This is a genomic window from Rhodanobacter terrae (assembly GCF_042657005.1).
Classification (GTDB): domain Bacteria; phylum Pseudomonadota; class Gammaproteobacteria; order Xanthomonadales; family Rhodanobacteraceae; genus Rhodanobacter; species Rhodanobacter terrae.
The window spans coordinates 1-57,671 of record NZ_JBHSNG010000015.1 but is presented as its reverse complement, the minus strand read 5'-3'; the positions used below and the strand labels follow the sequence as shown (position 1 = coordinate 57,671).

Here is a 57,671-nt window from a genome sequence, read left to right as displayed (position 1 = left end):
GCGCATGCCCAGCGGCGTCACCAGCAGCGCTTCGGCCATCGCCGGCACGGCGGTATTGACCACGGTGGAATCCAGCGCCTGCATGAAGAACGCCGCGGAGACCAGCCATAGCAGACCGCGGAAACGTTCGCGCGTGGAAACCTCAGGCAGACCGGCGGGCACCGACGCTGGTGGGGAGACAGCGGAGGCGGCAGTATGGAGGTCCGCGGTAGCTTGGTGAGGCATTGCGCGACATGATACCTGCTGTGACAGCTTGCTTTTCGCGAACGGCATCCGCAAAGTCAGCCCTGTTTCATCTGACGGTCATGTGCGCAGTAGCCATGACGGGCAATGACAACCACAGGCGCCGGGGCGGTTTCGTCCCGGCGCGTGCTTTTGTGCGGCAGGAGCCGCAAAAGCATCCGTGAGCATCAGGAAGAGCCATGAGCAGCAAGCCATCGATCATCGTTTCCCGCATCGACCTGGATCGCATTGAAGCGTTGCTGGACCGATTGCCCGCCACCGAAGCCGCCAATCTCGGCGCACTGCGTGCCGAGCTCGATCGCGCCGAGGTGGTCGAGCCGGCGGCGATGCCGGGAAACACGGTAACGATGAACTCCACCGTCGCGTTCGAGGACGAGAGCAGCGGCGAGAAACTCACCCTGACCCTGGTCTATCCGGCCGCGGCCGGCGCACCGGGCACGGTGTCGATCCTGGCGCCGGTAGGCAGTGCCTTGCTGGGGCTGGCCTGTGGACAGCAGATCGACTGGCCGACGCCGGATGGCCGCAAACGCCGTCTGAAAGTGCTGGAAATCGTCTATCAGCCGGAAGCGGCGGGACATCTCCACCGTTAGGGACGCCCCGGGTTGCTCGACACAGGCGGCCGGAATTCGTCGGTGTCGTTAAACTGCGGCAGATCTCGAGGAGACCCGCATGACCCAACGTCCTGCCCCAGCCGATGCCATTGCCCGCGCCGCCGAGCTGCGGGCGCGGATCGAGCAGGCCAATTACCGTTATCACGTGCTCGACGACGCGGATATCACCGACGCCGAATACGACCGCCTGATGCGCGAACTGGAAACGCTGGAAACCGACTATCCCGCACTGGCTTCGACCGACTCGCCCACGCGCAAGGTCGGCGCGCGGGCGACCGGCGGCTTTGCCGAGGTGAGGCACCAGCTGCCGATGCTGTCGCTGGGCAATGCGTTCGAGCAGGACGGTGAAAGCGAGCGTGAGCGTTTTCGCGAAGTGGCCGAATTCGAGCGCCGCATCGAGCAGACGCTGCATCGGCGCGAACCGGTGTTCTCGGTCGAACCCAAGCTGGACGGACTGGCGATCAGCCTGCGCTACGAAAAAGGCGTCTTCGCGCAGGGCGCCACACGTGGCGATGGCGAGACCGGCGAGGACGTGACCGCGAACCTGCGCACGGTGCGCGCGATCCCTTTGAAACTCCGCGGCAAAGGCTGGCCCGATGTGCTGGAAGTGCGCGGCGAAGTAATCATGCTGCGCAAGGATTTCGAGGCGTTCAACGCCTACGCCCGTGCGCACGGCGAGAAGCCGCTGGCGAATCCGCGCAACGGCGCAGCCGGCTCGCTGCGCCAGCTCGATCCCGCGATCACCGCGAAACGGCGGCTGAGCTTCTTTGCCTACGCGATCGGCGTGGTCGAAGGCGGCGAGCTGCCTGCGACGCATTCGGCCACGTTGCGGCAGTTGCGCGAGTGGGGATTTCCGGTGTCGCCGGAAGTCGATATCGCCCGCGGTTTCGACGGCCTGATCGCCTACTTCCGGCGCATCGGCGCGAAGCGCGATGCGCTGCCTTACGACATCGACGGCGTCGTCTACAAGCTGGACGACTACGCCGGCCAGCGCGAGATGGGTTTTGTCTCGCGCGCGCCGCGCTGGGCGATCGCGCACAAATTCCCGGCGCAGGAGCAGGCCACGCGGCTGCTCGATATCGAAGTCCAGATCGGCCGCACTGGCGCGGCCACGCCGCGTGCGCGGATGGAGCCGGTGCAGGTGGCGGGCGTGACGGTGACCTATGCCACGCTGCACAACGCGGACCAGGTCGCGCGGCTGGACGTGCGCTTGGGCGACACCGTGATCGTGCGCCGCGCCGGCGACGTGATTCCCGAAGTAGTGCGGGTGATCGAGGATCAGCGTCCGCCCGGCACCGTGCCGTGGACCATGCCGACGCACTGTCCGGTCTGCGGATCCGCGCTGATCCGCGAAGAAGGCGCAGCGGCCTGGCGCTGTTCCGGCGAGCTGATCTGCGCCGCACAGCGCAAGGAGGCGCTGATCCATTTTGCCTCGCGTCGGGCCATGGATATCGAAGGTCTCGGCGAGCGTTTCGCCGAGGCCCTGGTGGAGCTGGACATCGTGCACACGCCGGCCGACCTGTACGGGCTTACCGTTGAACGTTTCGTGGCGATGAAGCAGGCGCTCGACGAGCGCGATGGAACCACGCCGGAAACGGTGAAGGCCGGCAAGGTGGCCACCAGGTGGGCGGAGAATCTGGTCGATGGGATTGCAGCCAGCAAGCGCACCACGCTGGCGCGTTTCCTGTTCGCGCTCGGCATCATGCACATCGGCGAGAGCACGGCGAAGACGCTGGCGGCATGGCTGGGCAGGCTCGACTTCGTGCGCAGCACGCCGGCACCGGTGCTGCAGGTATTGCCGGACATCGGCGGCGAAGTGGCCACTTCGATCGCCAGCTTCTTTGCCCAGGAAGGCAACCAGCAGGTGGTCGACGCGCTGCTTGCGGCTGGCATCGCTTTCAGCGACGAGTCGACGCCATCGCCGCTGCTGCGCGAGCGCCTGAATCTGGGCGTGCTGCTGGACATGGCGAAGATCAACAAGCTCGGTCCGAAGAGCTGCAAGCTGCTGGCACAGCATTTCCCCACGCTGGACAAGCTGCTGGCGGGCGGTCCGGCGCACTGGATCACCGCAGGCGTGCCGCAGGCGGCGGCGTCCGGCCTGGAAATCTTTCTCGCCGACCCGGAGGCGTTGACCGGATTGCGCGAAGCCGAGGCGTCCATGCGGCGTCTGCTCGATGCGATTCCGGCCACGGCGGCGGTGACGCAGGCACCGTTGGACGGACAGACCATCGTGCTCACCGGCACGCTCACCTCGCTCAGCCGCGATGAGGCGAAGGAGCGGCTGGAGGCGCTTGGCGCCAAGGTCTCCGGTTCGGTATCGAAGAAGACCAGCTTCGTGGTCGCCGGCGAAGCCGCCGGTTCCAAACTCGACAAGGCGCAGGAGCTGGGCGTGGCGGTGTGGGACGAGGCGCAATTGCTGACGCTGCTGAAAGAACACGAGGCGGGTTGATGGAGACGGCCAGGATCGCCTCGCTGCAACTGCGCGCGCGGCTCTACGCACTGATCCGCACGTTCTTCGCCGACCGCCAGGTGCTTGAAGTGGAGACACCAATCCTGTCGGCGGCCGGCAACACCGATCCGAACATCGAGAGCTTCTGCACGACATTCAGCGGCCACGTCGATGCCGGCGCGCGCGAGCGCTGGTTGCGTACTTCGCCGGAGTTTCCGCTGAAGCGCCTGCTCGCGGCGGGGATCGGCGACTGCTACGAGCTGGGGCGGGTCTTCCGCGATGGCGAAGCCGGCGGCCGGCACAATCCCGAATTCAGCATGCTGGAGTGGTACCGGGTCGGTTGGGATCACCGCCGTCTGATGGGCGAGACCATCGAGCTGGTGGAGGCTGCGCTGGCGATGGTCGGGCGACGTGCCGAGGTGCTGATCGAGAGTTACCGGCAGCTGTTTCTCGACGAGCTGGGCATCGATCCCTTGCACGCACCGATCGACGAACTGCGCGCGCCGCTGGCCGAGTACCACATCGGCCCGGAGGGCCTGGGGCGTGACGACTGGCTCGACCTGCTGATCACGCACAAGCTGCAACCGTCGTTCCCGTGCGATCGCATCACGTTGATCCACGATTACCCGGCCACGCAGTGCGCTTTGGCCAGGATCCGTCCTGGCGAAACGCCGCTGGCCGAACGCTTCGAGCTGTATCTGGGGCGCCACGAACTGGCCAACGGCTATCACGAGCTGAATGACGCGGCGGAGCAGCGCGGACGTTTCGAGCGCGACAATGCCATGCGCCGCCGCCGCGGGCTGCGCGAGATTCCGCTCGACGAGCGCCTGCTCGGCGTACTCGGCGCGCTACCCGATTGCGCCGGCGTGGCGCTGGGCGTGGAACGCTTGCTGATGTGCCTGGCCGGCACCGACGCGATCGCCGATGTGCTCGCGTTTCCCTTCGACGAGGCATGAGCAGCCATGAGCAAGCCGTTGCTGGGTGCCATCCACCATGTCGCGCTGATCTGTTCGGACTATCCCCGTTCGCGCGCGTTCTACGGCGAAACGCTGGGATTGCCGATCGTGCACGAGGTCTATCGTGCGGCGCGCGATTCGTGGAAATGCGATCTGCTGGTCAGCCCCGGCGTGCAGCTGGAGCTGTTTTCGTTTCCCGATCCGCCGCCGCGGCCGTCACGACCGGAGGCACAGGGGCTGCGTCATCTGGCTTTTGCGGTGCCCGATGTCAGTGCGGCGGCGGCCGTGCTGGGCGAGCGCGGGGTGAGTTGCGAACCGGTGCGTGTAGACGAATACACCGGCAAGCGCTTCACCTTTTTCGCCGATCCGGATGGTCTGCCGATCGAACTTTACGAGGCGGACTGAGCTTTCCCGAAACCCCGCCCGTCACCGGGCGGGGCAGATGACGACAGGCGTCGCGACTTTCCAGCAGATAACGGTATATCAGGCCGCCGATGATGCCGCCGGTCGGGGCACCAGCAAGAACAGCCATAGCTGCTCGATCGCCCAGCCGCCGGGAACAACGCCACGCCGGTCGAGCGCGCCGGATTGACCGAGGTGTTGGTGAACGGAATGCCGACCAGATGGATCAGCGTCAGCGCCAGCCCGATCGCCACGCCGGCGAAGCCAGCCGGTGTGCGCCTGTCGGTGGCGCCATGGATCACGATCAGGAAGAACGCCGTGAGTACCAGCGTGGGCACGATAGCTGCCTGCATCGAGTAGTGGTCGGGCGAATGTTCGCCATAACCGTTGGAAGCGAAACTGCCGGCACTGACATCGAAGCCGGCCTTGCCGCTGGCGATCAGGTACAGCACGGCCGCCGCCGCCATGGGGCCGAGCACCTGAATCACCACGTACGGCAGCACATCCTTCGCCGGGAAGCGGCCGCCCGCGCACCGGCCCACCGTGACCGCCGGGTTGAAATGGCTGCCGGAGATATGCCTCACCGCGTACACCATGGTCAGCATGGTAAGGCCGAAGGCCAGCGCGACGCCGGCAAAACCGATACCCAGATCCGGAAAGCCGGTAGCCAGGATGGCATTGCCGCAACTACCGAGCACCAGCCGGAACGTGCCGAAGAATTCGGCGCCAAGACGCTTGCCCATGCTCACCAGGAAACTCCTTGCCGGTTGAATGCGGGCAGGCGTGGTGTCGACACGAGCGCTACTCGTCACAACATGCGAAGACATTTTCCCCAGAACCCCATGCCCGGACTCCATGTCCGGAACCCCTCGGACCGCAGCAACGCATGCCGATGGATGCGCTGTGCCTTCCGAGTTCAGCCGGCATCCCTGCCGGTCGCGCGCAGCATAATGCGATGCCCGCATCGGGTACGAGCGTCGTCCCGGATCCCCTGCGGCACGGCAATGCGCTATGTTGCGCCGATCATTGCCTGAGTCACCCATGGAATTGCCGATGACTGATGCCGCCATGTCGTTGCCGTCGAATGCCTCCATGTCCGAGCGTGCGCTCGACCGACGCGACCTGCGCACGTTGGGTCTTTCGGCGCTCGGCGGCGCGCTGGAGTTCTACGACTTCGTGGTGTTCGTGTTCTTCGCGATTCCGCTGAGCCATCTGTTCTTTCCGCCTGACACCGCAGCATGGCTGGCCCAACTGCAGGTGTTCGGCATCTTCGCGGCAGGCTATCTGGCACGGCCGCTGGGCGGCATCGTTATGGCGCATTACGGCGACATGCTGGGGCGCAAGAAGATGTTCACGCTCAGCGTGTTCCTGATGGCGGTGCCGACCCTGGGTATCGGCCTGCTGCCGGTGTATGCGCAGATCGGCATGCTTGCGCCGCTGCTGTTGCTGTCGCTGCGGGTAGTGCAGGGCATCGCGGTCGGCGGCGAAGTGCCCGGCGCGTGGGTGTTCGTGGCCGAGCATGTGCCGGCGCAGCGTATCGGTTTTGCCTGCGCCAGCCTCACCTCGGGACTCACCGTCGGCATCCTGATCGGCTCGCTGGCGGCAACGGCGATCCAGCGTGAACTGACCCCCGCCGCGGTGCTCGAATACGGCTGGCGGCTGCCGTTCCTGATCGGCGGCGTATTCGGCTTCTTCGCGGTGTGGCTCCGCCGCTGGCTGAGCGAGACACCGGTCTTCGAGGCGATGCACGCGCGCAGCGAGCTGGCCAGCGGGTTGCCGCTGCGGCAGGTGTTCGAACGGCACCTGCCAGGCGTGCTTTTGTCGATGCTGGTGACCTGGATGCTTACCGCCGCGATCGTGGTGATGATCCTGATGACACCGTCGCTGGCGCAATCGGTGTTCCACATCGCGCCGGCTCGAGCTTTCCTCGGCAACAACGTGGCCTCCTTCGCGCTGGCGCTGGGCTGCCTGTTTTACGGCTGGCTGGCCGATCGCATCGGCTACGCGCGTGCGCTGTTGTTCGGTGCGCTGGGATTGCTGGCATGCAGCTACGCGCTGTATCTCGACCTGCAGGCCGGCGCGGCACATTTCATCGGGCTGTATGGGCTGGCGGGTTTTGCGGTCGGCGTGGTCGGCGTGGTGCCGGCGCTGATGGTGGCAGCGTTTCCGCCGGCGGTGCGCTTCTCCGGTCTGTCGTTTTCGTACAACATCGCCTACGCCTTTTTCGGCGGACTCACACCGCCGCTGATCGGCATGCTGGTGAAACGCTATGGCGCGCTGGCCCCAGCCCACTACGTGGCATTCACGGCGGTGATCGGAATGGCCGTCGCCTTCGCGCTGCTCCGCCGTCAGCGCCGGTAGGAGCCCGCGAGCGGGCGATGCTCCTGCTCCGAGGGTTGGAAAAACCCAAAACATAATGTAGGAGCCCGCTCGCGGGCGATGCTCTTGCTCCGAGGGTTGGAGGATCTAAAGCCACGGCATCGCCCGCGAGCGGGCTCCTACAAGGGCATCGGTCTTCGACCAGCGGCACGACGCGCTTGAATGTCGCCATCGTCGACCGCAGCAGCTCGCCGGGGCAGCCAGAACAAATGTAGGAGCCCGCTGGCGGGCGATGCTCTTGCTCTGATGGTTGGAGGATTTGAAGCCACGGCATCGCCCGCGAGCGGGCTCCTACAAGGGGCATCGGTCTTCGGCCAGAACCCCAGCTCTTGCGCCGCGCGCGCAGGTAGTCGACCAGCGGCGCGACGCTTGAATGTCGCCCCCGTCCACCCCACCAGCTCGCCGGGGCAGCCAGAACAAATGTAGGAGCCCGCTGGCGGGCGATGCTCTTGCTCTGATGGTTGGAGGATTTGAAGCCACGGCATCGCCCGCGAGCGGGCTCCTACAAGGGCATCGGTCTTCGGCTAGAACTCCAGCTCCTGCGCCGCGCACAGGTAGTCGACCAGCGGCGCGACACGCTTGAAGGTCGCCACCGTCCACGGCAACAGTTCGGTGGAGCAGGCCAGCGCTTCGTCGAAGTTTTCGCCCACGGCGAAATCCTTGCGCTTGAGATCCTCGATCAGCTCGTGCGCGGGGTCGAAACCGCGCGGCGGCCGGCTCAGCGATTCACCCCAGAACGTCAGGTGCTCGCGGAAGGCCTTGCTTTGCGTGGCGCGTTTCCAGGCGGCCGGATTGTCGGCGAGGAAATTGCGGAGGCGCTTCAGCGCGTCCGGTTCGGGATGCCACATGCCGCCGCCGGCAAAGCAGTCGCCAGGCTGTATGTGCATGTAGAACGATGGCGCAGGGATCTCGTGGCGGCGTTCGTGGAAGAAGCGCGAGCCCTGCCACGGCTTGTACGGCAGCTTGTTGTTGGAAAAACGCGTGTCGCGAAAGATGCGGAACAGCGAGCCCCCATTCTTGCGTGGGTCGGCGCGGTAATGCGGGCTGATCTTAGCCAGCGGTGCCTGCAGGTCGGTGATCAGCTGCAGGAACGGCTCGCGCACATGGCGCTCGTAATCGTCCTTGTGCGCGTGGAACCAGTCGCGGCTGTTGTTGCGATCGAGCGCGCGGAGGAAGCGGAAGGTGGCGGGAGTGAAATAGCTTTGGGGCATGGCGGGTCGATGGATTTGAAGTGAGGGTGGTTCAGTCGATGCTGGCGGCGAGCTGTTCGCCCCAGGCCTGCAACTGATCGAGCAGGGCCAGTCTGTCCTGTGCTGCCGGATCGTTGCGCAGTTCGCGCAGACGGGTGAAGTAGTCGTCGAGGGTGAGGCCGGTCAAGGCTGTGTGCCGGCTCAGTCGCGCCCGGCGGAAGTTGTCCCAGCGCACGCGTTCGTCGGCGTCCAGCGTCTGCGGCCAGTTGCGGGCGCGATAGCGGAACAGCAGCTCGGGATAGCGCGGGTCGCGGAACGGAAACGCGCGTTCGCCCAGTTGCGCCGGCGGCGTGGCGCGCACCTGGGCGAGCAGCCGTTTGTCGGCGTCGGGCAGGAAACCGCCGCCGTAGAGTGCCAGTTCGGGATCTTCCGGCGGCGGCAGTTCGGCGGCACGCTGGAACACCCGCCGCAGTTTTTCGGCCAGCCCGTCGACGGCCCGCAGTACGTCGCGATGCACCACACAACGGTCGAGGTCGAGTCGCAGACGCTGCTGATCTACACCTTGCAGTACCGACAACGGCGCCAGTGCCGGCGCATGGTTCGCACGCACGGTGCGCAACGGGATGCGTTCGATGCCTTCGGGTAGATCGGCGCGGGCGGTGAAGATGCGGTCGGCGATCTCGTCCTCGTCCAGCGCCAGCCACTCGGTCGGATCGGTGGCCAGGTCGTACACGATCACTTCGCCGGCACGACTTGGGTGCTGCGCCAGCGGCGCGATGACGGCGAGGCAATGGCGGTTGGCCGGATAGCGCGAGGACACGTGTACCACCGGCGTCATGTTCACCACGTCGAGCAGCTCGAATACCTTCTGCTTGCGCCGCAGCCCGTAATACCAGTCCCACAGTCGCGGCTGGCGCGCGCGGATCAGCCGGGCCAGGCCGATCAGCGCGTAGACGTCGGACAAGGCGTCGTGGGCCTGCTCCTGTTCGAGCTGGTTGGCGCTGGCCAGGTGTTCCAGCTTGAAGCTGGGCGTGCCGTCCTCGCGGGTGGGCCAGACGATGCCCTCCGGCCGCAACGCCTGGCACAGGCGCACCAGGTCGATCAGGTCCCAGCGCGAATTGCCGTTCTCCCACTCGCGGCCATACGGTTCGTAGAAGTTGCGGTACAGCATCTGCCGGGTGAACTCGTCGTCGAAACGCAGCGAGTTGTAGCCGACCCCGCAGGTACCCGGCGCGGCCAGTTGTTCGTGCACGCGGGCGGCGAATTCGGCTTCGTTGACGCCCTCGCGTTCGGCCCGTTGCGGGGTGATCCCGGTGATCATGCAGGCATCGGGATGCGGCGGCATCTCCAGCGACGGCTTGCCGTAGAACATCACCGGTTCGCCGAGGATCTCCAGCTCCGGGGTGGTGCGGATGCCGGCGAACTGCAGCGGCCGGTCGCGCCGCGGGTCGGAGCCGGAGGTCTCGTAGTCGTGCCAGAAGAAGGTCTGCATGTGGAGCCTGTCCTCGTGGCTCGGGTGGCCCGCGCAGGGAGCTGTTTGCCCGCAAGGCAAGGAAGAGTGAGGAAGTGTATGTCGATACACGACCGAATGATGACGCCGCCTTGCGGGCAAACAGACCCTGCCCGTTGGGCAACGCGGGCCATCCGAGTCACGAGGACAGGCTCTTGAATCATCGCATGCCTAAAAGTGCGACCCGCAAGACTGATAAACTCCCGCCACAAGGAGAGCTCATGAGCCAAGCCCACGAAGACAATCTGATCTGGATCGATCTGGAGATGACCGGCCTCGACACCGACAACGACTCGATTCTGGAGATCGCCACGGTGGTCACCGACAAGGAGTTGAACGTGTTGGCCGACGGACCGGTATTCGCGATACGTCATGAGATCGACCGGCTGGAGTCGATGGACAGCTGGAATACCAACCAGCATCACAAGTCGGGCTTGTGGCGGCAGGTATTGATCTCGGAAACCGACCACGCGATGGCCGAGCAGGCCACGGTCGATTTCCTGCGCGAATGGGTGCCGCCCGGCAAATCGCCGATGTGCGGCAATTCGATCTGCCAGGACCGGCGCTTCATGCATAGACAGATGCCGCGGCTGGAACGCTACTTCCACTACCGCAACCTGGACGTGTCCACGATCAAGGAACTGGCCCGCCGCTGGTCACCGGAGATCGCCAGGAGCGTCGGCAAGGAGTCGTCGCATACGGCGCTGTCGGACATCCGCGATTCCATTGCCGAGCTGCGTCATTACCGTCGTTTCATGGGCGAGCTGGGCGGCCAGGCCCAGGCTTGAGTCCCGGGTCCGGGAAGGTAATCACCAGCGAGGAAATCAGCATGCCGAACGATCTGTTTGCCACGGTACTGGATTGTGCCGGGCGTCCGCTGCGGCTGGATCGTGCGCGGGTGGTCGGGATTCTCAATGTCACGCCAGATTCGTTCTCCGACGGCGGTGCGCATGCCGGCTTGGAAGCGGCCGTGGAGCATGGCGTACGCATGGCGGAGGAGGGTGCCGACATGCTCGACGTCGGCGGCGAATCGACCCGCCCGGGCGCGGCCGAGGTGCCGGTCGAGGAAGAGCTGCGCCGGGTGCTGCCCGTGATCGAACAGCTGATCGCGCGCACCACGCTGCCGATCGCGATCGATACCTCCAAGCCGGAAGTGATGCGTGCCGCGGTGGCAGCCGGCGCCGGCATGGTCAACGACGTTTATGCCTTGCGCCGCGAGGGCGCGATGGAGACGGTTGCCGAATGCGGTGTCCCGGTGTGCCTGATGCACATGCAGGGCGAGCCGCGCAGCATGCAGGCCGATCCGCATTACGACGACGTGGTCGGCGAAGTGCATCGCTTTCTCACCGATCGGCTGTTCGCCTGCGAACTGGCCGGCATCGACCGACGCAAGGTACTGGTCGACGTCGGTTTCGGTTTCGGCAAGACGCTGGAACACAACCTAGCCTTGCTGTGCGCACTGGAGCGCTTCGCCAATCTGGGCAGCGGCGTGTATGCCGGGTTGTCGCGCAAGTCGATGATAGGCGCGCTGACCGGCAAGACCGCGCCGCTCGAGCGCGCAGCCGGCTCCGTCGCGGCGGCGCTGATCGCCGTTCAGCGCGGCGCACGTATGGTGCGCGTGCACGACGTGGCCGCCACCGTGGATGCATTGGCGGTGTGGCGGGCGGTGCACGCGGCCGACCTGGTGCCACGGCGTGACGAGAAGCAGAAGCCGGCCGCTCCGCGCTGGCCGGACGACGATTGAGCGGTTTGCCGCGGACGGCGTAGCATCCGGCTTCGATGCCGGCATACCGTGATTTTCCAAGGCGACAAATACCATGAATCAGCGCAAATACTTCGGCACGGACGGCATCCGCGGACTGGTCGGACAGTGGCCCATCAGCGCGGACTTCATGTTGCGGCTGGGCCGCGCCACCGGCAGCGTGCTGGCGCGCGAGGGCGACGGTCGGCCCAAGGTGCTGATCGGCAAGGACACGCGCATTTCCGGCTACATGTTCGAGGCCGCACTGGAAGCCGGCCTGGTAGCGGCCGGTGCCGACGTGGGGCTGCTCGGTCCGATGCCGACGCCGGCGGTGGCGTTCCTGACCCATTCGATGCGTGCGCAGGCCGGCATCGTGATCAGCGCATCGCACAATCCGCATCACGACAATGGCATCAAGTTTTTCTCCGCCAACGGCGAGAAGCTGTCCGACGCGGTCGAGCTGGCGATCGAGCAGGAGCTCGAAGCCGACTTCGCCACGGTGGCGTCCGAACAGCTAGGCAAGGCGGTGCGCGTCGATGATGCGGTGTCGCGCTATGCCGAATTCTGCAAGGCCACGGTCGCAGAGGACTTCAGCCTGCGCGGGCTCAAGGTGGTACTGGACTGCGCGCACGGCGCGACCTATCAGGTCGCCCCCAAGGTATTCGCCGAACTGGGTGCCGAGGTGGTGACGATCGGCAGCAAGCCGGACGGTTTCAATATCAACCGCGGAGTCGGCTCGACCCATCCGCAGGCGCTGCAGCAGGCGGTGCTGGAGCAAGGCGCCGATATCGGTATTGCATTTGACGGCGACGGCGACCGGGTGATCCTGGTCGACCGCTACGGCGTCCTGGCCGACGGCGACGACATCCTCTACATGCTGGCGCGGCACCTGCACGCGCGAGGTGCGCTGAAGGGGCCGGTGGTGGGCACGCTGATGAGCAACTACGGACTGCAGCAGGCACTGGCGCGGTTCGACGTGCCGCTGATCCGCGCCAACGTGGGCGACCGTTACGTGATGCAGCAGCTGAAAGAGCACGGCGGCGTGCTCGGCGGCGAGACCTCGGGCCACATCCTGTGCCTGGACCGGGCAACCACCGGCGACGGCATCGTCGCCGCACTGGCGGTGCTGGAGGTATTGGCGCTGTCCGGTCAGGACCTGGCCACGGCCCGTCAGGGACTGCAGAAATTGCCGCAGGTGATGTTGAACGTACGCGCCATCGGTGCCCGCGAGGCACTGGCCAGCGATGAAGTGCTGAAGGCGCTGGCCGAGGTGGAGCAAACCCTGCACGGCCGCGGCCGGGTTGTGTTGCGTGCATCGGGTACCGAGCCGCTGGTGCGCGTGACCATCGAGGGCGCCGATGCGGCGGAAGTGCAGCAGTTGGCGGAGAAGCTCGCGGGGATTGTAAAATCAGCAGCCGAACGCTCGTGAACCTGTAGTGACATTGGGTCGCCATGGACAGGCCCGACGTGCCCCGCCCCTGCGGTGGCGGATGACCGACCGCACGACAACCCGTGGACTACAGCCATGAAGAACGTTCCCACCCTCGATATCCGTCGTTACGACACCGACCGCGACGCATTCGTCGCCGAGCTCGGCGCGGCCTACCGTGAGTTCGGTTTCTGCTGCATCAGCGGCCACGGCATTGCCCGCGAATTGATCGATGGCTCCTACGACGTGTTCCAGCGCTTCTTCGCGCTGTCGACCGAGACCAAGATGAAGTACCACATCGCCGGCAGCGGCGGTGCGCGTGGCTACACGCCGTTCAAGGTGGAGACCGCCAAGGACAGCCAGTACGCCGACCTGAAGGAGTTCTGGCACATCGGCCGGGAAATCCCGTGCGACTCGAAATTCGCCGACCTGATGCCGCCGAATCTGTGGCCGAGCGAAGTGCCTGGTTTCAAGCCACACGGCTACGGCCTGTACGAAGCGCTGGATCAGCTCGGCACCCGCGTGCTGCGTGCACTGGCCTTGCATATCGATCAACCGGAAAACTTCTTCGAGGACAAGACCGACGTCGGCAACTCGATCCTGCGTCCGATCCACTACCCGCCCATCATTGATGAGAGCGGCACCACGGATAACGTCCTGAACGTACGCGCCGGCGCGCACGAGGACATCAACTTCATCACCTTGCTGGTCGGCGCCAGCGCCGAAGGGCTGGAGGTGCTGAGCGATGGCGAATGGCTGCCGGTCACCACCGAGGGCGATGCGATCGTCGTGAACATCGGCGACATGCTGCAGCGGCTGAGCAACCATGTGTATCCGTCGACCACGCACCGGGTGGTCAATCCGCAGAACGAGAACGCGCGCAAGCCTCGCTACTCGGTGCCGTTCTTCCTGCATCCGAACCCGGATGTGATGCTCGATCCGCTCGACTCGTGCATCACGCCGGACAACCCGCGCCGCTACGACACCTCGATCAGCTCGCACGAATACCTGCTGCAGCGGTTGCGCGAGATCAAGCTGATCTGAACCCAGGCTCTATCGGATCGGGGACTTATTCATCCGCATTCCGATAGCGTTTGGATTCCCGCGCCGAAAGCCACATCGCCAACCGGTCCGGCATCAGCTGGACGATGGTCTTGATGGCCCGATTGACGCGGCCGGGAATATAAACGGCCTGGCCGCGTTCAACCGCATCGATGCCCTGGCGCACCACTTGTTCGGCACTGAGCCACATGAAGCCCGGCATCTGATTCATCTTGTCGCGAGTGCCGGTGACGTCGTGGAATTCCGACCAGGTGAAACCGGGACAGAGTGCGCACACGTTCACTCCGGCTTCGCGATTCTCCAGCGCCAGCGACTGCGAGAACTTGATCAGGTAGGCCTTGGACGCCGCGTACAAGGTGTGCCCCGCGGGGCCGGGAACATGTCCGGCCAGCGAGGCCACGTTGATGATGCGGCCGTAGCCGCGTTTGCGCATGCCGGGCAGCAGCCGCCAGGCCAGTTCGGTGGGTGCAGTCAGCAGCACCTGCAGGAAGTCCGCATGGGCTTTCCAGTCGTTCGCCAGGAACGAACCGGGCACGCCGTAACCGGCGTTGTTGATCAGCCAGTCCACCTGCAGGTCGTGTTGCCGCAGCGCATCGCAAAGGGCTTGCGGCGCGCCGGGGTTGGCGAGGTCGTTCGGCAGTACCATGACCGAGACGCCATGTTTTTCGCGCAATTCGGCGGCGAGGGCTTCCAGTCGGTCGACCCGTCGCGCCGTGAGTACCAGATCGTGGCCGAGCACGGCCAGTCGCCGAGCAAACGCGGTACCGATGCCGGCAGAGGCGCCCGTAATCAGGCTGAGGGGGCGGTTGGCCGGCATGGGCTAATCCTCTTGATGGAGGGCCATTCTTGACCGGGCGGACCGGCAGGCGCCAGTCGCTCGTCGGGTTTGCCGATACTGCGACCCCTCGGTAAGCTTGCGATTTGATTGCAGCGGAAGCAGACCATGCGCAAGAAATTTGTGGCGGGCAACTGGAAAATGCATGGGAGCCGCTCTATGGCCACGGCGCTGGTGAACGACATCGTCGTTGGCAAGCCGGATTCCATCGACGTGGCCGTGTTCCCGCCATTTCCGTATCTGGCGGAGCTTGCCTGGCAGCATGCCAGCTCCGGGCTTGGCGTCGGTGCGCAGGACGTCAGCGAACATGAAGGGCAGGGTGCGTACACCGGCGAAGTGTCCGCCGCCATGTTGTCGGATGTCGGTGCGCAATGGGTACTGGTAGGCCATTCCGAGCGCCGCCAGTATCACGCCGAGGGCGACGAACGGGTTGCCCGCAAATTCGCCGCGGCACGTGCCGGCGGCCTCACGCCGATCCTGTGCGTGGGAGAGACGCTGGAGCAGCGCGAAGCCGGCCAGACCGAGGCGGTCATCGCGCGCCAGTTGCAGGCGGTGCTGTCGCATAACGGTATCGCCAGCTTCGATACGGCCGTGATCGCGTACGAACCGGTCTGGGCCATCGGCACCGGCCGCACCGCCAGTTCCGAGCAGGCGCAGCAAGCCCACGCCTTCATTCGTAGCCAACTGGAAAAGGAAGATGTTATGATTGCCCGTCTGACCCGACTGCTTTACGGCGGCAGCGTCAAGGCGGCCAATGCCGAGGAATTATTCGCGCAGGCGGACGTGGATGGTGGACTGATCGGCGGTGCTTCCTTGACTGCATCCGATTTCCTTGGAATCTGCGCCGCGGCGCTACAGGCTCAATAGAAACCTTATGTTCGTCATTTTCAGCGTGTTTTACATTCTGATCGCTGCGGCGATGATCGTGCTGATCCTGTTGCAGAATGGCGCAGGCGCGGAAGCCGGCTCCGGTTTCGGTGGCGGCGCTTCGGCTACGGTCTTCGGTGCGCGTGGCTCGTCCACGTTCCTGACCCGTGCCACGGGTGTTCTCGCCGGGCTGTTCTTCCTGCTGAGTCTCGGCATGGGCATCTACCTGCACGGCAACGGCGCGCCGCACAGCAATGCCGCCGATCTGGGTGTCATGGGCGCGCTCGCCAACAAGCCGGCCGCGGTGAAGACAGCGCCTGCCGCACCGTTCGGTTCGGAAGTGCCATCGGCCGTCCCTGCTGCGACCAACAACGCCGTTCCGGCTGCTGCACCGCCGGCGGCAACCCCCGCCCCGACCAAGAGTCAGGGCGAGGTGCCGGCGGCCACGGAGCCGCCGGCCAAGCACTGAGCAACACACCTGCCCAGGTGGCGGAACTGGTAGACGCACTACCTTGAGGTGGTAGCGACGTAAGTCGTAGGGGTTCGAGTCCCCTCTTGGGCACCATTACACTGTTTTAGGACGTCCAATACAGTCCAAAGAACATAGGAAAACCCGCGATTTAGCGGGTTTTTTTATGCCCGATCGTCCCGTTTCATTTGAAGCGGTCCGATTGAATCCAACGAAAATTGGGGGCATATTTGGGGACACATGAACCAAAGGCATGAACCTCTACTTTGGAGATGCCCCCATGGCCCTGACCGATACCGCCATTCGCAAGGCTGCCCCACGCGACAAGCCATACAAGTTGTCGGACGGGGGTGGCATGTACCTGGAAGTGATGCCGACCGGTGCGAAATACTGGCGGCTCAAGTATCGGATGACCGGCAAAGAGAAGCGATTTGCACTGGGTGTATACCCGATGGTGTCCCTGGCCAGCGCCAGGCAGGGACGTGAGGAAGCCCGCAAGCTGCTAGTGCAAGGCGTCGATCCCAGCGCAGCACGTCAGGAAGCCAAACAAACGAAGGCCGAGGTAATCGCAATTGCGGCCGACACCTTCGAGACCGTAGGCCGCGAGTGGATGGGCAGGCAAGAGGTGGCCGAGGTGACGGCTAACAAAACCCGATGGATCCTGGAGACCTTCCTGTTTCCCGAGATCGGCAGCCGACCTATCTCCGAGATCATACCGCGCGAGCTGCTGGCCGCCCTGCGCAAGATCGAGGAAAGCGGCAAGCTGGAAACGGCCAAACGGGCCAAGATCAAGGCGGGACAGATATTTCGCTACGCGGTGTTGGAAGGCAAGGCCAAAACTGATCCGACCACCAGCTTGCGTGGTGCGTTGAAGCCGCCGAAGAATCGGCACCATGCCGCCATTACTGATCCCGTTCAGGTCGGTGAGTTGCTGCGCGCTATCGACGGTTTCACTGGGCAGCCTGTCACGTTAGCCGCTCTGAAGTTGGCGCCTCTGGTGTTTGTGCGTCCCGGCGAGCTGAGGCAAGCAGAGTGGACGGAAATCGACTTAGACGGAGCCATGTGGAGGATCCCACCCGAGCGCATGAAGATGAATGCCGCTCATTTGGTGCCGCTCTCCAAACAGGTTCTGTTGATTCTGCGGGAACTGCATCCGTTGACTGGTACTGGTCGCTACGTGTTCCCAGGTCTGCGCTCCGCCAGCCGGCCTATAAGCGAAAATACGGTGAACGCGGCGCTGCGACGACTTGGCTATTCCAACGACGAGATGACCGGTCACGGTTTCCGCAGCCTGGCTGCTACTCGTCTCAATGAAATGGGCTGGAATTCGGACGCCATCGAGCGCCAGCTGGCGCATGCCGAATCGAACAAGGTTCGCGAGGCTTATACCCATGCCGCTCAGTATCTGGACGAGCGTAAGCGCATGATGCAGGTATGGGCGGACTATTTGGGTGCACTGCGTGCGGGCGGCCAGAAGAGGAACCAAAAAAATATAGATAGTCCATTGAATGCCTAGAAAAAAATAGGTTTTAGCATTTAGTTGTACTCCTGTTTATACCGTGGTCGGGAACTGCCGAATAGCTCGTCAGAGTAGGGGCGTCAGCGCGTATACCAGCGGTTTGGGTGCCATGCCGGCGGAATCTCGACGGAATCCGAAGGTGGTGTGTGTACGGTTGATTCGGACTCGTCTTTCTCTTCCATTTCGTCCTCAGGTAGTGGCAGCAGAAAGGCGCCAGTCAGTACGGGATCGATCCGTTCCGCCTGTGCCAGCGCCCAGCGTGACCAGTCGTCCATCTGGGTTGGCGACACGGGGTTGGATGAGGCGGCGTTGCGTTCGTTGACTGCGGCGACGTAGCGGCGAATGTCGTCGGCGAGGCGTAGCGACATCGCTTCTCGGTGCAGTTTCTCGATACGCGCGTTCTCAAGTCGACGCTGGCGTTCGCGCTCCCTGCGAACGGCATCTTCCCGACGCTCCTGATCGGCCTCGATCAACGCTGCTTTGTGTTTCGCACGGTGTTCATACCAATGACGCTCAACGGCACGTATGCGCATTTCGCCAGCAGCGATCAGGTTGACGACGATTTCCTGCAACATGGATTCGAGTGATGTGTCTGGACGGTCTGTCCACTCGAACACCAGCCCTTCAGGTTTTTCCGTTCCCCAGTCGACCTTCAGGCGCATGGGTTCGGATGCGGAGCGATGGGTCTCCGAGGCGAAGGCCCAACTCGAGCGTTGTTCGCCTGGTTTCCCCAGCATGAAACGAACGGTCGAATCGCCGATTCGAACCGTGAACTCTTCAGGGTTCTTTTCACGTGGAATCATCGGCGCCATGCCGACGCGTGCCATCGCCTTGAAGACAGCATCGATGAGCTTCAGGCGTCGTTGTTCGTAAGGCGACACGTAGAGTGGTTGGTCAAAGGTGAGGGGGTATGGAGATTGCCTCCACCTTTCATGTCGCTCTGCATCTTCGGCCAACAATTTCGCTACGGCACGGTGAGGCAACTTCAGGTTCCGACTTTGCGGGACGCGGCCGACAAATGCCGTGATGCGTGCGATGAGGTCTGGGGATGGCTCGGCGAAGTCCGGTGGAGGTAGAACATCCTCCATCATCAGCGCCCGCTCGTCGTCCTCGCGCTCGCTCCAGTTGGAGGCGCCAATGTGGATCGTTTCTTTGGAACCCAGGCCACGGGGAGGTAACGGGAACTGTGGAGACGTCTTTCCAGCCTTGAGCTTTGCCCAATGGCCTCGTCCTGGAATGGGGATGCCATTGCGTTTGCAGATCTTGGCTAGCGCGACATCCGACATGCCGAACTGCGGCGCGAGCTGCGTCAGAGGCTCGGACCAAACAAGGTCATAGAGTTGTTGACGTCGGAAATGCTGTTCCATGAGGCATGCGCATGAGGGCAAGACCAGTAAGGCTAATGCGCGGATGTGGCACGTAGTTGAAGTTCCCCCAAGCGCGCGCCTCGGCCATTGATGCCCTGCGGCTTAAGCCTGACGCCAAGTGCCACCGTCTGGATCCCAGTGACCGCTGGCACCTTCTGGCGCTCCCAGGCTGGCGATGACGGGGCCGAAGAAATGCCGCAGTTCCTCTTGCAGGTCCACAAATGGCGGCGGCTCAAGGGTTGGCGGATTGCGGCGCAAGAAGCCACTCCAAAGGCCTCGATCCACGGCGATGGCCGCGAAAACTTCGGTCAGGCCCACGGGCATCTCGGTTGGAAAGGAGGTTTCCCGGCGCCGGAGCGTGCCACTAACCGCTTCGACCAGGCTCGGCAAGTCGAAGCGAAAAGTGCGTGTCGTGACCCAGATGTCGTGGAAGTCCTTGATCCGGCCGTTCGCCTCTCCAAAGCGGATCATCGCCTCAAATTTCTCGGCGACCACGGTTTCAGGTGGGTACATCAGGATGTTCGCCTGCGGTAGATCCGGCAGTAGGCCAGGAAAATTTCCCCGTTTTGGCAGAGGATAAACGTAGTCGCCGAAGCCGATGTCGACCTGGATGCGTATTCCGGTCAGACTGACCACCTGATCCGGCAATCGCTGAACTTTCTTCCGGTGCTGACCACCGGGCTGCAATTTGCTGACCGGCCGACTCGTTCCTGAGTCGGCCGGTCACAACATCCTGCGGTCGTGCAGAACTATGGCTGGGAGCCTTTGAGCTTGCGCATGGACTCGCCTTGCAACTGGATGCGATGGGCAGTGTGGACGATACGATCAAGAATGGCATCGGCAATCGTGGGCTCGCCCAGATACGCATGCCACTCGCTGATCGGAAGCTGGGCCGTGATGGCGATCGAGCTGGCGTTGACCCGGTCATCAATCACTTCCAGCAGATCCTGTCGCCCGCGCTTACCCAGCGGCATGACGCCCCAATCGTCCAGCACCAGCAGCTTCGCTTTCGTCAGTTGCGTTCGCAGGGTGTGCAGGCTCCCGGTTTCGCGGGCGATCTCCAGCTCTTCCAGCAACCGTGGCAGGCGACGGTACAACACGGGCAGTCCCCTGCGCGCAGCCTGCTGGGCGAGCGCACAGGCCAGCCAGGTTTTTCCTGCCCCGGTCGGCCCGGTGATGATCAGGTTCTGGTGCTTCGCAATCCAGTCGCAGCCCAACAGGCCGCTGATCTGCGCGCGGTCGATGCCGCGACTGGCGCGATAGTCGATGTCTTCGGCACTGGCGCTGACCTTGAGATGCGCCCGCTTCAGCAAACGATCCAGCCGCCGGTTGTCGCGGGCCAGGCGTTCGGCATCCACCAGCATGACAAAGCGCTCGTCGAATCCGCCGGCCTGCAACTGAGGGTTCTCGAACTGCCGCTCCAGTGTGTCGGCCATGCCGTGCAACTTCAGTTCGCGCAGGGCATTCAGGGTGTGGGACTGGCTCATGCTCAGCCCTCCTTCTTCTTGGGGGCGAAATAGTCGCCGCCGCGGATGTTGTCGTGGCTGGGCAGTGAGATGCCCGCATCGTCATTGGCTGCCCCCCGTGCCTGATGACGCCGGTTCGCCAGCAGCGCGCGCAAGGTCTTTTCCGACATCGAGTGGATTGCCGCCGCCCGCTGTGCGGTTGCTTCAAGGTCGGCAGCCCCGTATTGGCGGGCCAGCGACTGCAACCGATCGCAACACGGCAACCCCAACGCCGGGTGCTGCCGATCAAACTGCTGCTTGACGAAGGCCAGTGTCGCGGGACCGACTTGCTCCGCCCACGCCAGGAAATGTTCCGGCGTGCGCTCGGCATACGCACGATGCTCTTTCGGCAAGTGCGCCAGATCCGTTGTCGTACCGCCTGGGGCGCCGATCCGATGTGTGGCGATACGTACCCCGGCACAGTAGATCCCGACATGGGACACGCCGAGACGTCCCTCGACCTCGCGACCGATGTAGCTGAAGGGCACCGAGTACCAATGCTTCGCCAGGGCTACGTGATAATCCGTGGGCACCACCTGTGAGGCCGTCCATTCGCCCTGTTCAAAGGGAGCGGCCGGCAACGGCAGCAGGGCTGCCCGTTCGTCCGCCTCGAAGCGATCATGTCGACACCCGGCCAGCTTCTTGAACGGGCGCCGGTTGAGCACCTCGATCCGCTCGGCAATTGCATGGTTGAGTTCCTCCAGCGAAAAGAAGGTGCGATGGCGCAAGCACAACAACACCCAGCGCTGCACAATGAGCACGGAACCTTCCACCTTGGCCTTGTCGCGCGGGCGGTACGGCCGAGCCGGCAGAATCACCGTCCCATAGTGCGTCGCCATTTCCAGGTACGTACGCTGGATGACCGGATCCCGCCCGGACTTGGTCACCGCACTGCGCAGGTTGTCGGGCACCACGATACGCGGCACCCCACCGAACGCCTCGAACATGCACACGTGCGCGTGGATCCAGTGGGGCAACTGCTGGCTCGGACAAGCCAAGGCAAAGACGCGGTTGGAATACCCAAGCGTGCCCACGAACAGTTCGACGATGATGATCTCGCCGGTTGCCTGATCCACGTAGCTAGGCCGCTTTCCCGAAAAGTCGACGAAGACCTTTTCGCCGGGGGCATGATGCTGGCGCATCGTGGGATGCAGGGTGCGCAGGTACTTCCGGTAATAGTGGGAGAACTGCGAGTACGCCAAAGCCCGCTCAGGGCAAGTGCGCCGGTAGTCTTCCCAGAGCAGCGTGAGGGTCATGCCGGCGAGCTGCATCTGGGCGTGAACCCATGCCCAGTCCGGGTGCTGCTTTTCCACGTGCCGGCCCGCAGTGCGGTTGAATAGGCCATCGAGCTCGTCTTCCGAACGCGATTCCATGGCGTCCCAAGTGAGCGACTGGGATCGGGCCAGGTGACGATAGCGGTTGACGGTATTGTGAGACCGTCCCGTCGCCCGCTCGATGTCGCGGTCGGACAGGGTCGTGGTCAAGATCAGGCGAAGGAGTTCTTTCAGAGAGGACATGCTGATTCCTTACGGAAGGGCCCATTCGCACGCAGGGCGATGGGCGACAGGGATCAGCGGGCGCGACGCAGGCTTTCCCGCCTGCTACAAGGCGCAGGCGTGACTTGACTATCCAAAACTGGAAGAGGAAAGTAGATGCCGATGGGGTTCTCATCCATCGCACCTTGAAGGCCCGGGAGTCGCAAGCTCTCGGGCCTTCGCGTCTATGCGCACCGCAACGAACAACGAAGGTGGTGGTCGGATGACGTCAGCGCATCGGCACCTCCTTGCTGGGCACAAGACATTCGACCCCTTGCCGCAGCTTGGCCAGCCACGCGGCCACATCCTTGGTCAGCGCGAACTTGCCGCGCCGATGCGCCACAGCGAAAACCGGCACCGGCACGGTGCCGCGGGCAATCGCCTGCCGAAGCGCTTCGACGCTCGGGTAGCCCAGCGCGGAACGCAAATCGTCGCCACCCAGCAGTGGCGCGCCGTAGCGGGCCAGCAAGTCGCGTTCGAGCAAATCAGCCAAGGAGGGCGTCGTCATGTCGCGGTCACGGTGGGTCACGTCGCGACACATGCTAGGGCTGGAGCAGCCTCCCGGGTAGCCGGCAAATCAGGGGTTTCATTTTACTCTATATTTCGACATAACCCATTGAACCCATGGGCATACAAGGGTGACCCAAGTGCCGTCTGGGTCACCGGAGGATGTGCGTGAATCGAACCCGAAAACCCCTGAGGCGAACCATCGACCAGCAGCGCGTGCAGGTGTGGTACGGCTGGCTGCGCCAGCTCTCAAAGCGGTCCACGGCCTACGCGCTGGAGAAGCAACTGTTGCCGGAAGGATTCGCTCGCGCGACCGACGGCAGCCTGTCGCACCGCAATCGGATGGTCCGTTACCGTGAAGGCAAGCATGTCCCCCGATCCGAACTCGTGGCGCGCGCCGAAACGCGTTTTCCCGGCGGGCGCGCATTGCTGGAACACCCCTACTGGGAAATTCTTGACCCTGATCGGGATGTGTCCGTCTGCGCTGCAGCGTGGTTGGCGCGTCTGGGCGCCGACGTGCAGCGCCTCATGTACAGGCCCAGCCGTTTTGTCGTCGATCATGTGGCCAAGCGACGCCCGATCACGAACGTTTCGTTGCGGCAGCTGGAAAACCTCGGGACCTTCGAGGCCTTGGCTGCCACGACGCTCCTCCTGCGCGAAACATTGCAAGCAGGCAATTCACTGCGTGCGCACTGTTGCGCCGCCAGTTTCTGGCGATTGTTGCTCTTGATCGGCTCGTCGGTTCCGTTCTTCGACGTGTTGCCGGCGATGGCCGAATTGGCGGACAAGGCGCTCCTCCACCAGGTGGTTCACCGGGGTGAGCAGGTTGCCCTGACCTCGGTGCCCATTCGACGTTACGAAGGCCTACTGCGTGGCTACTGTCTGGCCCGAGAAGACAGGGGCACGATGGGGCCGGATCACGCCAGTTGGGTGCGCGAACGCTTGTTGCTGATCCGAGGCAAAAAGGGCTTTGATGTACAGCATGCATTTCGGGTACCCGTGATCGCTACCCCAGCCCTTCAGGCTGACCCAGAAATGTATGCCAACTTTTTGCAAGACCAAATGGTTCGACGAATGGCGCTCGACTACTGCACCAAAGCACGTTGGGCGCACCGTGTCTTTATAGACGACCTGATGGCTTTCTATAACGATCCAGAAGGGCATTGGCCTGCAGTCGATTCGGTCGTGAAGCCATTAATCCCACGGCCTGATCGCGCTGATTCTCAGCGCGCCATCGCGTGACTTACGGCGACGCCTACGGGGTGAATTCAGGTCTTTCGACGCGGTGTTGATGAGGTCAGTCGATTGTTGCATGCGCTGGAGCGGAATGATTGGAGTTCCGGCGCGTCGTGATCATCGCGCCGTTTGACACGCATCAGCGTTCGAGGATCGATGCCCCTGTACGATATTTTTTGCGCCAAACGTGCCCTGCGTTTCATCAAGGCACTGGCGCTGGACACGTCGTCTGGGTATGTTGCGCCGATGTCAGGGAGACAGGGGACACAGGGGATGCATTCATATCTACGCTGGGCGTCGGCCTGGGCGATGCTGTGTCTGAGCATCGGTATCGCGCCAGCCCGTGAGTCCACGTCTCAGCTTCCCGTTCCCAGCGCGCAGGCCGCCGCCTTTCGCTGCAAAGCCCGCGATTGCGTGATGCCTTCACAGGGTTCATACCCCGATCTGGTCATCGGCCGCTTCCAGGCGATGGCGACGCCGGCGCAGAGCCGCCGGCTCTTCGCCGACATGCGCGCACGGCACGCCTGGTCGGCATTGCCGAACGATGCCGCGGAGTTCTATGCCGCCCTGCAACCGGTGACCATCGCGCTTCCGAACGGTACGGCCTTGGCGGTGCTGATGGCCCAGGATGAGGCGCATATCGCGCAACCGAAGCCCGGCGATCTGGTGCGCTATTCGCCCCACCGCGGCAAGTACGAGATTCCGCCCACCGATCCCAAGGCCCGCGCCTACTGGGGCGTGGACGGCTGCGTGGCCATCCTGTGCCGCGCACAGGACAAGGCCTGTTACAGCCGATACGTCTCCGGCGTCTACCGCCCTGCCGATGGTCACGCGCTTTCGCCCCGCACTTTCCAGCCCTTACCGCATGGCACGGTGATCGATCCGCAAACGCTGCTGCCGCGGCGCACGATCGGGGCGACGCCGTAACGCTTCTTCGCTCAATCTGTTGTTGTTCTGTGCTACCAAAAGGATGGGTCATGTTCACAGGCAATACGCTGCTCCGCACAATGCTCGTTGGCGCCTTGGCCTTGGCCGGATCGATGGCGGTGGCCCACGAAGCACCGACCGGCTCTCTCGCACCGCAACGCTATGGCGTCTTCGAGGAACCGCTGATCGCGGCCACGCCTCCTTCCCGTGATGAATCCGTCGCCTTGATGCAGGCCATCGAGGCCTATCGGCATGCGGGCGATGCCGGCCGTACAGTGGCGCTGGAACGGTTCCTGGCGACCCATCCGGACAACCCCTGGCAGGCTTCACTGTGGCTGGACATCGGTTTGGCGGATCGCGCCACGGGCCGCTACAGCGATGCCATCCGCGCCTTCGCTGCCGCCCGGCGGACTGCAGCCTCTTCGGAGGCTCCGGCTCCGCGCCCTGTGGAGCTGCGTGCACTGAGCGAACAACTCGTACTGGAAACCCGTCTCGGTCATCTACAGCAGGTTGTCACGTTGCTTCAGGAAACACAGCGTCTTGGCGCCGTGGCCGAAGACACCGCGGCCGTGGCGATGGCCAAAGAAGGCCTGTGGGATATGCAGCACCATCCGCAGAGTGCCTTCCAGTGCGGCTGGATCGCCTTGACCGCGCTGTGGCGGGCCGAAGGCTTGCCGGCAGTCGGCGCGGCTCCCGTCCAGGCGATGGATTCGCAGCACCCTGGTTACAGCCTGCAACAACTGGTCGACATCGCCGCACAGCACCACCAACCGATGATGGCGATCCTCGCGACGAACAATGCGCCGATTCCGGTGCCGGCCGTGGTGCACTGGAAGAGCGGTCACTTCGCGACCATCCTCGCGCAGGTACACGGGCGCTACGAGGTCGCCGATCCGGTGATGGACGGCAAAGCGTGGCTGTCGGCGGCGGCCATCCGCGCCGAAAGTAGCGGCTATTACCTGGTGCCAAAAACGGCGAGTGCCGCGATCGCGGACTATCGCCCGGTCAGTTCGGCCGTGGCGCAGACCGTGCGTGGTGCGGGCTACACCTTCTCCAACGATCCGCACGGTTTTCCATCGTGTGGCACCGGTAAATGCAGCTGCGGATGCGGTCAGGGCGCCGGTGGATCATCCGGCGGCATGGGTGGTGCTGCGGGCGGCACCGGCGGCAGCACCCCTGGCAGTGGCTCGACGCCCTCGCCGGGCATGCCGACCTACAGCATCAGTCCAATGCTGGTTAGCCTGACCCTGACCGACACACCGTTGAGCTATACGCCGCCCAAAGGGCCGGCGATGGACTTCACGCTGCGTTACAACCAGCTCGACATCGACCAACCGGCCACCTTCACCTACGGCAACCTCGGTCCGAAGTGGACGGACAACTGGCTGAGCTATGTGCAGGATGATCCGTCAGCACCCGGCAGCCGGGTGCTGGTCTACCTGCCGGATGGCCCGGGTCGCCTGTATTCCGGCTTCAACGGTGGCAACGGCACCTTTGCTCCCGAGGTCGAGACGGGCGCTCAACTAGTGGGGGTGTCCAGTTCGCCGGTGGTCTACGAGCGCCGTTTCCCCGACGGTAGCAAGGACGTCTACGCCGCCAGCGACAACAGCGCCTACTATCCGCGCCACATTTTCCTGACCGAACGCATCGACGCGCACGGCAATGCCGTCAAGCTGGCCTATGACAGCCAGTCCCGCCTGACCACGGTGACCGACGCGCTCAACCGAGCCATGACCTTCCACTACGACAGCACCAGCCAGCCGCTGCTGTTGACCAGCGTCAGTGATGCCTTCGGGCGCACTACAGCCTTGACCTACGATGCGGTCGGCCGGCTGAGTAGCATCACTGACGCGATCGGCATGACCTCTAGCGTCGCCTACGATGGCGGCACCTCGATTACGGCACTGACCACGCCCTACGGAACCAGCCATTTCGTGACGGGGCAATCCGGTGTCCAGCGCTGGATCAATATCACAGATGCCGATGGCAACACCTCGCGCATGGAGTTCAACGAGTTGGTGCCAGGAGTACCGTTTAGCGAAAGCCAAGTGCCTAATGGCATCAACGCGTTCAATGCTTATATTAATTCGCGCAATAGCTTCTACTGGGACGCGCAAACCTACAAGCTGTATCCCGGTGATTACAGCAAGGCGGTGATCTACCACTGGAATCACTTGCGAGACGCAGTGACTTCGACAACTTCCGACACACTCGAAAGCATTAAGTATCCGCTGGAAAATCGCATCTGGTACAACCACCCAGGGGATCGGGCTGGTGTGTCGGGAAGTTTGTCGATGCCCTCCGTGCTCGGTCGGGTGCTGCCCGATAGCAGCACTCAGCTGACCCAGAACAGCTACAACGCGCAGGGCAAGCTGACCCGCAGTGTCGATCCCGCCGGCTTGGAAACCGACTACACCTACGCACCCAGCCAGGTCGATGTGGTGCAGATCGACCGTCGCGCCACTGGCGGCTACCACACGGTCGAGAGCTTCACCTACGACAATCAACACGATGTCCTGAGCCATACGGACGAAACGGGCGCCGTCACTCGCCACACCTACAATGCGAATGGCCAGGTACTCTCCACGGCTGATGCGCTGGGCCATGTCACGCAGTACGCCTACGACGCCAACGGCTATCTGGTGTCCAAGACCGACGCCAACGGTCACACCATCACCTACACCTACGATGCCGAAGGGCGCCTGGCCTCGGAGACCGATCCGCTTCATCGCACGACACGGTACAGCTACGACGCACTCGATCGGCTCGTGCACACCGTCTATCCGGATGGCAGCAGTGAGGTCACCACGTGGGACAAGCTCGACAAGGCGGCCTTCCGCGATCGTGACGGCCACACCACGTCCTATGCTTACGACGCCATGCGTCACCTCGTGCGCGAAACCGATCCGTTGGGGAACGCCACGGCCTCTACTTACTACCCGAACGGTTTGCGGGCGACGCGCACCGACGCCAACGGGCACACCACCACATGGCAGCGCGACCTCGAAGGCCGGGTGGTCGCGGTCGTCGAGCCGGGTGGCGCGACGATGCGAACGACTTACGATAGTTCGGATCGACGCAGCAGCGTAACCAATGCGCTGGGCCAGACCACGACGTTCGCCTACGACACGCAGGATCGACTGGTTCGCACCATCGACCCTAATGGCGTGATCATCGACAACACCTACACGCCGCGCGGCTGGCTGGCCGCGCGCACCGTGCACGCCAACGCCAATGGCAGCCCCTCACCGAACGATGCCACCACGACCGTGAGCTACGATGCCGCGGGCGACGTGGTGGCGGTCGCCGATCCCGATGGCGTCAAGACGAGCTTCGTGTTGGATGCGGATCATCGGCGTATCACCACCAACGACGCACTCGGCAACACGCAGCTGCATGATTACGATGCCGTGGGCAATCTCACGACGCAGGCTGACGCCGCCGCCGGCAGCAGCGACCCGAGCTGGCTGCAGTCGTACGAGTACGACGCGGCCAACCAACGGGTGGCAACGATTGATGCCTACAACCGGACCACACGGGTGCGCTACGACCTCAATGGCGCCGTACGCGACACGCGCGATCCGCGCCATATCCACACCCAGACCGACTATGACCCGATGGATCGGCTGCTGCGGACGGTGGAGGGTCGCCGTGGCGACGATGAGCACGATGGCGATCGGGGCGATCACGACGGTGACCGCGATGACCGTGATCACGATGGCGACCATGACCATGGTGGTGATGGTGACCATCACGACGGAAACGTAGCGGTCACGCGCTATCACTACGACGCCGATGGTCGGCTGATCCAAGTGACCGATCCGAACCGTCTGGATACCGTCTATGCCTACGATCCGGTAGGCCAGCTGGTTCGCCAGGACAGTCCGGACACCGGAACCACCACCTACGCCTACGATACCGACGGCAATCGCACCCGCACGGTTGACGCGCGCCAGGTGGAAACGGATCGCAGCTACGATGCGCTGCATCGGGTGGTGACGGTGACTTATCCGTCGAATGCCGCGCTCAATGCCAGCTATTACTACGACGAAGCGCCCAGCGTCACCGGCTGCACGGTGTCCTACCCGGTGGGCCACGTATCGCGGATGATCGACACTTCCGGCACTACCAGCTACTGCTACGACGTGCGCGGCAACCTGATCGCCCAGCACCGCGTCATCGCAGGTACGGCCTATGTCACGAGCTACGCCTATACGTTGGGCAACCGGCTCAGCCAGCTGACCTATCCCAGCGGGGTGATGCTGGCCTACAGCCACGACCTCGACGGTCGCGCCAGCGCGATCAGCGTCCAGGCACCGGGGCAGGCCTCGGCAACCCCGCTCGTGTCCAGCGTCAGCTACCTGCCGTTCGGGCCGGTCAACGCAGTGGTCTTTGGCGACGGCCACCAGTCACTCCAGCGCGGCTACGACCTGAACTACTGGGGCACCGACATCACTGGCCTCGGTCTGAGCCTGCACGTGCGGCGCGATGGCGACGGTAATATCGTGGCTCTGCATCAGGGACGCGAAGTGGGGCCATCGGCCGAACAGCGCTACCGCTATGACTCGCTGCAGCGCTTGACCCACACGACCGGGCCCTTCGGCTGGTTTGGGGACCACTACGCATATAACGCGACGGGTGATCGCTTGGCGAAGGACAGCATGGGGTCGTGGCCAACGCGTTACGACTACCAGCCCGGCACGCATCGGTTGAGTGGTATCGGGCATCCGGGGCAGTGGCACCTGCAGCCGGTGCTCAGCGACGCGGCTGGCAATATTGTGCAGATGCCGCAGGATGGGCAAATATTGACTCTGAACTACGGCGCGAACGACCGGCTGCTGCAGGTGGCGAAGGATGGCCGGGTGGCGGGCGCCTATGTCTACGATGCCAATGGCCGGCGTGCTCAGAAGGTTACCTTTGCTGGCACACAGCAGTTTGTGTACGACAACACTGCGAACTTGCTCGGAAGTTACGAGCCGGCCAGCCAAACTGGGCAGGAATATGTGTGGATGGATGGTGTGCTTGTGGCCACTATAGACATCGCACACTTGAATGGAATGTCCATCCATTACGTAGGAACGGACTTCATGGGGGTGCCACGAAGCGTGATGGACGCGAGAGGATCTCTGGTATGGAGCTGGGACTTCGCGGGTGAAGCATTCGGAGATAGTCGTCCACTGGGATCTTATTCGTTCAACCTGCGCTTTCCGGGGCAGTATCACGACATGGAAAGTGGGCTTAACTACAATGCGCAGCGAGATTACAACCCGTCGACCGGGAGGTATTTGGAAAGCGATCCAACGGGATTGAGAGGAGGAAAAAATACTTATACCTACGCCAATGGGAATCCTTTGTCTTTTGAAGATCCTACCGGGGAGAGTGCGTATGCCGGCGGCCAGAGAACAAGTGGCGCATCGACTATTCTTTGTGATGGCATGGGTGGAATCATGCTTTTTGTGCTCCCGCAAAGCCCATGCTTCGATGATTGCGTCGCAGTGCATGAAAACTCTCACAAACAGGATGTATTGCGCTCGAATCCCACGGTCTGCGTAAACCAGCCGCTTGGAACGGCAATACAAATCGAACCAATATCAGAGGAATATTTCTCAGAGGTTCGGGCCTATAAGTCCCAGCTGGACTGCTTGCGAAAGAAGCTTGCCAAGCTCAAGGACTGTGACAATTGCAAGAAGCCCATTGAGCATGACATTGAGATTCAACAGAAGAGGCTGGACGGATATGAATATTGGCTCAAGACGCACCTCTATCTATAACTTCATCACTCGTCTAGCAATCGTTGGACTGTGCATGTTTCCGCTGGCCGCAATAGGCGGCCAGCGGTTCCAAGTGAGCGCCCGTTCGATTCACGAGATCAATGGCTCCTTGTATCTGAAATTGACAGTTCGCAATTGCTCTGATGTGCGATCTGTGACGCAGCTTGCGGATATGCCTTGGGGTGAGCATGCCATAGGGCTTGTCGTATATGCAGCTGGGTCGCGTGAAGGAGAGGCGCTTCGCCAAGTGACGAAAATTGCCGATTTCCCAGACAAAAACATTGTCTTGCAGTCCGGATCATTAGTTTCGGGCGAAATTAATCTAACTAATATATTCCCTGATCTATTGCGCTATAAAAACTACAAAGACTTAGTATTGTTTTGGGTTTATGACATGAGCTTACTGGAGGGGGGGCGTTCGAATTACGTCGGCGGGATGCTTCCATTCACATCAACAGGTAATGACAAAGAGGTCATCTGTTCGCGATAGTGCCCATGGTCGGCGCCAGCGCCCTGGTCAGTAGTTGCCAGCACAATGGTCAGGCATTGCCGGATTGGGTGGCACCCATTGGCGGAATACGCATCACCATAGCGACCGCGGGTCGCAATATGTCTCCATTCGCTACAGCGAACGCCTAGCCGAGGCCGGCATCGAACCGTCGGTGGGCAGCAAAGGCGACAGCTACGACAACGCGCTCGCAGAGACCATCAACGGCCTCTACAAAGCCGAGCTGATCCACCGCCGAGCACCATGGAAAACCAAGGAAGCTGTGGAGCTTGCCACGCTGGAATGGGTGGCCTGGTTCAACCACCACCGACTCCTCGAACCCATCGGCTATATCCCGCCAGCCGAGGCCGAGGCAAACTACTACCGGCAACTCGCCAGTCAGGCCGCCACGGCGGAAGCCTGACTTAAACCAAACAGCCTCCACGGAACTCGGGGCGGTTCAGTCCAAAAACAATAAAAAAACCCGCCACTTGGCGGGTTTTTTTTATGGTCGTCCTGTGGTGGATGAAGCGGTCCGATTGAATCCAGCGAAAATTGGGGACATGTTTAGGGCACATGAACCAAAGGTACGAATATCTACTTTGGAGATGCCCCCCATGTCCCTGAGCAGCGTCTCAACGGCATCGGTAAAACCTCATCCCGGCAACTGGAACTCTTCGAGGCTCTCGGCATCAAGCAGCGAACCTGATGACCTCTGTTGTGTCATTTTTGTCTATCGCAGGCTAAGCGAATCAATGAGTTATGCGATTAATTGCGGAACTTGGATTGCCGAGGGCCTTTTGCCTGGCTTCACGCTGGTTGCACGGAGATCACAGCAGAGTGTTTGTCTGAATGGCCACGAAAATGAGACGGGGTGTCGTGGTCGGGGTGCTGATCGCAGGCAATGAACCGAAACGCCTAGCGAATAGCAGGTGGCTCGCTCAATCTTGCGGCCGCACTGGGGACCAAAGGGTGAGAAAGTCCGAAAGGCTGCCGGATCCGAAAAAATGTGAACTGGGTCACAATGCCGTGGTATACAGGCTGTCCAGTTTGTGAGTGAGCGGTGCTGATGCGGGATTCATCAGTACGGGAGGCGCAAACATGTTCCGGTTGTTTCGACACAGAGCACTAAGCTGGCAGTTGCTGCTGGTACTGGTGGAGTTTTTACTGCTGGTGGCAAGTGTTTACGCTGCGGTAGGGCTCCGTTTTTGGGGGCATGCCAGTACGCAAGCCGCGTTCGGCCGCGCGTTTCCCTGGCGTGCTTCGCTGGTCGCAATGGTGCTAATTTTCTCAATGGCGTCGCTCGGCTTATACCAAGTTCACCTTCGGGCGGGTTGGCTAGGGCGGTGCAGTCGGCAAGGCGTTGCCTTCTTGCTGGGCGGCATAATACTTACCGTGCTCTATTACGCGGTTCCTCCAACGTATTTGGGCCGCGGGGTTCTTGCCATGGCGTTGCTGCTCGGCTACCTCGTTGTGGCCTTGTGGAGAGTGTTATTCCTGAGTTTTGTCGACGCCGACCTGTTCAAGCGCCGCGTGATGATGTTTGGTGCCGGCGAGCGTGTCGCTGAGTTGATCCGCATGATGCGCCGCAAGAGTGATCAGCGCGGGTTCAAGATCATAGGATACGTGCCGGTCGGTGCCGATCCGGTGTTCATCTCCGCGCCTTTGCTGCTGCACCCTGATCTGCTGCTGCATCCCGACAAGGTCTTGTGCGAATGGGCGACTCGGCTCGGCGTGAATGAAATCGTGGTGGGGCCGGATGACCGTCGCGGGACGTTGCCGGTGGACGCGCTGCTGGAATGCAAGCAGCGTGGCATAGCAGTGACCGAGCTTGCGGAGTTTTTCGAGCGCGAGGCCGGCAAAATCAAGATGGACCCCACCAACCCGTCGTGGTTGGTATTTTCGGATGGCTTCAACATCTCTCCGATGAGACGCACAATCAAGCGCGTCTTCGATGTGCTCATCGCCTTGTTGATACTGCTGCTGACATGGCCGCTCATGCTGCTGACGGCCCTGGCAATTCGGCTGGAGTCAGGGCTTGGCGCGCCGATCCTGTACCAGCAGAAACGGGTCGGTGAACATGGAAAACTCTTCCAAGTAATCAAGTTCCGCAGTATGCGCACCGACGCCGAGCGCAACGGTGTGGCCCGCTGGGCCACCAAGAACGACGACCGGATAACCCGGGTCGGGCATTTCATTCGCAGGGCACGGCTGGACGAGTTGCCGCAGCTCTGGAACGTGCTTCGCGGCGACATGAGCATCATCGGCCCGCGACCGGAGCGGCCGCAGTTCGTGGACGAATTCAATATGCGTATCCGCTACTACGCGTTACGCCATTGCCTGAAGCCGGGTCTGACAGGCTGGGCCCAACTCCGCTACCCCTATGGCTCGTCTCTGGAGGATGCCGAGGAAAAGCTGAAATTTGACCTGTTTTATGTGAAAAACCACAACTTCGTGTTCGATCTGGCCATCCTTGTCCAGACTGTAGAGGTTGTATTGTTCGGTCGCGGCGCGCGCTGAAATTTCGGAGAGCACGGCATTGAAACTGTTATCTCGAAACTACGTCTTCCGTTTGATTGTGGCGGGTGGATTATTGTTGCTTGGTGGTTGCAGCAGCGCACCGATTGTAAATGGCTCGACTGCAGTGCTCCAGCCGGCGGAACGCTACATTATCGGTCCAGGTGATTCGCTGAATATCTTCGTGCGCGATAACCCCAATCTGACCACCACCGTACCTGTGCGTCCGGACGGGCGTATCTCCATCCCCTTGGTACAGTCCATCGAAGCAGCTGGAAAAACTCCAGACCAATTGGCGGGTGACTTGGAGAAGGCCTTGAGCCAATACATCCGTTCTCCGTTGGTGACCGTGATCGTCCAGAGTTTTGTGGGTGCATATAGCCAGCAGATACGTGTGGTCGGACAGGCGACGACGCCCAAGTCCCTGGCATACCGCGACGGTATGACACTGCTTGATGTGATGATCGACGTCGGCGGCCTCACCAAATTTGCCTCCGGCAATAGCGCCAAAATTATCCGTCATCTGCCCAACGGAGAGGAACAGACTATCCCGGCGCGGCTCGGTGATCTGATGAACGGCACGATCAATGACAACGTGGTCATGCGCCCCGGGGATATATTGATCATTCCCGAGTCATTCTTTTAACGCGATGATGACGGGCACACGGCAGCTTCTGGCGATATCGGGAAACAGCGCGATGCAGAACCAATCTTTCGATTTGCATGAAATGTTTCAGTATATGCTGCTGGAGCTACGCGCCGCTTGGCGCTACCGTTGGCATGCGTTGATCGTCGCTTGGTGCGTGATGATCGTGGGGGCGGTGCTGATCTTCAGCATCCCGAACAAGTATGAAGCCAACGCTCTGGTGTATGCCGACACCGACGGATTGACGAATCCGCTACTCAAAGGGGTTGCGGTGCAGCCTGACGTGCATCAGCGCCTGCAAATCATTACTCACACGCTTCTTTCGCGTCCCAATCTTGAGACCGTGGCGGACAAGACCGGTTTGTCCGCGCGCGCCACTACCCCGGCGGATAAGGACGAATTGCTGGTGAAACTCGGCACTGCGGTCCACATCAATGACGCCGGCACAAACAACATCTACACCTTGAGCTATGCCGACCCTGATCGGCAGATGGCACAGAAGGTGGTACAGGCGTTTTTGCAGATACTCATGAATGACACCTTGGGCGCGAATTCTGCTTCTGCCGATACGGCGCAGAATTTCCTGCAACAGCAGGTCCAGGATTACAGTGAAAAGCTGAATGAGGCGGAGAATAATCTCGCGAATTTCCAGAAAGCCAACGTGGGCTTCATTCCCAACCAGGGTGGTAGCAATTATTTCATGCGATTGCAGGCCGCCGAGACCCAGTTGCAGACCTTGCAAGACCAGTACCATACCGCTGTCACCGGCCGCGCGACCACCCAGCAGCAGATGCATGCGATGGCGAGTGGCCCGGCGTCCTCGGGGATCGACCCGCGCACCCAGGAGATTGACAAGCAAATTTCGTCTTACCAGCAGCAGCTCAGCACGCTCTTGCTGAGTTATACCGATCAATATCCGGACGTAATTTCCGCCAAGCGCATGATCGCGCAGCTCCAGAATAGGCGCGAAGCGCTGAAGAATAATGCAGCAGGCACATCGGCGATGGGTGTGATCTCCGACAATCCGGTGTACCAGGAGATGCAAAAATCCCTGTACACCACCCAGGTCCAGATCCAGACGCTGGCCACGCAGATCGACCTGCAGAAAAAGCAGATCGCCGATCTCAAGGGTCAGGCAGGCAGGATCACCAACGTGCAAGCCACCTTGCAGCGCCTGACGCGTAATTACGACACCACCAAGCAGCAGTACGACCAATTGTTGGAGCGTTTGAACACGGCTCAGCTCTCGCAGGACGCGACGCAAAGCGGCAACAATTTGAAATTCCGCGTGGTCAATCCACCGGATGCTCCGTTGCTTCCGGTGAGCCAGAATCGCGGGCTGCTGCTACTGATAGTGTTCGCGCTAGCTGTGGCTATCGGCGGTGGGTTTGCGTACTTTCTGCACAAAATAAAGCCGGTATTTATGAGCCTCAGCGGTCTGCGGCAGTCAAGTGATTATCCGGTACTTGGCGCCGTCAGTCTGATTGTCTCACGGGCCCGACACGCGTCCCTGCGTCGCGAAATGATCGGGTTTTTCGCCGCGGCCGGTCTGCTGCCCTTGTTGCTGTTGCTGGGGTTTGCCTTTAATGGATCCCTTACCCGTCTGGTGCAACATTTCTTTGTCATGGGACCGGTATGAGCATCGTTGAGAAGGCAGCAGAAAAGCTCAAGGCTTTGCGGCCAGAACCGCAAGTGTCGCCACCAACCGCTCCGCAGTTGGACACGAAATCGTCGCACTCGGCGCCGACGGTACAGCGTTTGATGGAACGGGGGCTGGCGGCAGATCAGCCGGCGGAAGCGGCGCCGCTATGGCACGTGGACAAAATGGCGCTCGAGCGGATGGGCTTTCTGCCCGCCCACGGCGACGGTGACGGTGAGCGCCGGCTTGCGGATGAGATGCGCCGTATCAAACGACCATTGCTGGTCAATGTGACCGGAAAAGGCGTCAAAGCGCTGGCTCACGCAGAGCGCATCGTAGTGACCAGCGCGGGGGCCGGCGAAGGCAAGAGCTTTACCGCGATGAATCTCGCCCTGAGCCTGGCACGCGAGCCGGATTTTGAGGTACTCCTGGTAGACGGCGATATAACGAAATCCACCATCACCCGGGCTTTCGGGCTCGACGGACGGCCTGGTCTGATGGATGTGCTGGCGGACGAACGGCGCCAGCCCGCCGAGGTCATCGTGCGTACCGACGTGCTGAATTTGCTGGTGGTGCCGGCGGGGGAGCGTCGCCCGCTCATCGGAGAATTGTTTGGCAGCCGCCGCATGGACGCGGTACTAGAAGGATTGGGTGGGCGGAATCGCCGACGTCTGGTGGTATTTGACTCTGCTCCGCTGCTGGCAACCTCGGAGTCCCAGGTGCTGGCCTCTTACATGGGTCAGGTTGTCGTAGTGGTAGCGGCAGGCCATACCCGTCAGCAGGCGCTCCATGCATCTCTGCAAAGTTTGAGTGACTCGCAATATGTCGGCCTGATTCTCAACATGAGTAACCTGCCAGCGAGCGAAAACCACTACGACTGTGGCTATGGCTACTAGAGACGCGCTGAACAAGTTTGTGCAGACAGGCCGATCCCACCGTGTCGATTTCATAGTCGGTGTCCTGTCCGCAAACCGCCATGCGCGCTGTCCGCGGCTTGCTCGGGCAACCAGCATGTGCCGCGCCATCCCCCTCGTGCACAGCGCTTTGCGGAAGCAAAGCCAGCCGTGCGGGCTTGTTCAGAGTATTCCTGACCTGCAGATCATTGATACGCGGCCTAGATACCGGCTTTCATTGCCGCTGGTACTGCTGTCTTCCGCCATTCTGAGCCATTGGTGGGCTCCTGCATCGGCGCAGGAGATCCCCCCTATGGGGCCGACGACCCCGATGGCGGCTCCCGACCAGCCGGCAGGAAATTCAAATGTGCCGATAGGCACCATCCGGCAACCGACCCTAGCCGATCCCGGATGGGTGGCGGGCATAACCTTGGGCGAGTTGTACACCGATAACCTGAAGCTCGCCGCCTCCAGCATGCCAAAACAATCGAGCTGGATCACCCAGATCCAACCGTTTTTAAAGGCAGCCTACAGTGGTCCCCATTTTTCCGGACTGGTCGACTACAGACTCACCGGATATCTGTACGCGGGCCAATCGCGCTATAACCAGTTGACCCAGAACCTCAGCGCTCAGGGCACACTTACCATTCTTCCGCAGCATTTTTTTGTCGACAGCACCGCACTGTATGGCAGAGAGGTCATCAACAATCAATTATCAGCTGCGCCCGGCAGCTTTTTCCTCAACAATAACAGTGCCAATGTCGCGATCTGGACGCTCAGTCCGTACTGGATTCAGGACCTTGGCAACGTAGGCACCGCGAGCTTGCGTTACAGCTATGGGCGCGTCTTGTACAACACCAGAGGCATACCCGCACAAAATGCAAGCTTGTTGTACGGCATACCGAACATAACAAGCAACGCGTTGCAGTTCAGTCTTGCCAGTCCCAAGGATGAAAGCTGGGGCTGGAACCTTGGGTATTCCGATCAACGTATCGAGCCGGACTTCGGGCGCAGCAGGGACTACGCGGTTGCCAAGCTGGGTGGCTACGTGGAGGTCAGCGACAACACCCGTTTGCTGGCCGATGCGCGCAAGGAAAGCGACTTTCTGCCGGATGGTACGGTGGACAAGCTAGGGGCAAGCTTCTGGGATGCCGGTTTCGCGTGGGCGAACGGTCTGTATAGGCTCAAGGCGATGGTCGGGCACCGGTTTTATGGACGCACTTACGAGTTTTCCTGGGTGCGCACCGCCGCGTTGCTGACGACGACCCTCAGTTATGTGGAACAACCGACCGATATCAACCAGCAATTGCTGGGACAAAATCCGGGCCAAGTCATTACCTCCTCCATCGGCTATTCCAGCCTTCCCTCACTTGGAGTGAGTCAGGTTTACCTCATGAAGCGCGCCACGGCGTCGGCGGATTACGAGATGCCGACCGGCGGGCTGCGCGTGACGCTATACGATGAGCGGCGGACCTATTTGACCCTGAACAATCGCCAGGAAAAAGTTGCAAATGCGAATCTTGACTGGCAGTTCAATATCGGGCCTTCCACCACGCTTACGCCGACCCTTGGCTGGCAGCGGTATCAATTCCAAGATGGCGAAATTCGGTACAACAACTACGAGCAACTAGCGCTCGTGCATCAGTTCAATCCCCGAAATTTCGCCAGTCTGCGGCTGCGCCATGATTCCAGCAACGTGCATTCAGCACTGGCGGGTGCACAGGGATACGGCGCGAACGTGATTTTCCTGCAGTGCACCCACCTTTTCTGAGACTCATATGTATCAGGCTTTCTACAAGCTGGAGGGCAAGCCTTTCCAGTTGACTCCGGATTCGGCGATGCTGTTTCCCAGCAAGGGCCACAAGCGCGCCATGGCCTACCTGCTGTACGGCCTTGAGCAGGGTGAAGGTTTCGTGATGATCACGGGCGCGGTCGGCACCGGCAAGACGCTGCTCATCCAAAGGCTGCTCGAGGAACTCGCGCATCGCAACGTCGCCATGGCAAGTATCGCCTCGGCCAATCTCGGTGGAGAGGACATATTACCGGCTGTGGCTTCGGCGTTTGACCTGCCTTATGAGGGGCGCAGCAAGGAAGCATTGCTGCAGGACTTGAAACAGCACCTCATAGCGTTGTGTGACCGTCATGCGCACGCGCTGCTGGTGGTGGATGAGGCGCAGACGCTTACTCCCGCGGCGTTGGAGATGCTGCGCATCCTGTCGAATCTCGAGCTCAAGGGCCGCGCCCTCCTGCAGATATTTCTCGTTGGCCAGACCGAACTGCGCAGCCTCATCATCAACAACCGTATGGAGCAGTTGCGCCAGCGCGTCATTGCTTCCCACCGGCTCGAGCCGATGGGTGAGGAGGAGAGCCTGGCGTACATCATGCATCGCTTGCACGCGGTTGGCTGGAACCACGATCCGGTACTGGCGCCCGAGATTTTTGACTCCGTTTACCATGCTAGTAGCGGTATCCCTCGTAGAATCAATCTCATCATGGACCGTTTGTTGCTGCACGGTTTTCTGGAAGAACTGCACGATCTCGACCAGAGGGCGCTCACCATCGTGCTGGATGAAATCCGCGACGAGATGCCCGATATGCCGCTAACGCTGGAGGCACCCGCGTTGCCTGATAACTCAGGTCCAACAGATTGCCTCACACCGTCTGCAGAGGAAAGCCAGGTTGCCGCACTGGCGTCAGATGTCAGCGACATCTTCTTGCAGTTGATGCGCGAAACCATCCGAATCCGGAAGGCGATACGCGTCCATCAATCTGTGGTGTCCGCTACGGAAGACACGGTTACCGACGACGCCCCGCGCTTTAGCTCCACCACATCGGGAGACGACGACAAATGAGCGCGGTGTCGGGGCAATCCGCGCCGATTACCAACGCCATGACGGTGGATGTGGAGGACTATTTCCAGGTTGCGGCTTTCGAAAAGTGCATCCGGCGCGAAGACTGGTCGATCTGGCCCGTCCGCGTCGAGGACAATACGCGGCGCGTGCTGGAGCTTTTTCAACGCCACGATGTGCATGCCACTTTCTTCGTGCTTGGCTGGGTGGCCGAACGCTTTCCCGCGCTGGTGCGCGATATCAGCGCTGCCGGCCATGAAGTCGCAAGCCACGGCTTTGGCCACGAACGCTTGATTAACATTAGTCGTACCGAGTTCCGCGATGGCATTGTTCGCACCAAACACCTGCTGGAGGATCTCTCCGGTGCTGTGGTAGCCGGCTACCGCGCTCCCAGTTATTCCATCGGCGCCGCCACGCTGTGGGCCTACGATGAATTGCGAGAGGCCGGTTACCGTTACAGTTCCAGTATTGTCCCCATTCGGCATGACCTGTATGGCATGCCGGCGGCGCCGCGATTTGCTTTCTTTGCCGAGCGTTCCGGATTGCTCGAAATCCCGGTGACCACAGCGCGGCTATGGGGTCGCAACTGGCCTTGTGGCGGCGGAGGTTATTTCCGTCTATTGCCCTATGCGCTGTTCAGGCGAGGCCTGCGTCGCGTCAACCAGCAAGAGCAGCGCCCCGGCGTGTTCTATTTCCATCCGTGGGAGGTGGATCCACAACAGCCGCGGGTGCCCGGCGCAACACTGAAAAACCGGGTGCGTCACTACCTTAACCTGACGCGCACAGCGCCCCGCATTGAACGGCTGGTGTGCGACTTCCGTTTCGACCGCATGGACCGCGTATTTCTTGCCCCCGGACATGCCTCCTATCCGGTGGTGGCGCTGGGGTCCGGGGAGCCATGTGCGCAACAAGGAGGCATTCAGCATGCTTGACGGTGCGGATAACGGACGTCCGGCCAGCCTCGTCAAGCGTCTGGAACGAGCGGACGAACGACGCTGGGATGACTTCGTCGCAGACGCTCCACAGGCCACGTTTTTCCATCTTGTCGCCTGGCGCGGCATCATCGAGCAGGTACTCGGCCACCGCTGCCACTATTTGTACGTGGAATGGGACGGCGCCATCACGGGCGTTTTGCCCATGGCCGAGATACGCAGCCGGCTGTTCGGCCACGCGCTGATTTCGACGCCGTTTTGCGTGTATGGCGGGGTGGTGGCGAGCGACCCGGAAAGCGAAGCGCAACTAACGCAGGCGGCTACAGCACTCGCTGACGAGTTGCGCGTTGATTATCTCGAACTGCGCGACCGCGAGTTGAGCCACCCCGAGTGGCCGGCCAAGGATCTGTACGTCAGCTTCCGCAAGGCGATCGATCCGGACCATGACAAAAACCTCAAGGCGATCCCGCGCAAGCAGCGCGCCATGGTGCGCAAGGGCATTGGCGCTGGCTTGCAGGCGCATCATGACGGCAGCGTCGCCGATTTTTACCGGGTGTACGCCGAGAGTGTGCGTAATCTGGGTACGCCCGTGCTGTCGCGTAACTATTACAAAAGCCTGCAGCAGGTGTTTGGTGAGGACTGCGAAATCACCGTGGTCACCCACGCAGGGAAGCCAGTCGCTGCGGTGATGAGCTTTTACTTCCGTGATGAAGTACATCCTTATTACGGCGGCAGCTTGGCGCATGGCCGCGACCTGGCGGCGAATGACTTCATGTATTGGGCGGTGATGCAGCGCGCGGTGGAGCGCGGTGCCCGGTTGTTCGACTTCGGCCGCAGCAAGCAGGACACCGGTTCATATCACTTCAAGAAGCACTGGGGCTTTGAGCCGCAGCCGCTCTCGTACGCCTACCACTTGGTGCGCGCCAATGCCGTTCCCAATATCAGTCCGACCAACCGCAAATACAGCATGTTCATCGAAGCCTGGAAGCGGTTGCCGCTGCCGGTAAGTTGCGCCTTGGGTCCTTGGTTAGCGCGGGATCTGGGTTAGCGCATGCGGTCGGTACTGTTCCTCTGTCATCGACTGCCCTGGCCACCCAGCAAGGGCGACAAGATTCGCTCGTATCACGTGCTGCGCAGACTTGCAGAACGCTACCACGTGTACCTCGGAACGTTCGTGGACGATCCTGCCGACTGGCAGTACCTCGCGCCGGTCGAGGCGTTGTGCGCCGAGGTTTGTGTGCGATCGTTGCCGGCTTGGCGTATGCGCTGGCGCGCGCTTGTCGCGCTGACCCGTGGTGAGCCGCTTACCGTCGGGGTCTATCGTGACCGTGTGATGCAGCGCTGGGTCGAGCGGCAGTTGGCTGATCCCAAGCTGGATATGGTCTTGTGCTATTCGTCGGGTGTGGCGCCGTTGGTCATGCGCCACACCGAACTGCGCCGGGTCATGGATTTCGTGGACATGGACTCCGACAAGTGGCACCAGTATGCGCAGCAGGTCTCGGTCGGCGTGAAGCGCATGCTATATCGCCGCGAGGCTCAACGACTGGCAAGGTTCGAGCGGAAGATCGCCGAGCAATTCGATGCCAGCGTATTTGTCTCGGAAGCCGAAGCAGCATTCTTTCGCAAGTTGGTGCCGGAATCGGCTGGCAAGGTGCACGGTATCAACAACGGAGTGGACGCCGGATATTGGGATCCAAACCGGGTGTACTCCACGCCATACCGATCCGGAGAACGGGTGCTGGTGTTTGTCGGCGCCATGGATTATCGCGCCAACGTAGATGCGGCGTGTTGGTTCGCGCACGAAGTATGGCCACGGATTGCCGCCCAGCGGACGGACGCGGGCTTTTACATCGTCGGCAGCAAGCCAACAGCCGCGGTCCGCGCGCTGGCGCAGCTCGCGGGCATCACGGTTACCGGGCGGGTGGAGGATGTGCGGCCCTATCTGGCCCATGCCCATGTCGTGGCGGCGCCGTTGCGGATTGCACGCGGCGTTCAAAACAAGGTGCTGGAGGCGCTGGCCATGGAGAAGGTGCTGCTGGCGACGCCCGAAGCCTACGAAGGTATTGCAGATTTCGCGGGGCGCCAGGGTTGTATCGATGGGTCTGCAGAAGTCATGGCGAATGAAGCCCTGCGCTGGCTGGATGTGCCACGGCCGGTGCGGGTGCCGGAGGCACGTGCCGAGGTACTGTCCCGCTATGATTGGGTATGCAGTTTGGATATGTATGAAAGCGTTTTATCCGGTACGCAGCCCGACACTCTTGCCGTCCATGCAGCGGCGGCCTGCGGGCCGGGGGTGTACTCATGAACGGGCTGCCTCGGGCCCTGGCGGCCTTTTCGCTGCGCACTCCTGGCTGGGTATCGGCCATAGTCGCGTTCGCCGTCGCAGTCGTCGTGCTGCTGGTTTGCTACTGGCAGACCGTGCAGTCGCTGGTATGGGTCTGGGATCACGACGGAACCTATCAGTATGCCGTTCTGATTTTTCCGTTGAGCCTGTGGATGGCATTCAACCTGCGTCCTCAACTACGGGTGAGGCCGCCCCTCCCGAGCGTGTGGGGCCTGGCAGCAGTGGCTGGGTTGGTGTTTGTCTGGTATGCGGGGCATCTGCTTGATGTCAATCTGCTGCAGCATTTTGCTTTGTTGGCTTTGTTTTCGGCGCTGGTACTCGCTTGCTGGGGGTGGCGCGCGCTATGGCTGCTGGTGTTTCCGCTCGGCTACCTAGTGGTGTTCGCGGTTCCCTGGGGTGATTCGCTAGTGGGTCCACTGCAAGACATCACGGCACATTTTGCGGTACACGCACTGGAGTTGACCGGCATACCGGTACTTCTCAACGGCCGCGAGATCATGACGCCCGCGGCGGTGTGGATGGTGGCGGACGCATGCAGCGGCGTGAAGTTTTTCAATGCCTGCACCGCCCTGGGCTGTCTTTTCGCCTACCTGATGTACCAGCGTTGGTGGAAGCGAATTGCTTTCGTGCTACTGGCGGCGGTCGCGCCGGTCATCGCGAATGGACTCCGAGTCTATTTCACGATATTGATCGGCGACACTTGGGGACTGAAGTACGCCACTGGCACGGATCACATGATTTTCGGTTGGCAGTTCTTTGGCACGGTGCTGTTACTGCTGCTGCTGGGCGGTTGGTTTTTCCGCGACCCCCTCGTCATGCGGGAGTGTCCTCCTGCATATGGCGGCAGGCCTGCGAGTGCACGCGCGGTGGTCTGGCTGGTGGCCGTCGCAGTGTTGATTGCCGGTCCAGCATTGACTGCCGAACTTGTATTGCCGGCAACGCCGGAAACTATTCGGCTTACCGCACCGACGATCGCTGGCTGGAGCGGTCCGCAAGTTGCCGCAGATGGCTGGCAGCCGGTTTTCGAGGGCGCCGTCGGGCAGGTGCGAGCGTCTTATCGATCGGCATCCGGCAATGATGTCGTCGACCTGTTTCATGCGGTCTACAGCGGCAGGCCGCGGCGCGGAAAAACCCTGATTACCTACGGAAACGACCTTTACGATCCGGCTTACTCGCGAGTCCTCAGTAGTGGCAGTCAACCGGTCGATTTCGCCAACGGGCGGGGCACAACTGCCGGAGAGCTGCGACTGGCCGGTGTAATGAGTCAGCGCCTTGTGTGGTACTGGTACTGTGTGGATCGTCGCTGTACACGTTCGCAGGTGTTGACCGAATTGCTGCAGGTTTGGGGTGCCCTACGCGGGCAGCTACCGCAGTCTTCGGTTTGGGCAGTGTCGTCGCTGGTTGCTGGCGACGGTGCCAATCAGGCGCGAACGAAATTGCGCGACTTTGTGCAGGCCCTGCCCGCGCCAGGCCTGGTGGATGCGCAGTTGCAGCGGCCACCCGCTGTAGCAGGGAGCCAGCCGTGAACGACAAGCCAATGATCGTGCATGTGCTCTACCGGCTGGATACCGGTGGCATGGAGCGCATGCTTGTGACTCTGATCAACCGGACCTGCCAGCGCTACCATCATGCGGTGATCTGTCTGGAAGGATATGGTGCGCTTCGGGACGAAATCGAGCCCGACGATGTGCCGTGCCTGGCTCTGGACAAAAAGCCCGGCAAGGATTGGCATTGCTATTTCAGGTTGTGGCGGACTTTGCGGGATCTGAAACCGGACTTGGTCCACACCTATAACGTCGGTGCCGTGGATGCGGCACTGATCGCCAGGCTTGCAGGGGTCCGGCGCGTCGTGCATGCAGAACGCGGCAGGGATGCTGCCGACCCGCGCGGCGAAAGCGGGAAGTATCGACTTTTGCGCCGCTGGCTGCTGCCGTTCATTGACCGCTATCTGGCGGTCTCGATGGACCTGCAAAACTGGCTCATGGAAAAGGTCGGTATACCCTCTTCGCGCGTTGTGTGCATTCCCAATGGCATTGACGCGACGGCGTTTTCCGCGACGGGAAATGAAAGGAGTACACGTCCGTTGCTGGGATCCTTCGCGCCTCCCGGAACCGTGCTGATCGGCACAGTCGGGCGGTTGGACGCCGTCAAGGACCAAGCTGGATTGATAACCGCCTTTCGCATTTTGTGCGAGGCATTGCCTCACGAGTGCTCGCGTTTGCGCCTGGTCCTGCTGGGCGAAGGCTCACAGCGCGCTGCGCTCGAGTCGCAAATCGCAAGTGCCGGACTTTCGGCGCGGGTCCGGCTTCTGGGTAACCGCAACGATGTGGCGCCGCTTCTCGCGGAGTTCGACGTTTTTGCGCTTTCATCCATCGCCGAGGGCATGCCAGGGGTCTTGCTGGAAGCGATGGCGTCCGGACTGCCCGTGGTAGCCACCGATGTCGGTGGGGTGGGCGAAGTGGTGGTGGCCGGCATGACCGGAACGCTGGTGTCGGCTAACGATCCAAAAGCTCTGGCCGGGGCGCTGATGGACTACGTGCTGGACGAGGGATTGCGGGCAGAGCATGGGGCGGCTGGGCGCGAGTGCGTAATGGCCCGGTTCAGTTTGCAGACCATGCTCTCGGCGTACACGGAATTCTACGACGGGTTGCTTGACAGGCCCCGTCATCAGCATGAGCAGGTTGTTGAGGCGACTCGCGCAACAGGACATAGGGAGAATTGAACCATGTGTGGTCTGGCCGGCATCGTACTGGCGCACAGTGGCGACAGCGCAAATGAAAAAATCCTGCTCGCCATGCGGGACGCACAGCGGCACCGCGGACCTGTCGAGGCCGGTCTGTATATCAGCCAAGGCGTGGGTCTGGGGCATCGTCGACTGTCCATCATGGACTTGAGCCATGGGCAGCAGCCCATGGTGGATGAAGCGGCCGGCCTGGCGCTGATCTACAACGGCGAGCTGTACAACTTCGAGTCCCTCAAGGCCGAACTGGAGGCGCAGGGTGTGATGTTTCACAGCCGCTGCGATACGGAAGTGCTGCTGCGTGCCTGGCAGCAATGGGGTGAAGCATGCCTGACGCGCCTGGTGGGCATGTTCGCGTTCGCCGTTTGGGACATGCGTGCGCAACGCATCTATCTGGCTCGCGATCAAATTGGCATCAAGCCGCTGTATTACGGCTTCACAAACTCCGGTGACCTGGTGTTCGCTTCCGAACTCAAGGGGCTGCTGGCGCATCCGGGTATGAAGCGTCAAATCGATCCGCAGGCGCTGGAAGACTATATGGCGCTCGGCTACGTGCCGGATCCGAAAAGTATCTATCGCGGAATTTTTAAGCTGGCCCCTGGTCACTGGCTGAGCTGGCGCACGGGTGAACCGCAGCCGCTCGTCAGCCAATACTGGGATGTGCCTTTCCATCGTGCGGCCGATATGACTGTCGACGCCGCCGTCGCCCAGCTTCGCAACGTGCTGGACTCCGCCGTCGCAAGCCAGATGACCGCTGACGTGCCGCTTGGGGCATTCCTTTCCGGTGGCGTGGATTCAAGCGCCCTGGTGGCCAGCATGAGCCGGGCGTCGCCTCAACCGGTGCGCACCTGCTCGATTGGTTTCGACCATGGCGCTTTCGACGAGACCGTCTATGCGCGATGCGTGGCTCAGCATCTGCATACGCAGCATTTCGAGCAACAGGTCAACGCCGACGACTACGCGCTGCTCGATACGCTATCGGCGGTTTACGACGAACCGTTTTCCGACAGCTCGGCCCTGCCGACGTACCGTCTGTGCGAGTTGGCACGCACCCAGGTAACGGTGGCGCTATCCGGCGACGGTGGCGACGAAAACTTCGCCGGTTACCGGCGCTACCGTCTGCATGCGTGGGAAAGTAACGTGCGCGCACGCCTGCCATTGGCGTTGCGAAAGCTGCTGTTCGGTTTGTTGGGAAGGATCTATCCCAAGGCTGATTGGGCTCCACGTCCGCTGCGCGCCAAGACCACGCTGCAGGCGCTTGCCTGCGACAATGTGGAGGCCTATTTCCACAGCGTCTGCACCACGTCCATGGCAATGCGCCAGCAGCTCTACAGTGCGAAATTCAAGCGCGAGCTTCAGGGTTACAGCGCACTCACGGTGTTTCGCGAACATGCCAGGCGCGCACCAACCGATCATCCGCTGCTCCTGGCGCAGTACCTTGACATCAAGACCTGGCTACCCGGCGACATCCTGACCAAGGTGGATCGCGCCAGCATGGCGCACAGCCTGGAAGTGCGCGTGCCGCTGCTCGATCATCGGTTGGTCGAATGGGCATCATCTTTGCCGCCTGAGTTGAAGCTCAAAGGAGGCACCGGCAAGTACATCCTCAAGAAGGCGCTCGAACCCGACTTGCCCCATGACGTGCTCTACCGAACCAAGATGGGTTTCAGTGTGCCCTTGGCGGCTTGGCTGCGTGGCCCACTCGCAAAGCGCGCTCGGGAGGCACTGCTCACCGGTGCCATTGCCGAGTGCGGATATTTCGAGCCGGCCACGCTTGATCGGTTGGTGCGCCAACATGCCAGCGGCCAGCGCGATCACAGTGCGACGCTGTGGAGTCTGCTGATGCTTGACGCATTTCTGCGCCGAATGCAGCAACCTGCTGACGCCGTGATCCCTGCAGGGCAGGCGAGCAGGGCCCTGGCTGCTGGGGCACTACCATGAACCGCTGTATTCTCGTATTCGGGATGCCGCGCTCTGGCACCACCTGGATCGGCAAACTGTTCGACAGCCATCCGGACACTCTCTACCGCCATGAACCGGATAGCGTGCGGCCCCTGAGCCTGCCGTTGTATCCCGAGACGCGAGTTGCGCCACAGTACCGCGAGGAGCTAGAGCAGTTTGTCGCATCACTGCCGGGTCTTCGATCTTCGAAGGTGGTTGGCAAACGCCCATTGTTTCGCAAGAGTTATCAGTCCAACGTGGCGTTGTGCGCGTATCGTTTGAGTGTCACCGTTGCCAAAGCCACAAGTCGCGTGCGGAGCGACTTCCCTTGCCTGTACCGGCCTACGGCCGTAGGCAGTGAGCGGGCACGTCTGGTTTGGAAGTCGATTGAATCGCCGGGACGGCTTGGCGTCTGTGTCGAAGCGCTGCCGCACGCCCGCGCCATTCATCTAATGCGTCATCCATGTGGCTACGTGGCATCGGTTTTGCGGGGGGAGGCGTCAAAGCGTTTCGATGGTCTGAAACCAAGCGCGGACGATCTTTGGCTACTGAAAATGTTGCTGGCCACATCCGTTGGAAGAACAAAGCGACTTAGTCTGGAGGATGTTGAACGCCTGACTCCCGAGGAACGACTGACATGGCGCTGGGTATTGACGCAGGAAAAGATCCTTGCGGATACCGCACGCTGCGAGCGTGTACTTACGCTTCGGTACGAGGATGTCTGCGCCGAACCCCTCGCTATGACCCGGAGGATGTTTGAGTTCACAGGGATCGACTGGCAGTCGCAGACCGAGAGATTTATCGGTGCAAGCACGCAGGCGGCGAATACGGACTACTACAGCGTCTTCAAAAACTCGAAGGCATCTGCTGATCGCTGGAGTTCGGAACTGGCCCCGCCAGTCATCGACCGCATCCTGCGAATTCTCCACGACAACCCTGTGGGTCGTTTCTACAACGATGACCTGCATGTCCCGACGGTGCTTTCGGATCTCATGACATGAATGCCACGTGCACATCGATTGTCTCCGCTGCCGAGAATGGTCGGCGATTGCCGTCGGGAAGAACTGGATCTACGCCGACCAGCAGTGGGGTCAATCCCTTGGACGCGTCCGAAACAGTCGGCAGCCCCACGATTCGCCTGCTGGTGTTCACCAGCCTGTATCCGAATACCGCGCAGCCGCGCCATGGCGTGTTTGTAGAAGAGCGGCTACGCCATCTCGTGGACTCAGGGCTAATTGCCGCGACGGTGGTGGCCCCGGTGCCATGGTTTCCATCCAGGCACCCCATGTTCGGCGCTTATGCCACCCACGCGGCGGTGCCGGAAAGGGAAGAGCGCTACGGTATCAGCATATGGCATCCACGCTATCCCGTGATTCCGAAACTGGGTATGAGCATCGCGCCGTTCCTGATGTTCCGCGCGCTTCTACCCGTGCTTCGCGACCTGAAAGTCAACGGACCCGACTTCGATCTGATCGATGCGCACTACTTTTATCCCGACGGCGTGGCGGCAGCGCGCCTGGGTGCGGCGCTGGGCAAGCCAGTGGTGATCACCGCTCGTGGCTCCGACGTGACATGGATACCGCGCTATCGCCGACCGAGGCGGCAAATCACATGGGCCGCCGAGCGCGCCGGTGCCGTCGTCACCGTGTCGCAGGCCCTGAAAAGCAAAGTTGCAGCGCTGGGCGTGAATCCAGGAAAAGTCACGGTTTTGCGCAATGGCGTTGATCTTGAGCGGTTCGGACCGCGGGACCGAGCCGTTATCCGTGCCAAGCTGGGCCTGACCGGGCCAGTCTGGCTGGCGGTAGGCAATCTGGTCGAATTGAAGGGTGTGCACATCACCCTGGAGGCCGTTGCCAAGGTGCCTGACGTCACTCTTTTGATCGTGGGTCGAGGTCCCGAGGAAGCGCGGTTGCGTCAGTTGGCCGACCGTTTGGATATTGGCGCGCGCGTGCGGTACCTCGGCGTCATCCCCCATGCGGAATTGGCTGAGTATTACAACGCGGCAGACGCGATGGTGCTCGCGTCGAGCCGCGAAGGCATGCCCAACGTCGTGCTGGAATCGCTCGCTTGCGGTACGCCGGTTGTGGCCGCGCCCTTTGAAGGAGTCACCGAATTGCTTAATGCGCCCGAAGCAGGGGAGGTTGCCGCGCAGCGCAGCGGTGAAGCCATCGCTTCGGCATGGCTTCGGTTGCGTGATCGGGCACCGACAAGGGTTGCCACCCGCGCCATTGCCGAGCGACTGGGATGGCAACCTGTCGTCGAAGCGCAACTGGCACTTTATGCACAGGTATTGTCGGCCGCAGGCGGTGGCGCAATTTGCGGAGCGGCACGATGAATAACACGCCCTGCGTCGTACCACGGGACGCTCCCCTGGCAGGGTCAACTGACCGGCCACTACGTATCCTGCACGTACTCGATCATTCGCTGCCGCTGCATAGCGGTTACACATTCCGCACGCTTTCCATCCTTGGGCAGCAGCGCGCCCTCGGATGGGAAACATTTCAGCTGACAGGCCCCAAGCAAGGGGGCGACCAGGAGCGCGAAGAACGTATCGACGACTGGATGTTCTACCGTACGCCGCCAGCATCCGGGCTGGCCGCGAAACTGCCGCTTGTGGCGTACCGCTACCTGATGAAAGCACTGCAGGCGCGGCTCGCAGAAGTGGTGGAAGCCGTGCGCCCGGACATCATTCACGCGCACTCACCGGTGCTGAACGCATTCCCCGCGCTAGCGGTTGGCCGGTCCGCCGGGATCCCGGTGGTGTATGAAGTGCGCGCATTCTGGGAAGACGCGGCAGTGGACCAGGGAACGGCACGTGAATGGGGGCCGCGCTATCGCTTGACGCGCGCTCTGGAAACCCGTGCCCTGCAACGGGCGGATGCGGTGACCACGATCTGTGACGGCTTGCGCGGCGACATGTTGGAACGTGGCATTCCCGCAGACAAAATCACCGTGATTCCCAACGCTGTGAATCTATCCCAATTTCAATTCAGAGTCACCGCGGACCGGGAACTGATGCAGAAATACGGACTCGCACCTGGAAGCACGTTGGGGTTTGCCGGCTCGTTCTATGCCTATGAAGGACTCGACATTCTGCTTCGCGCGATGCCACTGGTGTTGCGCGCGGTACCGCAGGCACGCCTGCTGTTGCTGGGGGGCGGGCCGCAGGAGGCTGATCTGCGAGCGTTGGCTGCCGATCTTGGCCTTGAAGGTGTCGTACATTTCACAGGCCGCGTACCGCACAGCGAAATGACCCGCTATTACAGTGCCATGGACGTCATGGTCTACCCGCGGGTCTCGATGCGGCTGACCGACTTGGTGACGCCGCTGAAACCGCTCGAGGCGATGGCCATGGGCAAACTGGTGGTGGCCTCAGATGTGGGTGGCCATCGCGAGTTGATGCGCGATGGCCATAATGGTCATCTGTTTCCCGCAGGGTCGAACGAGGCACTCGCATGCTGCCTGACCAAGCTGCTGCAAGCCCCCGAGACCTGGCATGAGGTAATAACCCATGGGCGCGAATATGTGGCAAGCGAACGCAGCTGGAATTCAAGCGTAGAACGTTACCGCGCGGTATACACCGCCGTGCTCGATGGTGCACAACAGGGCGAGGATAGAAGCTAATGGCGGCTGATACGCCCGCGGTTGTAGTAGGGGCTGGCGTCAATGGCCTTGGCGTATCGCGCAGTCTGGCGTGTGAGCGAGTGCCAGTCTGGTTACTGGATTCGCATGCGCGGTGTCCGGAAATGCACACCCGAGCCGCGAAACCCGTGACGGTGCGTTCCCTGCATGGTGAAACCCTGGTCGAAGAGCTGATTCGCCTGGCTGAGGCACAATTCTCCGGCTTGCGCCCAGTCTTGTTTCTCACCCAGGAGGAAAGTGTCAGGACGGTCTCGCACCACCGCGATCGACTGTCGGCTCTTTACCGTTTCAGCCTGCCGGCCATGGACATGGTGGATATCTTGCAGCACAAACAGGGTTTTCAGCGCCTCGCCGAAAAGCTTGGCAGCCCCATTCCGCCGCTGGTACACATTCGCACGCTCGCGGACCTGCCCGCGCTTGAGAACCTGCGTTATCCGGTGGTGATCAAACCCGGCGAGCGGAATGCGGAATACTCCAGTCAATTCAAGAAAGCTTATCGCGTGGAAAGTGCCTCCGAGGCGGCCGGGTTGATTCGCCGCATCTTGCTGGCAATGTCGGACGTGGTGGTGCAGGAGTGGATCGAGGGACCGGATTCGAATATCTATTTTTGCCTGCAATATCTCGACAAACGCGGCCAGGTTGCCGGCTCATTCACGGGTCAGAAAATCCGCTCGTGGCCACCCCAGGTCGGCGGCACCGCGAGCTGCGTGGCGGCCGCGGACGCCCATGAAGAACTATCCGGCATGACGACACAATTTTTTCAGGCCGCAGGCGTGGTCGGCATGGCCAGCATGGAATACAAGCGCGACGTACGCAGTCGCGAATTCCGGATGGTGGAACCCACCATCGGTCGCACGGATTACCAGGAGGAAGTGGCAACCTTGAACGGCATCAATCTGCCGTATGCGGCCTGGTGTTCCGAGCTCGATCTCCCGTTCCCCGCAGCGGCGATGAGAGAACGGCCCGTGGTATGGCGCGTGCACTCCGAGGATGTGCAATCCGCGGCCGCACAAGGGCAGTCACTCAAGCAAGGTTATCCGCACGATGCTCACGTGGCCGATGCCTTGTGCCGGTGGCGTGACCCCATACCGTGCGTGGCGCAAATTTTTCAGCGCGCCCGGCGAGCCCTGCGCAGCCGAACGTCGAAGATGATGGGTGGCTTGCCAGCGGCCAGGAGCAAATCATGAGCGTGGTCGCCAGACTCCTGTCCAGACCATGGTTGCGCCCGGTGCCGGATCCGCGCGTCGGACTGCAAGCAGCGGCCGAATGGCTGTCGCGCGCCCAGGACGCTAGCGGTTGCGGCGGTGTCAGCGCCCATTACGATGCGGCAAAGCGGAAGTGGGCGGGTGCCTATCCTGAAACCACTGGCTACATCATTCCGACCTTCTTTCGCTATGCCGATTTCTCGGGCAACAACGAGTATCGCGAGCGGGCCCTGCGCATGGCGGCATGGGAATCCGACATCCAGCTTCCCGACGGCGGCGTACGCGCCGGCACGATGGACGCAACCCAGATTGTCCCGACCATCTTCAACACCGGACAGGTGTTGTTCGGCTGGTTGGCCGCCTGGCAACAAACGCAAGATGCGCGCTTTCGTGACTCGGCGGTGCGCGCGGCCGATTGGTTGGTGGCCGCTCAGGATCCGGATGGCGCATGGCGGCGCTTCGCTTCGCCGTTCGCCGCGCATGCCGTGAATACTTACAATACACGCGTGGCGTTCGCGCTGGCCAAGGCCAGTCGCGCTTTGCAAGAGCCGCGCTATCTAGACGCCGCCATACGCAATGTGCAGTGGGCAATGACCCAGATGCATCCCAATGGGTGGTTGGAAAACAACGATCTGGAGGACAACAAGCGGCCGCTCACGCATACCATCGCATATGCAACGCGCGGAATCCTCGAAGTCGGTTTGATCGCTGGTGACAGTGCCTTCGTGGATGCGGCTGCACGCATCGCGCAAGCTGTAGCGCAGAGCCAGCGTGGTGACGGCGCCTTGCCCGGACGTCTCGATTCCGCTTGGCGCGCGGCCAGCCGCTGGAGCTGTATGACTGGCAATGCGCAAATGGCCATCATCTGGCAACGCTTGGCAGCAGAGACCGGCGAGCAATCCTGGAAGACGGCAGCGCAACGCGCCAATCACTTCAATCTGTCCATCCAGGATGTGGCGGCGGCCGATGAGACCGTACGTGGTGGCGTGTCCGGCTCGCACCCGCGATCAGGCGGCTACATGAAGAATCGCTATCCAAACTGGGCGGCCAAATTCTTCATGGACACGCTCATGCTGCAAATGGAAGCGGGTTAGCGACGTGCGCGATATTGCACTTGCCTTGTTTATCTTCGGAATGCTTCCGTACATTCTGATGCGCCCGTACATAGGACTGCTCGTTTGGTCCTGGCTGGGCTACATGAATCCCAATCGGCTGTGCTATGGCTTCGCCATCAATTTTCCGTGGGTGCAAGTGGTTGCGATCGTCACGCTCGTGAGCCTTGTTTTCAGCAAGGACAGCAAGAGAATCCCAGCTTCATCAATCACCGTACTGCTGGCGGTCTTTTTTGCGTGGACCACCTTGACCACGTTATTTGCGGTCGAAACAGCTTCTGCGTGGCAGTGGTGGGAGCAATTCGGAAAGATACTGATCATGGTGTGGGTTACGCTGATGCTGGTGCGGGATCGGCAGCGGATGCACTTCCTGATATGGGTCATCGTGATATCTCTCGGGTTCTACGGCCTCAAGGGTGGAATATTTACGCTACTCACCGGCGGCTCCCACCATGTATACGGCCCCGCGGGCAGCTTTATTGGTGACAACAACGATTTGGCACAAGCCCTCTGTATGGCCTTGCCCCTCATGCGTTATTTGCACCTCCAGTCGCAGAGCAGACGGCTACGGATCGCCATGGTGCTATCAATGATATTGACTGGTATAGCTATTCTTGGAACCTATTCACGTGGCGGGTTAATTACGCTGGCAGTAGTAAGTGGAATTTTATTTCTAAAAAGCCGTGGACGCATCGGAGTCGTCGCCCTTGCTGCGATATTGGGAATGATTGCCTATCAATTCATGCCTTCTAAATGGACGGAGCGAATGGACACACTCCACCATGCGGATCAAACAGACTCGGCCCAATCGAGAATTCAATCCTGGGAGTTTGCGGTAAATGTCGCTCTCCACCGCCCGTTGGTCGGTGGAGGATTCAACATCTATCAAAACACTGAAATGTGGAGAAGATACGGCCCTGAAGGCGCCACTCCTCGCGCCATACACAGCATATATTTCCGCGCTTTGGGTGAGCAGGGGTTTCCAGGATTGGCGTTATTTATGGCGCTATTGATCGCAAGCTGGAAGAGTTGCGGTCGAGTCAGAAAATACGCGATCGGTTTATTGGATCTAAAGTGGGCTTACGATCTAGCCTCAATGATGCAGGTAAGTCTGGTTGCCTTTATGATTGCCGGCTTGGCGACGACATCAGCCTATTTTGATTTGTCGTATCAATTAATGGCGATTTGTGCTTTGTTGCCATATATTATTGAAAATAAATTGGTGAAATCGATAGATCATCAACTCGCACAACCGCGTACTTAAATAGCTAGGCAGTACGAGGGTTCCTCACTGATGAATTTGAAGAGTAGTAATTTAGTAAATGAAAAAAAAATTACTCATGATCGCTTTTCATATACCACCATCGTCGATAAGTAGTGGACACTTGCGCCCATTGGGATTCGCCAGATCTTTGCCTCCATCTGGCTGGGATCCGATAATACTTTCTACCAAGGAGAGCGCTTACATACAAATCGACCCGGCCAGTGTAAATCTCATACCGGATTCCATCCCCGTGCACCGCGTTTTTTCCATGGATGCGAAACGCCATTTGAGTATTCGGGGAAAATATCCATCCATGTTGGCGCAACCTGACCGATGGTCATCCTGGTGGCCTGCGGCAGTATTTCGTGGTCTTCGCCTGATCCGTCGTCATCAAGTGCAAGCCATATGGTCAACCTACCCGATAATGACGGCGCATTGTGTTGCTTATACGTTGAGTCGCCTGACCGGACTGCCGTGGATCGCAGACTTTCGTGATCCGGTTGCAAACTCTGTTGCGACACACAACGCGCTGGCCGTATCCACGCAAATGCGCTGGGAACGTCGTGTTCTTTCTCGGGCAACGTATTCAGTATTTACAACACCGGGCGCCATGCGGTCTTATGCTGAACGATACCCGGAGATTTATGGTGAGGGGCGTTTGAAGATGATTCCAAACGGATATGATGAGGAGGATTTCGTTCAATTGCCGCCCTATAGATCACTGGAAGGTGAGCGTCCTCTGCATCTGGTGCACGCAGGCATCCTTTATCCTTCAGGCCGCAGTCCCCTGCCATTCTTCGCGGCGTTGGCGAACCTCAAGGATTCCGGAGTTCTTGGTACACATGACATCAGGGTGACGCTGCGTGCCAGCGGCTCGGAAGCATTGTATGGCGCGGAGCTTGAACGGCTTGGTCTTCAGGCGATGGTGACGTTAGCTCCAATGCTTCCCTACAGGGACGCGTTGGCGGAGCAATCCCAGGCGGATGCGCTGCTGCTTTTTCAGGGCGATCAATACGACAATCAGATACCTGCAAAGCTTTACGAGTATCTGAGGCTCGGCCGGCCGATCTTTGCGTTGGTGGGAGCACGAGGGGATACAGCAACGATATTGCGCGAATGCGAGAGCGCGGCCTTGGTGTCGATCGATGATGTTCAGGTAATTCAGACTGGGTTGATGCAGTTCATCGTATCCCTGCGCGCAGATCGCGCTGTATGCACCCCGCGGGATGCCGCGCTCAAGTATTCACGGCGCGAGGGGGCTCTTTTGTTGGGCAAACTGTTGGATCAGACGACACTAGGGGGCGGCCGGTGAATACAACGTTGCGAGGCCTGAATCGTACCCTTGTCGCCAATCCTCTCGCGGTCGGTCGGGAAGCTCGCGCTGCAACATTTGTTACCGGATTCATCCGGTCCAGCACGAAGTTGGTGAGCGTTTATTCCATGAGCACTCTGGGGCTAGTTTTGCTAACTGCTCCAATCTGGAGGGCTGATCGCAGTTGATTAAAGAGGGCGACCATGATCATTGGGGTGAGGTACAAGCATTGTTTGAAGCTTTCATGCCTGCGGAGGTGCCGGTCATGATTTGTGGCGGCGAATATGCTTTGGAGCGGACACGATTGTTCGAAGGTGACGCGTCGCTTGCCATTGTCCGTTTATCGGCGCCGTTATCCGCAATATCCGGATCAAATAATCCGTACATCGACGATGCATTAACGACATGATTACGGCAAAAAAATTTCTAGCCCTTTCACCTGATCAAGTAACGTCGGAGGCGGAGAAAGAATTTTTCGCCTCGCTAAAACTTCGGAATGGAACTTACAAAACGACATTTCAGGGGCGATTTTCAGAGATCAATCGTGAACTTCGGCAGTTGGTGGGATCTGGAGATATAACTGTTGACCATATCCTGGACATCGGAATATCTTCGGGGAGCAACACGCTGGAGCTCTACAGCGCACTGGAGTCGGCGGGTCACAAGAGTCGAATCATTGGTACGGATCTGATGACAGAGGCTTATCTCGTAGACGTGCTTCCCGGGTGTCTGGCGCTGGTCGATAGTACCGGTTATCCATTGCGATACGACATTTTCAAATGGAGTATGAAGCCCTGGGTGGTTAGAAGTGATTACCGAACTTGTTTTTTTATTTTTCGGAAATTAATAAATATTTCCCTCGGATATCGTGCGAGAAAAATTATTGCTGCGGCAAATTCGACTCGTGTGCAGAAGGTTGAGCTGGTTACACCCATGCTGCGCAAACATGCAAGTATTATAGTTAAGAAAGATGACATCACGCGATATAATCGTACGTTTGATGGGAAGTTCAACTTCATCAGGGCGGCTAACGTATTGAATAGAGGATACTTTACTGACGATGATCTGAGGACGATTATATATAATATAAAGCGCTATTTGGTAAAGCCGGCAGCATCGTTGCTAGTCATGCGCACCCATGAAAATAACGACAATCACGGGACGCTTTTCGATATTGAAGAAGACGGAGGATGCAGGATTCTACGGCGATTTGGTAAAGGCTCGGAAGTAGAAGATTTAGTACTTGAGTGCATGCGCAAGAAGTTGTCTTGAGTCTTGCACTATTTGTGTCGGACGTAATGAAGACACAGTGTGCTTTTTTTCGAACTGATGCTCACGGACACGTTATTTCGCCTATTGTCTTGACATTGCTGATTTCTGAACGAAAGCTTTGGCTTCTCTCGCTGACGTGCCATGTCCTCTATTCCATCTTGGCCCCTGCCTCACCGGGTGATGAGAGGTTGGGACCCCCTACCCAATGCTCCGAACTTAACCCCACCCTTAGGGATGCTCTGATTTATTCCCCGTGTGCGGCATCATAGCGACCAGTCCCAAGGAAGCCCATCGCCGATGAAACAGCGTTCGTTCGCCTCGTTGAGTTTCGAGTCCAAGAAGAAGCCGACACGCCGAGAGCGGTTT

The 57,671-nt window shown here is 60.9% G+C and carries 46 protein-coding genes, 1 tRNA gene and 2 pseudogenes (1 of these 49 running past the window's edge); 39 read left to right on the top strand and 10 right to left on the bottom strand.

Annotation, left to right across the window (positions count from 1 at the left end):
- On the bottom strand, positions 1-225 hold the beginning of the coding sequence (locus ACFPPB_RS13805; protein WP_377328045.1) for an MFS transporter. It extends 1,251 nt beyond the left edge of the window; 225 of the gene's 1,476 nt are visible here — the first part of the coding sequence; the start codon lies at positions 223-225; its stop codon lies off the left edge, out of view.
- A 197-nt stretch (positions 226-422) separates the two neighbouring features.
- On the opposite strand from ACFPPB_RS13805, the gene rnk reads away from it, so the two are divergent.
- The 4 genes from rnk to gloA2 all read left to right on the top strand — a co-directional run bounded on the left by rnk (position 423) and on the right by gloA2 (position 4,664).
- On the top strand, positions 423-833 hold the full coding sequence (rnk, locus tag ACFPPB_RS13800; protein WP_377328043.1) for a nucleoside diphosphate kinase regulator: 411 nt from the start codon (positions 423-425) through the stop codon (positions 831-833).
- A 79-nt stretch (positions 834-912) separates the two neighbouring features.
- Positions 913-3,303 (top strand): NAD-dependent DNA ligase LigA, encoded by a 2,391-nt coding sequence (gene ligA, locus ACFPPB_RS13795; RefSeq protein WP_377328041.1) that lies wholly within the window; start codon positions 913-915, stop codon positions 3,301-3,303.
- Positions 3,303-4,259, top strand: a complete 957-nt coding sequence (epmA, locus tag ACFPPB_RS13790; RefSeq protein WP_377328039.1) for an EF-P lysine aminoacylase EpmA — start codon at positions 3,303-3,305, stop codon at positions 4,257-4,259. Before ligA ends, epmA begins: the two co-directional genes overlap by 1 nt.
- 6 nt (positions 4,260-4,265) lie before the next feature.
- Positions 4,266-4,664: an SMU1112c/YaeR family gloxylase I-like metalloprotein gene (gene gloA2 / locus ACFPPB_RS13785; RefSeq protein WP_377328038.1), complete on the top strand. Its 399-nt coding sequence runs from the start codon at positions 4,266-4,268 to the stop codon at positions 4,662-4,664.
- A 52-nt stretch (positions 4,665-4,716) separates the two neighbouring features.
- Here the strand turns inward: gloA2 and aqpZ are convergent.
- Positions 4,717-5,410 (bottom strand): annotated as a pseudogene (aqpZ, locus tag ACFPPB_RS13780) (aquaporin Z); the annotation flags it as partial.
- A 304-nt stretch (positions 5,411-5,714) separates the two neighbouring features.
- On the opposite strand from aqpZ, the gene ACFPPB_RS13775 reads away from it, so the two are divergent.
- A complete protein-coding gene (locus tag ACFPPB_RS13775; protein WP_377328036.1) occupies positions 5,715-7,022 on the top strand; it encodes an MFS transporter in 1,308 nt (435 codons plus the stop codon).
- A gap of 542 nt (positions 7,023-7,564) precedes the next feature.
- Here ACFPPB_RS13775 and ACFPPB_RS13770 read toward each other — a convergent pair.
- Together ACFPPB_RS13770 and sbcB are read right to left on the bottom strand one after the other, a co-directional pair.
- Positions 7,565-8,251 (bottom strand): DUF2461 domain-containing protein, encoded by a 687-nt coding sequence (locus ACFPPB_RS13770; RefSeq protein WP_377328034.1) that lies wholly within the window; start codon positions 8,249-8,251, stop codon positions 7,565-7,567.
- A gap of 31 nt (positions 8,252-8,282) precedes the next feature.
- Positions 8,283-9,722 carry an exodeoxyribonuclease I gene (sbcB, locus tag ACFPPB_RS13765; RefSeq protein WP_377328032.1) on the bottom strand — a complete coding sequence of 480 codons (1,440 nt, stop codon included), beginning with the start codon at positions 9,720-9,722 and terminating at the stop codon, positions 8,283-8,285.
- Positions 9,723-9,961: 239 nt separating this feature from the next.
- Between sbcB and orn the strand changes: the two genes are divergently transcribed.
- The 4 genes from orn (at position 9,962) to ACFPPB_RS13745 (ending at position 13,954) form a co-directional block, all read left to right on the top strand.
- Positions 9,962-10,528 (top strand): oligoribonuclease, encoded by a 567-nt coding sequence (orn, locus tag ACFPPB_RS13760; protein ID WP_377328030.1) that lies wholly within the window; start codon positions 9,962-9,964, stop codon positions 10,526-10,528.
- Between the two features lie 41 nt (positions 10,529-10,569).
- Positions 10,570-11,484 carry a dihydropteroate synthase gene (folP, locus tag ACFPPB_RS13755; protein ID WP_377328028.1) on the top strand — a complete coding sequence of 305 codons (915 nt, stop codon included), beginning with the start codon at positions 10,570-10,572 and terminating at the stop codon, positions 11,482-11,484.
- Between the two features lie 73 nt (positions 11,485-11,557).
- Positions 11,558-12,910 (top strand): phosphoglucosamine mutase, encoded by a 1,353-nt coding sequence (glmM, locus tag ACFPPB_RS13750; protein WP_377328026.1) that lies wholly within the window; start codon positions 11,558-11,560, stop codon positions 12,908-12,910.
- Between the two features lie 96 nt (positions 12,911-13,006).
- Positions 13,007-13,954: an isopenicillin N synthase family dioxygenase gene (locus ACFPPB_RS13745; RefSeq protein WP_377328024.1), complete on the top strand. Its 948-nt coding sequence runs from the start codon at positions 13,007-13,009 to the stop codon at positions 13,952-13,954.
- 25 nt (positions 13,955-13,979) lie between these two features.
- On the opposite strand, the gene ACFPPB_RS13740 is transcribed toward ACFPPB_RS13745, so the two are convergent.
- Entirely contained in the window at positions 13,980-14,789 is an 810-nt protein-coding gene (locus ACFPPB_RS13740) for an SDR family NAD(P)-dependent oxidoreductase (RefSeq protein ID WP_377328022.1), read from the bottom strand.
- Between the two features lie 126 nt (positions 14,790-14,915).
- Between ACFPPB_RS13740 and tpiA the strand changes: the two genes are divergently transcribed.
- The 4 genes from tpiA to ACFPPB_RS13720 all read left to right on the top strand — a co-directional run bounded on the left by tpiA (position 14,916) and on the right by ACFPPB_RS13720 (position 17,659).
- Positions 14,916-15,674 (top strand): triose-phosphate isomerase, encoded by a 759-nt coding sequence (gene tpiA / locus ACFPPB_RS13735; RefSeq protein ID WP_377328021.1) that lies wholly within the window; start codon positions 14,916-14,918, stop codon positions 15,672-15,674.
- A 7-nt stretch (positions 15,675-15,681) separates the two neighbouring features.
- Positions 15,682-16,143, top strand: coding sequence for a preprotein translocase subunit SecG (secG, locus tag ACFPPB_RS13730; protein ID WP_377328019.1), 462 nt, complete (start codon positions 15,682-15,684; stop codon positions 16,141-16,143).
- An 11-nt stretch (positions 16,144-16,154) separates the two neighbouring features.
- Positions 16,155-16,239: transfer RNA gene (locus ACFPPB_RS13725), tRNA-Leu, on the top strand.
- 184 nt (positions 16,240-16,423) lie between these two features.
- Positions 16,424-17,659, top strand: a complete 1,236-nt coding sequence (locus ACFPPB_RS13720) for a tyrosine-type recombinase/integrase (protein WP_377328017.1) — start codon at positions 16,424-16,426, stop codon at positions 17,657-17,659.
- Positions 17,660-17,742: 83 nt separating this feature from the next.
- Here the strand turns inward: ACFPPB_RS13720 and ACFPPB_RS13715 are convergent, their stop codons facing one another.
- The 5 genes from ACFPPB_RS13715 to ACFPPB_RS13695 form a co-directional block, all read right to left on the bottom strand.
- Positions 17,743-19,029, bottom strand: a complete 1,287-nt coding sequence (locus ACFPPB_RS13715; RefSeq protein ID WP_377328015.1) for a hypothetical protein — start codon at positions 19,027-19,029, stop codon at positions 17,743-17,745.
- 102 nt (positions 19,030-19,131) lie between these two features.
- Positions 19,132-19,677: a nucleotidyl transferase AbiEii/AbiGii toxin family protein gene (locus tag ACFPPB_RS13710; RefSeq protein ID WP_377328013.1), complete on the bottom strand. Its 546-nt coding sequence runs from the start codon at positions 19,675-19,677 to the stop codon at positions 19,132-19,134.
- A gap of 101 nt (positions 19,678-19,778) precedes the next feature.
- Positions 19,779-20,516 (bottom strand): IS21-like element helper ATPase IstB, encoded by a 738-nt coding sequence (gene istB / locus ACFPPB_RS13705; RefSeq protein WP_377328011.1) that lies wholly within the window; start codon positions 20,514-20,516, stop codon positions 19,779-19,781.
- Positions 20,517-20,518: 2 nt separating this feature from the next.
- Entirely contained in the window at positions 20,519-22,051 is a 1,533-nt protein-coding gene (istA, locus tag ACFPPB_RS13700; RefSeq protein WP_377328009.1) for an IS21 family transposase, read from the bottom strand.
- A 247-nt stretch (positions 22,052-22,298) separates the two neighbouring features.
- Positions 22,299-22,577 carry a hypothetical protein gene (locus tag ACFPPB_RS13695; protein ID WP_377328007.1) on the bottom strand — a complete coding sequence of 93 codons (279 nt, stop codon included), beginning with the start codon at positions 22,575-22,577 and terminating at the stop codon, positions 22,299-22,301.
- 167 nt (positions 22,578-22,744) lie between these two features.
- Between ACFPPB_RS13695 and ACFPPB_RS13690 the strand changes: the two genes are divergently transcribed.
- The 26 genes and pseudogenes from ACFPPB_RS13690 (at position 22,745) to ACFPPB_RS13565 (ending at position 57,305) form a co-directional block, all read left to right on the top strand.
- Positions 22,745-23,818: a hypothetical protein gene (locus ACFPPB_RS13690; protein WP_377328005.1), complete on the top strand. Its 1,074-nt coding sequence runs from the start codon at positions 22,745-22,747 to the stop codon at positions 23,816-23,818.
- A 411-nt stretch (positions 23,819-24,229) separates the two neighbouring features.
- Positions 24,230-24,739 carry a hypothetical protein gene (locus ACFPPB_RS13685; RefSeq protein WP_377328003.1) on the top strand — a complete coding sequence of 170 codons (510 nt, stop codon included), beginning with the start codon at positions 24,230-24,232 and terminating at the stop codon, positions 24,737-24,739.
- 50 nt (positions 24,740-24,789) lie between these two features.
- Positions 24,790-30,510, top strand: coding sequence for an RHS repeat-associated core domain-containing protein (locus tag ACFPPB_RS13680; RefSeq protein WP_377328001.1), 5,721 nt, complete (start codon positions 24,790-24,792; stop codon positions 30,508-30,510).
- A 34-nt stretch (positions 30,511-30,544) separates the two neighbouring features.
- A complete protein-coding gene (locus ACFPPB_RS13675; protein WP_377327999.1) occupies positions 30,545-31,000 on the top strand; it encodes a hypothetical protein in 456 nt (151 codons plus the stop codon).
- 94 nt (positions 31,001-31,094) lie between these two features.
- Positions 31,095-31,421: pseudogene (locus ACFPPB_RS13670) on the top strand (integrase core domain-containing protein); the annotation flags it as partial.
- Between the two features lie 677 nt (positions 31,422-32,098).
- Complete coding sequence (locus ACFPPB_RS13665) at positions 32,099-33,517, top strand: TIGR03013 family XrtA/PEP-CTERM system glycosyltransferase (protein ID WP_377327997.1); 1,419 nt, start codon at positions 32,099-32,101, stop codon at positions 33,515-33,517.
- Between the two features lie 19 nt (positions 33,518-33,536).
- Entirely contained in the window at positions 33,537-34,160 is a 624-nt protein-coding gene (locus ACFPPB_RS13660; protein ID WP_377327995.1) for an XrtA/PEP-CTERM system exopolysaccharide export protein, read from the top strand.
- 52 nt (positions 34,161-34,212) lie between these two features.
- A complete protein-coding gene (locus ACFPPB_RS13655; protein WP_377327993.1) occupies positions 34,213-35,799 on the top strand; it encodes an XrtA system polysaccharide chain length determinant in 1,587 nt (528 codons plus the stop codon).
- Positions 35,796-36,695, top strand: coding sequence for a P-loop NTPase (locus ACFPPB_RS13650; protein ID WP_377327991.1), 900 nt, complete (start codon positions 35,796-35,798; stop codon positions 36,693-36,695). The genes ACFPPB_RS13655 and ACFPPB_RS13650 overlap by 4 nt, the downstream gene beginning before the upstream one ends.
- A gap of 115 nt (positions 36,696-36,810) precedes the next feature.
- Positions 36,811-38,463: a TIGR03016 family PEP-CTERM system-associated outer membrane protein gene (locus tag ACFPPB_RS13645; protein ID WP_377327989.1), complete on the top strand. Its 1,653-nt coding sequence runs from the start codon at positions 36,811-36,813 to the stop codon at positions 38,461-38,463.
- Positions 38,464-38,470: 7 nt separating this feature from the next.
- Positions 38,471-39,544, top strand: coding sequence for an ExeA family protein (locus ACFPPB_RS13640; RefSeq protein ID WP_377327987.1), 1,074 nt, complete (start codon positions 38,471-38,473; stop codon positions 39,542-39,544).
- Positions 39,541-40,473 carry an XrtA system polysaccharide deacetylase gene (locus ACFPPB_RS13635; protein ID WP_377327985.1) on the top strand — a complete coding sequence of 311 codons (933 nt, stop codon included), beginning with the start codon at positions 39,541-39,543 and terminating at the stop codon, positions 40,471-40,473. Before ACFPPB_RS13640 ends, ACFPPB_RS13635 begins: the two co-directional genes overlap by 4 nt.
- On the top strand, positions 40,466-41,521 hold the full coding sequence (locus ACFPPB_RS13630) for a FemAB family XrtA/PEP-CTERM system-associated protein (RefSeq protein ID WP_377327983.1): 1,056 nt from the start codon (positions 40,466-40,468) through the stop codon (positions 41,519-41,521). The genes ACFPPB_RS13635 and ACFPPB_RS13630 overlap by 8 nt, the downstream gene beginning before the upstream one ends.
- 3 nt (positions 41,522-41,524) lie before the next feature.
- Complete coding sequence (locus ACFPPB_RS13625) at positions 41,525-42,778, top strand: TIGR03087 family PEP-CTERM/XrtA system glycosyltransferase (RefSeq protein ID WP_377327981.1); 1,254 nt, start codon at positions 41,525-41,527, stop codon at positions 42,776-42,778.
- Positions 42,775-44,343: an exosortase A gene (gene xrtA, locus ACFPPB_RS13620; RefSeq protein WP_377327979.1), complete on the top strand. Its 1,569-nt coding sequence runs from the start codon at positions 42,775-42,777 to the stop codon at positions 44,341-44,343. The genes ACFPPB_RS13625 and xrtA overlap by 4 nt, the downstream gene beginning before the upstream one ends.
- On the top strand, positions 44,340-45,539 hold the full coding sequence (locus tag ACFPPB_RS13615) for a TIGR03088 family PEP-CTERM/XrtA system glycosyltransferase (RefSeq protein ID WP_377327977.1): 1,200 nt from the start codon (positions 44,340-44,342) through the stop codon (positions 45,537-45,539). The genes xrtA and ACFPPB_RS13615 overlap by 4 nt, the downstream gene beginning before the upstream one ends.
- 3 nt (positions 45,540-45,542) lie before the next feature.
- Positions 45,543-47,498 carry an XrtA/PEP-CTERM system amidotransferase gene (locus tag ACFPPB_RS13610; protein WP_377327975.1) on the top strand — a complete coding sequence of 652 codons (1,956 nt, stop codon included), beginning with the start codon at positions 45,543-45,545 and terminating at the stop codon, positions 47,496-47,498.
- Positions 47,495-48,499 (top strand): sulfotransferase family protein, encoded by a 1,005-nt coding sequence (locus ACFPPB_RS13605; protein WP_377327973.1) that lies wholly within the window; start codon positions 47,495-47,497, stop codon positions 48,497-48,499. Before ACFPPB_RS13610 ends, ACFPPB_RS13605 begins: the two co-directional genes overlap by 4 nt.
- Before the next feature lie 98 nt (positions 48,500-48,597).
- Positions 48,598-49,833, top strand: coding sequence for a glycosyltransferase family 4 protein (locus ACFPPB_RS13600; RefSeq protein WP_377327971.1), 1,236 nt, complete (start codon positions 48,598-48,600; stop codon positions 49,831-49,833).
- The gene (locus tag ACFPPB_RS13595) at positions 49,830-51,122 is read left to right on the top strand and encodes a TIGR04063 family PEP-CTERM/XrtA system glycosyltransferase (protein WP_377327969.1); all 1,293 of its coding nucleotides are present in this window, start codon (positions 49,830-49,832) and stop codon (positions 51,120-51,122) included. The genes ACFPPB_RS13600 and ACFPPB_RS13595 overlap by 4 nt, the downstream gene beginning before the upstream one ends.
- Positions 51,123-51,244: 122 nt before the next feature.
- The gene (locus ACFPPB_RS13590; RefSeq protein WP_377327967.1) at positions 51,245-52,327 is read left to right on the top strand and encodes a carboxylate--amine ligase; all 1,083 of its coding nucleotides are present in this window, start codon (positions 51,245-51,247) and stop codon (positions 52,325-52,327) included.
- Positions 52,324-53,439 carry a beta-L-arabinofuranosidase domain-containing protein gene (locus ACFPPB_RS13585; protein ID WP_377327965.1) on the top strand — a complete coding sequence of 372 codons (1,116 nt, stop codon included), beginning with the start codon at positions 52,324-52,326 and terminating at the stop codon, positions 53,437-53,439. The genes ACFPPB_RS13590 and ACFPPB_RS13585 overlap by 4 nt, the downstream gene beginning before the upstream one ends.
- A gap of 4 nt (positions 53,440-53,443) precedes the next feature.
- Positions 53,444-54,721, top strand: a complete 1,278-nt coding sequence (locus ACFPPB_RS13580; RefSeq protein WP_377327963.1) for a putative O-glycosylation ligase, exosortase A system-associated — start codon at positions 53,444-53,446, stop codon at positions 54,719-54,721.
- Positions 54,722-54,989: 268 nt separating this feature from the next.
- Entirely contained in the window at positions 54,990-56,033 is a 1,044-nt protein-coding gene (locus tag ACFPPB_RS13575; RefSeq protein WP_377327961.1) for a glycosyltransferase, read from the top strand.
- Between the two features lie 184 nt (positions 56,034-56,217).
- Positions 56,218-56,442, top strand: a complete 225-nt coding sequence (locus ACFPPB_RS13570; protein WP_377327959.1) for a hypothetical protein — start codon at positions 56,218-56,220, stop codon at positions 56,440-56,442.
- Positions 56,439-57,305: an ATP/GTP-binding protein gene (locus tag ACFPPB_RS13565; protein ID WP_377327957.1), complete on the top strand. Its 867-nt coding sequence runs from the start codon at positions 56,439-56,441 to the stop codon at positions 57,303-57,305. Before ACFPPB_RS13570 ends, ACFPPB_RS13565 begins: the two co-directional genes overlap by 4 nt.
- Positions 57,306-57,671 lie beyond the last annotated feature (366 nt).

Bases quoted from the DNA above. Each gene is read 5' to 3' on its own strand.
- rnk (WP_377328043.1), top strand. From the start codon at position 423: ATGAGCAGCAAGCCATCGATCATCGTTTCCCGCATCGACCTGGATCGC.
- ligA (WP_377328041.1), top strand. From the start codon at position 913: ATGACCCAACGTCCTGCCCCAGCCGATGCCATTGCCCGCGCCGCCGAG.
- epmA (WP_377328039.1), top strand. From the start codon at position 3,303: ATGGAGACGGCCAGGATCGCCTCGCTGCAACTGCGCGCGCGGCTCTAC.
- gloA2 (WP_377328038.1), top strand. From the start codon at position 4,266: ATGAGCAAGCCGTTGCTGGGTGCCATCCACCATGTCGCGCTGATCTGT.
- ACFPPB_RS13775 (WP_377328036.1), top strand. From the start codon at position 5,715: ATGACTGATGCCGCCATGTCGTTGCCGTCGAATGCCTCCATGTCCGAG.
- ACFPPB_RS13770 (WP_377328034.1), bottom strand. From the start codon at position 8,251: ATGCCCCAAAGCTATTTCACTCCCGCCACCTTCCGCTTCCTCCGCGCG.
- sbcB (WP_377328032.1), bottom strand. From the start codon at position 9,722: ATGCAGACCTTCTTCTGGCACGACTACGAGACCTCCGGCTCCGACCCG.
- orn (WP_377328030.1), top strand. From the start codon at position 9,962: ATGAGCCAAGCCCACGAAGACAATCTGATCTGGATCGATCTGGAGATG.
- folP (WP_377328028.1), top strand. From the start codon at position 10,570: ATGCCGAACGATCTGTTTGCCACGGTACTGGATTGTGCCGGGCGTCCG.
- glmM (WP_377328026.1), top strand. From the start codon at position 11,558: ATGAATCAGCGCAAATACTTCGGCACGGACGGCATCCGCGGACTGGTC.
- ACFPPB_RS13745 (WP_377328024.1), top strand. From the start codon at position 13,007: ATGAAGAACGTTCCCACCCTCGATATCCGTCGTTACGACACCGACCGC.
- ACFPPB_RS13740 (WP_377328022.1), bottom strand. From the start codon at position 14,789: ATGCCGGCCAACCGCCCCCTCAGCCTGATTACGGGCGCCTCTGCCGGC.
- tpiA (WP_377328021.1), top strand. From the start codon at position 14,916: ATGCGCAAGAAATTTGTGGCGGGCAACTGGAAAATGCATGGGAGCCGC.
- secG (WP_377328019.1), top strand. From the start codon at position 15,682: ATGTTCGTCATTTTCAGCGTGTTTTACATTCTGATCGCTGCGGCGATG.
- ACFPPB_RS13720 (WP_377328017.1), top strand. From the start codon at position 16,424: ATGGCCCTGACCGATACCGCCATTCGCAAGGCTGCCCCACGCGACAAG.
- ACFPPB_RS13715 (WP_377328015.1), bottom strand. From the start codon at position 19,029: ATGGAACAGCATTTCCGACGTCAACAACTCTATGACCTTGTTTGGTCC.
- istB (WP_377328011.1), bottom strand. From the start codon at position 20,516: ATGAGCCAGTCCCACACCCTGAATGCCCTGCGCGAACTGAAGTTGCAC.
- istA (WP_377328009.1), bottom strand. From the start codon at position 22,051: ATGTCCTCTCTGAAAGAACTCCTTCGCCTGATCTTGACCACGACCCTG.
- ACFPPB_RS13695 (WP_377328007.1), bottom strand. From the start codon at position 22,577: ATGACGACGCCCTCCTTGGCTGATTTGCTCGAACGCGACTTGCTGGCC.
- ACFPPB_RS13685 (WP_377328003.1), top strand. From the start codon at position 24,230: ATGCCTTCACAGGGTTCATACCCCGATCTGGTCATCGGCCGCTTCCAG.
- ACFPPB_RS13680 (WP_377328001.1), top strand. From the start codon at position 24,790: ATGTTCACAGGCAATACGCTGCTCCGCACAATGCTCGTTGGCGCCTTG.
- ACFPPB_RS13675 (WP_377327999.1), top strand. From the start codon at position 30,545: ATGTTTCCGCTGGCCGCAATAGGCGGCCAGCGGTTCCAAGTGAGCGCC.
- ACFPPB_RS13665 (WP_377327997.1), top strand. From the start codon at position 32,099: ATGTTCCGGTTGTTTCGACACAGAGCACTAAGCTGGCAGTTGCTGCTG.
- ACFPPB_RS13655 (WP_377327993.1), top strand. From the start codon at position 34,213: ATGCAGAACCAATCTTTCGATTTGCATGAAATGTTTCAGTATATGCTG.
- ACFPPB_RS13650 (WP_377327991.1), top strand. From the start codon at position 35,796: ATGAGCATCGTTGAGAAGGCAGCAGAAAAGCTCAAGGCTTTGCGGCCA.
- ACFPPB_RS13645 (WP_377327989.1), top strand. From the start codon at position 36,811: ATGTGCCGCGCCATCCCCCTCGTGCACAGCGCTTTGCGGAAGCAAAGC.
- ACFPPB_RS13640 (WP_377327987.1), top strand. From the start codon at position 38,471: ATGTATCAGGCTTTCTACAAGCTGGAGGGCAAGCCTTTCCAGTTGACT.
- ACFPPB_RS13635 (WP_377327985.1), top strand. From the start codon at position 39,541: ATGAGCGCGGTGTCGGGGCAATCCGCGCCGATTACCAACGCCATGACG.
- ACFPPB_RS13630 (WP_377327983.1), top strand. From the start codon at position 40,466: ATGCTTGACGGTGCGGATAACGGACGTCCGGCCAGCCTCGTCAAGCGT.
- ACFPPB_RS13625 (WP_377327981.1), top strand. From the start codon at position 41,525: ATGCGGTCGGTACTGTTCCTCTGTCATCGACTGCCCTGGCCACCCAGC.
- xrtA (WP_377327979.1), top strand. From the start codon at position 42,775: ATGAACGGGCTGCCTCGGGCCCTGGCGGCCTTTTCGCTGCGCACTCCT.
- ACFPPB_RS13610 (WP_377327975.1), top strand. From the start codon at position 45,543: ATGTGTGGTCTGGCCGGCATCGTACTGGCGCACAGTGGCGACAGCGCA.
- ACFPPB_RS13605 (WP_377327973.1), top strand. From the start codon at position 47,495: ATGAACCGCTGTATTCTCGTATTCGGGATGCCGCGCTCTGGCACCACC.
- ACFPPB_RS13595 (WP_377327969.1), top strand. From the start codon at position 49,830: ATGAATAACACGCCCTGCGTCGTACCACGGGACGCTCCCCTGGCAGGG.
- ACFPPB_RS13590 (WP_377327967.1), top strand. From the start codon at position 51,245: ATGCACACCCGAGCCGCGAAACCCGTGACGGTGCGTTCCCTGCATGGT.
- ACFPPB_RS13585 (WP_377327965.1), top strand. From the start codon at position 52,324: ATGAGCGTGGTCGCCAGACTCCTGTCCAGACCATGGTTGCGCCCGGTG.
- ACFPPB_RS13575 (WP_377327961.1), top strand. From the start codon at position 54,990: ATGGATGCGAAACGCCATTTGAGTATTCGGGGAAAATATCCATCCATG.
- ACFPPB_RS13565 (WP_377327957.1), top strand. From the start codon at position 56,439: ATGATTACGGCAAAAAAATTTCTAGCCCTTTCACCTGATCAAGTAACG.